Source organism: Photorhabdus akhurstii, assembly GCF_018448925.1.
GTDB classification, from domain to species: Bacteria; Pseudomonadota; Gammaproteobacteria; order Enterobacterales; family Enterobacteriaceae; genus Photorhabdus; species Photorhabdus akhurstii.
Genome location: NZ_RCWE01000027.1, coordinates 1 through 57,671 on the forward strand (window position 1 = coordinate 1; position 57,671 = coordinate 57,671).

Genomic DNA, 57,671 nt, shown 5'->3' on the forward strand with positions numbered 1-57,671 from the left:
TGCATCACTCGCTCAATATCTGGATCACCGGCGCCCTCGGATAAAAAATCTGCCAGATGCGGATTTTTTTTTGCGACTTCCTGCGCCAATTGCCGTATATATTGCAATTCTTGTAGGAATAGAGACTCTTTTTTATTCATAACACACTGTCCTATAAGGTTTTTATCTGGAAAGATGTTTGTGAGGCGATTGCTGTAGCCTCACAAGGGGCATATTTTTCCCAGAGTTGAAATAATCAATTTTTTGTTAGAGAAATAACCTAGTAAAAATCCCATCATCACAGATAAAAGCAGTGCTTATAGCGTGAATAATGGCGAGTTGAATGAGAGGGAGAGAGAGATCAATCCCAGTCAGTTAGTCCCCAAGGATAAGGGGAACAGGGGGTAATTTTTAAATATAGACCATATAATGGCACTTAAGTAATAATTAAATATTCATCAGATAGCAAGAATTTTTTTCAAATTTACAAAAATATAAATTTGTAAGAAAGTGTTACAAATTCGATATGGAGTCAAAGAGATATTAGTCCATCTCGAATTCGCTAATTAAAAAAATATCTTTATTACAATCTCTTACGATGATTAATGGCATTATCTATTTAGTCGTTGTTTTAATAACTTTGTTAATGAGGCCGGAAAGGAGTGGTGAGAAAGGCGAGAATCTTATATGCATACTTCGTCTTTGCATGCGGTTTATATTTCCTATTGGTTGATAGGAATGGCCGTAATAGTAATGCCTGACGTGATAGTTGCTATGTTTAATATCAAATGAGTGATGATAATGATATTAAATACCAGTGCAGCTTGATAGGGCTAATCTGAAAACACCGCAGAAACTGCACTCGATACTGAGTTAAGTATCATCTAATTTCATGGGAAAAATTAATTCAAAGCAAGTACCCATGTTCATCATAGTAACTCATTTGAAACTTTTCCCAATGATGATAGATTTGTCCTATTGTTAAATTCATTCCCAATCCCACAAGAGATGGTAACGATCTCGTGACCAGCGATAATAGAGCGCTAGAAAGGCATTAATATTGTTAATGGGAAATTGTTCGAAGTCGAAATCTTCATCTTCATCCAAATAAAGTAGTTCACTTATCCATAGCCGCGTTTCTGCATATTCCTCATGGCAAGGATCATTCAGTATTGCGATTAAATCTTCATAACCATCAATCCCGCCGGTATCTTCCAAGGGACAAGCGCGAGCGCCATCCAGACAATAAAAAGGAAGCGGGAGGTTATTGGCAGGATAATGACTGTTTTCTAAGGTAATTTCATGTTCCCATTCATCGCCAAGATCATAGAGATAGGTAAAAGATCGCCCTTTTTGTTTAATCAGATCAGACAGACGGTATAAATCTTCTTCCTTGCCATCAGATGAGCTTTCTGGCGTTTCTGTTAGTCGCAGTTTGCCAATACGGAATTCATGTAGATGACTATCCTGCCATCCCATTACGATTTGTATCACGTCATGCAGCCTGTCAAATGAAATAGAGGCTGGAACGACAAATTGCCGCCAAATAGCAGGTTTTGAATCTATAAGTGTTATTTTTAATTGATAGAATTTTTCATTCATCGCTAATCTCCTAATGGTTTTGAGATGATTCTTTCTGTGTGTGCTATCTATTGTCAATATTTTATTGAGTTTTCTTGGCTGGATTTACTGGAATACCAACATGTTTGGCTGTTGTATGAAAAGCTTAGGGCATGTCATCAATTGCAGCAGCTAATGTTCATAATAGCTTTTAATAACCAATAACTTGACCTGACTAGCTTTCTCTTTACTGAGTATCGATTACGAGGATAATGTTTCTTTAAGATGTACAGTGTTTAAGATAGATATTTCCACTATTTTTCAGTTAGTTACCATTGCAGTCGGATATATGCCTTCGTGCATAGGTTACTTATTAAGTATAGTTTAAAATTGCGATCAGGATCGATATAGTCAGAGTTTTTGCTATTAACAAAAAAAACGCATATTATTTACATGTTGTTAATCAAATATTGAAGATTAATAACTGTCCTGGCTCAGGGAATCCTTAACTAAAGTTACAGATAAATGAGTAAGGTGTTTTTTTACGCGGTTAGTTTAATGGTTCAGTGTAGCAATCTGAATGGCGCTGCTTGAAGCTGTATCATGATGGTAGTTGATTAACCGCAGATTTTCTTATTGTAAAGTTACTCCTACCAATAAGAAAAGGTGATGAATTTTTGGTGTTTTATTGTATAGATTTAAAGGAAATGAGTGAGTATGCTATTGAGTAAAAAAATCAAAGAAAATTTCACTTTGATATGTTTATTTGGTTTTATTTCATTGGCCCATTTAAGCCTTGGATATCAGCTAAAGTTTATATATGTATTTAGTGCTTTTTCAATACTGATATTATTGTCAAGTTTGAATAAATATATATATTATATTTTTGTATGCATGATTGGATTAATGAGTGTAATCTATTCTCCCGTAGGGTTGAATTATGGTTGTCCTGATATCAATTCAGTAGGGTCTTTAATTTATACTAATAAAAATGAAGCTGTCGAGTTTATCAGTGGGTTGCCTCTTTTTACCTATTTAGTGGTGTCGGCTACTATTATATTAATGACTTTATCTTTAAAGGTAAGGATAACGCTAAAGAGAAAAAGTATAATATTCCTGTCACTGTTTTTTGTATTATCAGCTTTTTGGTCACCGGTAAAAGGGTATATAAAATCTGATTTCGATCCTAACTTTAATCTATTGGCATCAGGATTACCCGAAATTAGATTTCTTAGTGATGTCGTTGAGAGCTATAAAGAGGTTAATTCAGAAAGGATCAGGTTCGCTGAAATAATAAAACAGAAAGACTCTTGGCAGCCGGTGGTAAAAGAGGATAAATATGAAACCTATATCATGGTCATTGGTGAAAGTGTTCGAAAGGACTTTATGAATGCGTATGGTTTCCCTTATAACAATACGCCGTGGCTGGACAAGGCGAATGGCAAGATATTTACAAATTACATCTCATCAGCGGCATCGACTCAGTTATCTTTGACTAATTCACTGGCTCTGAAAGGCGAGAATGCGATCAATTTGAATGATAGTGTCATAACGTTGGCGAAAAAAGCGGGGTTTTATACCTATTGGATATCTAATCAGGGGATGAAGAGTGCTTTTGATTCTCCGGTGGCGTTGATTGGACAGCAGGCGGATAGTGTCCATTTCCTGAAAAGCGGTAGTTCTGATGACCGGCGTTATTTGCCTGATGATAAATTGATGCCTTATGTTAAAGAGGCATTAATACCAGAAAAGAAGAAAAAACTGATTGTTATTCATCTAATGGGATCTCACCCACAGGCATGCGTCAGAACGAATGGGAAATATGATCTGTTCTTACAATCGGAAGAAATTTCTTGTTATGTTAAAAGTATATCTAATACAGATAAGTTACTTTCTGAAATTGCGGCTGAGGCTAATCATCATCATGTAAGATGGACGATGCTTTATTTTGCAGATCATGGGCTTTCTTTTGTTGAGAAAGGAACCGATCAAGAAAACCTGACACATGATGATGAAAATAAACAGAGTTTTCAGGTGCCGTTTTTTATTACCGGCGGTGATTACGCTTATCGTGAAGAGATAACAGCACAAAGAAGCGGATTGCATTTTCTGACGCTATTTTCTGAATGGCTTGGAATAAGAGAAAAGAATATTCCCGATGATTGTAATATGATATCTAATAGTCAATGCAGTGGGCAAGATAAGATTGTTACCTTTAAAAATGAAGTTAAAGATTATGATCAATTAAATGACGATCTCCCCGATACACAATTCTTGTCGAAGAATATCAATTGATAATTTAATCATTGAGTAAAATTGAATGAAAATAAGGGGTTTCTTCTTTGAAGAAATCCCTTTTACAATCGCTCACACCTTAGTTAAGTGCTGATGACATATATTGTCTTACCTTTTAAAAGAATACTAATCTGTTTATGAATTAATATCGTTATGATATTAATCTGATATGGATTATTTTTTTTAAAATAAATTATCGATAGGATTTGGCGGTGTCTAAAAAGATTTCTGATAAATATACAAGTAATTTTCTTATCTAAACTGTGATTTATACCAGTAGTTATTTCAGGTTTAGTAGTTAATTATTAGAATGATAGAGGGCTCTTAGTGCAATTTAATCCAATGAAGGGGTGCAAAAATGAATCAAACTGTAGATGTTCTTATTTGTGTGGATGTTGATTATATTATTAATGATTACAATAAACTAGGAACAAATCCGGACAACCCTACACTGGTAGATAATAAATATTTTCATTATATTACTAATAATGAAAACGCTGATGTACCTAAAGATAATGCTACGGGTGGATTGATAGTAAAAATGGGTGTCGACGATACTATCAGATGGAGAGTAATATCTTTAACGCAACAATTGATACACTCAGTAAATTTATACAAAAAAACTAAAGAAAATAGCTATAAAGCGATAGCTCCGCTAAAATATACTCAGGAAGCAACAAAGGTCGCTTATCCAGAACAAGATAATAATCAATTACCCGGTACACCGTTTAAATATGGCATAGAATCTATAACACAATCCTATATGGAATCAAAAGGTAAGAAATCAGGTAAAGAAAAATTGACTTTTATAATAAGCATACATTATAACCTCGAGTTAATTGGGTATATTTCTCATAGCTCTTTTGTTCACGTTTTATAAATTACAAAATTAATATAAGATAATGGGGACGACATTATGAACACTGCTGATATTGATAATGCTGAATTTACTAAGAGTATAGATATTTTAATCTGTATTGATGTGCAATCTATTTTAAATAAATTGAATAAAAATAAACTAAGTCTGAGCCAGGATTATAAAAAGCCAACTAAGATTGATGATAATTTCTTCTATTATATTACCACTAAAAATCAAGCATATTCTCCCGAAAAAAATTCTACAAATTCACTTAAAGTTACAGGTAAGGTAGGTGATATAGTTAGGTGGCAATCTTCTAGCATATCTGCTCAATTTAATTATAAAGTGTTTTTATATCATATGGAAAAGAAAGGTGCGAATGATTGCATTTCCCAACCAATGACTATATATACATTAACTAATGTTGTTGTCCCGAAGCTTAAAAAAGCTCTAACGCTTCCGGAAGAAAATAGTATTGAATTGGCACAAGCTCCTTTAGCCGATTTTATCCATGAAAAAAGACATATTTACTATCAAAAATCTACGCTGCGTAAGCCAGGTATAGTTCAATATGCATGGTATATATCTATTTATGATAATTTAAATAAACTTGTTGGTTATTGCAATCATACCCCATTAACTAGTGTCGTTATTTCTGAGGATTAATTGTAATCTAATTATTCAACTAGCTAATGTAACTTAGTATTTTTTAATATACGCGTTACGCCAAGGATAGGCAGAATTACATTTAATATAAAAATTAAGCGTTTCACTGTTATATTACTGACTGAATATATAAAAATTATTATCATTTTATTATTAAACTAGAAATTTATAATTAGATTAATTATTCGATGTTTTATTCTTCCATATGAAAGGTTAAAACCACCGACTTTAGTCGGTCAGCTTTAGCTGAGATACTGTGTTGCATGGGAGGTGCAACATGGATTACAGATACGGTAGTCACACAGTATTTCAGATTGAATACCATTTTGTGTGGGTAACGAAATACAGGCACAAAGTGCTGATAGGTGAAGTAGCAATACGGGTGCGCGAGTTAGTTCGTCAGACATGTGAAGCATTTGAAATCAGGATATTAAAAGGGGTCGTGAGCAAAGATCATGTTCACATACTGGTGAGTAGTCCCCCGACATTATCTCCCTCAGAAATCATGAGGAGACTGAAGGGAAGGACAGCGAGTAAGTTGTTTGAAGAGTTTTCGCATCTAAAGAAACGCTACTGGGGTCAGCATTTTTGGGGCAGAGGCTATTTTTGTGCGACGGCGGGTCAGTTAACGGAAGAGATGATAAAGGCTTATCTGGAGCATCATTTTGAACCAAACCCGGATGATAACTTCAGGATGGACAATTGACGCATCGTTCAGCCGATGCGTATCCGGACTTTCAGTCCGTTAATCACTAACCCACCGACTTTAGTCGGTGGTTGTTGAGTTTTAAAAACTATGATTTATATCAGTGGTTTTTTTGAACTTAATTATTAATATAATAGATGATTGTTAAACAATCTAACACTTTATTGTGAAGGAGAATAGATATGAGCGACGCTATAGCGATTTCGAAATATCAAACTGTAGATATTCTTATTTGTGTGGATGTAGAAGCTATTCTCAGTAATTATGATTTAAGTAAATCAAAAACACTAGGGACAGCGAAATCAGTACATAACAAATATTTTTATTATGTAACAAGCAATGGAAATCTTTATACTCCTAAAAATAATGCTAAAGGAGAATTGGAAGTAATTATTAACGTTGCTGATGACATTAGATGGAGGCCAATGTCTTTGACACAGCAATTTGAATATACGGTACTTTTATGCCATATGAGATTACAAGCTGATGACGGCGGTGATGTTACGCTTATAACATTACCGCAACTTGATTATGGTGATATTTCTATTCCTTATTTGGCTAAAGATGATAATAATAATATCAATAGTGTGGTATATAAAAGAGATGGAGAAAATAGTGGCGGATTAATAACAAGATATTATCACCAATCAACAGCTCAGAGGGCAGGACGCGGTTCGTATGTCTGGTATATGAAAATATATCGTAAAAAACAACTCATTGGATATATTGGTCATGATCCTTTCATTACAGTTCTAGATGATTAAATACTTATAAAACCAATATATAAAAATAGGAATAGTATTATGAATAACATTGAATATACAGAGCTGGATGATGTAAGACCCATTATTGGTGTACAACTGATTGATGTTCTTGCCATTGTTGATGTGAAAGCTATCACAAACGATCTTGGTAATTCCATTAGTCAGGACCCTAGTAAACCAACGGTAATGGATGATAAATACATTTATTACATTACTTCTCAAAATAATATCTATATTCCCAAAAATAATGCTCAAGCTACACTTTTAATTCAAGGTAAGGTAGGTGATATCGTTAGATGGCGAGCTTCGACACTATCGGCTCAATTTGATGATCAGGTATTTCTGTATCATATGGAAGGGGTAGGCGCCAAATCGCTAGTTTCGCCACCAATCCTGACTTCAGCGATATCTCAAGTTGCGGCCCCAAGTAAAGAGGCAACATTAGGAACTAACCAAGACTATCCGGTAGTACTGGAAACTCGTAATATTTTCAATCAAGGATCTAAATTACGTACTCCAGGTATAGCCAAATATTCATGGTATATATCCATTTTCGAAAGATGGAATGTTAAAGACAACACGGGTAATCTTATTGGTTATCTTGCTCATTCTCCAAATATTCAAGTAGTTGATTAAATTCAACATTACCTAAAAATTGAATAAATCAACCATGAAATATTAAAAGTTGGTAAGTTATCACTGGAAAATAGAGTATAATTTCCAGTGATTTTACTTTATTTTCGATGATTAATTGTAATCTAATTATTTAATTAACTGATATAACTTAATATTTTAGTTTGCTGAATTGATATATGCGTTACGCCAAAGATAGGCAGAATGATATTTAATATAGAAATTAAAAGTTTCACTGCCATATTACTGACTAAACATATAAAGTTTCTCCTTATTTTATTATTAAACTAAAGGTTTATAGTTAAATTAATTACTCGATATTTTATTTTTCACTCAGTGTTTTTATTGTTAATTATGGAAAAAATAATTTCATAGTTAAATATCAGGAAAGTATAACTTTAACGCAAGAGAGAATGTTGAATTACTTATGTTTACAATTAGTAATTTAATACTAAAAATAATAATTTTGCGCTCCAATATTAATATGAATCTTATTTATATCTTGAAAAATTATTATAAAAATACAAGTAATTTGATTTTAAAAACTATGATTTATATTAGTGGTTTTTTTGATCTTAATTATTAATATAAAAGATGATTGTTAAACAATCTAACACTTTATTGTGAAGGAGAATAGATAATGAGTGACGCTATAGAGAGTTCTGGATATCAAGTTGTAGATATTCTGATTTGTGTAGATGCGGAAGCCATCGTTAGTCATTATGATTTAAGTAAATCACAAACATTAGAAACTGCGAAAGTGGTATCTAACAATTACTTTTATTATATAACAAGTACTGGGAATCTTTATGCTCCTAAAAATAATGCTCAAGGAGAGTTGGAGATAACCGTCAATGTTGCTGATGACATTAGATGGAGACCAATGTCTTTGACGCAACAATTTGAATATACAGTGCTTTTATGCCACATGACAGGAACAGCAATTGGCGGTAGTGATGTTACGCTTATAACATTACCGCAACTTGATTATGGTGATATTTCTATTCCTTATTTGGCTAAGGCTGATAATAATAATATAAGTAGTGTAGTTTATAAAAGAGATGGGGAAAGTCATGGTGGACTAATAACACGATATTATCATCAATCAACAGCTCAGAGAGAGGGATACGGCCAATATACCTGGTATATGAAAATATATCGTAAAAGACAACTTATTGGATATGTCTGTCATGATCCTTTCATTAAAGTTCTAGATAATTAAATACTTGTAAAACCAATGTATAAGAATAGGAACAGTATTATGAATAATATTGAACATACAGAGCTGGATGATGTAAGGCCAATTATTGGTGTACAACTGATTGATGTTCTTGCTATTATTGATGTAAAAGCTATCACAAACGATCTCGGTAATTCTATTAGTCATGACCCTAGCAAACCAACGGTAATGGATGATAAATATATTTATTACATTACCTCTCAAAATAATATTTATGTGCCCAAAAATAATGCTCAAGGTACACTTTTAATTCAAGGTAAGGTAGGGGATGTAATTAGATGGCGAGCCTCAACGCTATCAGCCCAATTTGATGATCAGGTATTTCTGTATCATATGGAAGGGGTGGGCGCCAAATCGTTAGTTTCGCCACCAACCCTAACTTCGGCTGTATCTCAAGTTGCGGCCCCAAGTAAAGAGGCAACGTTAGGGACTAACCAAGACTATCCAGTCGTACTGGAAACGCGTAATATTTTCAATCAAGGATCTAAATTACGTACTCCAGGTGTAGCAAGATATTCATGGTATATATCCATTTTCGAAAGATGGAATGTTAAAGACAACGTTGGTAATCTTGTTGGCTATCTTGCTCATTCTCCAAATATTCAAATAGTTGATTAAATTTAACATTATCTAAAAATTTAATAAATTAACCATGAAATATTAAAAGTCAACAGGCTATCACTGGAAAACAGAGTATAATTTCCAGTGATTTTATTTTCTTCATTCCGGCGAAAATATCCATTCATGCAATAATGGAAATTATTATTAAAATTATCCTTAAATAGATGTTTTTATTTAATTGTTTTATTGGTTAATTTCCAAAAAAAACTATTTCAAACGTAATTATAAGAAATAATAAGTGGTGTCTTATGATGTGGATAATGGGTTTGTTGTATAAAAAATCCTCATCAAGAGATGGACGAGGACTTTTACCATTGGATAATTAGATGATTTTTTTGTTTCAAAGAGAAATAGTTTCTCATACTACATATCTTACATAAAAAGAGATATTGAAATTAATCGAGTCCTTTTGCAGGAACCTCCCATATCTTGAAGAATCGTTTTACATTGCTTGCGGTGTAAATAACGGTATGGGATATATTTCGATGACCGAGATAATCTTGAATAAGGCGTGTATCTCTTCCTAAATCAGCGAGAGCATAACCACAAGCATGTCTTAACATGTGTGGATGAGGTGAAATATTAACTAATGCTTGCTTGCCATAACGTTTTAATAAACCATAAACTTGCTGGCGTGAAATAGCTCCTGATTTTTGTGATAAAAAGACCCATTCTGTATCTGATTCTCGCCAACTCTTTCTAATATTAAACCATTGATTTAGCGCTTTAATTTCTTCTGGTATTAACGGGTGTGTGGTTGATAATCCCCCTTTTAATCGCCTGACATGAATAATTTCTGAGCTAAGATCAAGATCGGATAATGTTAGATTACAGAGTTCGCTCACTCTAAAACCATGAATAAAGCACATCAATAACATGCAATAATCTCGCTCGGCGTGACGTCCCTGACGTGCTTTTTCTAAAATCGCATTAATTTCATATCTGGTCAAAAACTTACGTTTCTTCATGAAAATAATTCCTGTGCAATTGGGGCGGATAGTTATAGGTAGAAAAATAATATTAATCTACCGGAATATATCAATTAATAGAACTTTTATAAAATTATTAGCTGGTAACTCTAATTATTTTGACCAAAATCTATAATTATCGTTTTTAGATAGTTATAGATAGCCATTTTTTAATAGAAAATATCAGCTTGTAAGCTTTGTAATTATATATATGGAAATTATTTAACAATAAAAAGAAACTAAACAGAATGCACCAAACTGTAAATATGTTCCTATAAAACGACTGATTAAGTCAAATTTTGTGTAATGCCAAATTGCCAATGTTTAACTATTTATAATAGCTGGTTTTTTTTCATTGTTTTTTACTATTTTTTACACGCTGCCATTAATTTATTGTAAAAAATTAGTAGGTTCATCTGAATTCAATCAAATATTAATCGATTAATTAGATTATAAGTTCGAATTAATATCTTTTTTCGAGTGTTAACTCCGAAATATTATGTCCTCTTAGTGTTTTTGACTGAAAAAAACAGTTTGGTGCATTTTGTTTGGTTTAGAAAATATTAATCCGAGATTTTTAAACTGTTTTGCACTGAATATTGGGTGCATGGAGCTGGAATCCTGCACGGTTATTTTTTTTATGGTATTGGGTATTTTATCCTTAAATTCAAGGAATTAATTCACATGATATTGAATAAATTGGTTATGGCCCTGGGGTTAGGAGTAGCTTTGGCTGCGGGTTCTGTAAATGCAGCGAATCCTAGCCAAGGTCACGGAACGGTGACTTTTACCGGGTCTATTACTGATGCACCTTGTTCTATCACCCCGGAAACGGTTGATCAGGTAGTTCCAATGGGTTCTATTTCTAGCGCATCTTTGCAAAACGGTGGCCGTTCTTCTTCCACGCCATTCAAAATTTCTTTAGATAACTGTACGACTGAAACGATAAGTACAGTCACTACGACGTTTGTCGGCGCTAAATCTAGCATTACCGGCGGTGATGGTTTGCTAGGTATCGAAGGCGTTGCTAAAGGTGCGGGTATTGCGATCACTGATGCGGGCGGTAACAAAATCAAACTAGGGACTCCCTCACCGGCTGTAGCTCTGCATGATGGTAATAATGATCTGCATTTTGCTGCCTATCTTCAGGGGGATACTTCACCTGATGCCGTTGTTCCGGGTAATTTCACCGGCATTGCCAACTTCCAGCTGACTTATCAATAAGTCTTTTCATGCATGGAAACGCTGACAGGGAGGCGGGCGTTTCCTAATTAAAAGTTTTGAATAAGTTTAGCTGGAGAGACGTTATGAGTCGATATGCTGCCGTTGTTGTAGTGCCCTGCCTGTTAATGTTTTCCTGTGTTATTGAAGCTGAAACGGCAGCTCCACGAGGAACACAAGGATATGGTCGCGTTAGCATGCAAGGCACCATCATTGATACGGCCTGTGCGATTGACGCAGGTAGCCGTGACCAGACGATTGAGTTAGCCACGATCCCGGTAAGCCGGATGATACATGATGGACAGGGACCAGCACGCCCCTTTTCCATCCGTTTGATTAACTGTGTTCTGACTTCCGCCACTTTGGGTAAACCTGATTGGCGCCACTTTCAGGTAACGTTTGACGGCGTACCGGATGGGAACAATTTCCGCTTATTGGGTGTGGCTCAAGGAGTAGCGTTACAAATTACCGACATGTACGGCAATCAAGCGTACCCGGGAACTCCACTACCGGTGGGAGACTTACAGGCAGGGCGGATGACGCTTAATTACGCGATGCGATTGGTGGGTAATCACCAGTTATTGCAAGCAGGGCAGTATCGAACCTCTGTTCGGTTCAGGCTGGATTATTACTAATCATCGATCTGGGAATGCTATGGCTTTATTTTTGGGTTCGACCACTGAATATGACAAAGTGGTCTCGGTTCGGTGTGTCCTGAAACCTCTTATTATTTCGGTATTGCTTGCTTTAATAGGTACTCACGCTGTGTATGCGGAAGAGGAAATTGAATTTAATACGGACGTGTTGGATGTTCAGGATCGTTCTCGGATTAATTTAAAAGAGTTTTCCCGTGCGGGTTATATCATGCCGGGGGATTATCAGATGGCGATACGTCTGAACAAGAGCGAATTGCCGGAAATGCCGGTCACTTTTATGGCGCCGCCGGATGATCCTCAAGGAAGTGTGGCGTGTTTGCCGCCTGAATTGGTGAAACAGTTAGGGTTGCGGGCGGAATGGGAATCAAAGATTACCTGGTGGAACAATAACCAGTGCCTGGAGACTAAAGCGCTGCCGGGCATGACGGTGCGCGGTGATCTGAGCAGTGACACGTTATACCTGAGTATGCCTCAAGCCTATCTCGAATATAGCTCGCCAGACTGGGACCCGCCGTCACGTTGGGATGAAGGGATTTTCGGGATGATGTTTGATTATAACGTCAATGCTCAGGTCTCTAAGCCGACGAAGGGAAATGAAAATCAGAATGTCAGCGCCAATGGTACGACCGGGATAAATTTGGGCGCGTGGCGTCTGCGGGCAGACTGGCAATCACAGTATAACCACACCACGGGGCGGGGAGGGAGCACTGAGAAAAACTGGGATTGGAGCCGTTATTACTTATACCGGGCCATACCACGTTGGAATGCCAAATTAACCTTGGGCGAGGATTACCTCAATTCAAATATCTTTGACAGCTTCCGTTTTACTGGGGTGAGTCTGGTGACGGATGACAATATGTTGCCTCCGAACCTGCGAGGCTATGCGCCGGAAGTGACAGGAGTGGCGAAAACCAATGCCAGAGTGACTATTCGTCAGCAGGGACGGGTATTGTATGAGACCCAGGTTGCGCCAGGGCCATTCCGTATTCAGGACATTAATGACGCAGTGAGCGGCAAACTGGATGTTCGGGTAGAGGAGCAGGATGGCGGTTTACAAGAATTTCAGATCGATACCGCGAATATTCCTTATTTAACCCGTCCGGGCCGGGTGCAGTACAAACTGGCGGCGGGGAAGCCAACCAACTGGAAGCATCACAGTGAAGGATCGGGCTTTGGTATCGGCGAATTTTCCTGGGGAGTAAACAACGGTTGGTCATTGTACGGCGGGATACTGGGAGCCGGGGATTATAATGCGTTGTCGTTGGGGGTTGGTCGTGATCTGATGACCTTCGGAGCGCTCTCCTTTGATGTCACTGAATCCCGCGCCCATTTACCGGCTGAGGATCAAACGTTGACTGGCGGCTCTTATCGTCTCAGTTATTCCAAGCGTTTTGAGGAGTATGACAGCCAGGTGACTTTTGCCGGTTATCGTTTCTCGGAACGTGACTTTATGAGCATGAGCCAGTATCTGGATCGTCGTTACCACGATGGTGATGCAGAGAGCAATAAAGAACTTTACACCATTATGTTGAACAAGCAGTTCACGCATATTGGTGCCAGTATCTACCTGAATTACAGCCACCAGACTTACTGGAATCGTTCGAATAACGATCGTTATAACGTATCAATATCACGCTATTTTGATATTGGCAGTTATAAGAACATTAACCTGAATCTGTCTGCTTACCGTAATAAATATGAAGGTAAAAATGACGACGGGATGTATATGACGTTATCCCTGCCGTGGGGTAATTCAGGAACTATCAGTTATAACGCAATGGCCAATCGGGAAGGTAACTCCCACACGGTAGGTTATTACGATCGAATTAATGAAAACAGTAACTATCGTTTAGCGGTTGGTACCAGTATTGATGGCAAGGCCGCGGCTAACGGTTATTTAACCCATTACGGCGATCGTGCTCAACTGACGACCAGTGCGAGTTATCAGGATGGACGTTATACCACGGCAGCGCTTTCTATCCAGGGGGGCATGACCGTGACGCCGAAAGGCGCGGCGCTGCATCGCATTAATATGCCGGGGACCACCCGTTTGATGGTGGATACCGATGGTGTCGGCGGCGTACCTGTGAAAGGTTTCGGCGCGATTACCCATACCAATATGTTCGGTAAAGCGGTGATCTCTGATGTGAACAACTATTACCGCAACAGTGCGAGTATTGATTTAAACAAACTGCCGGACAATGTGGAGGCAGTACGGTCGGTACAACAGGCAACACTGACGGAAGGGGCGATTGGTTATCGTAAATTCCAGGTGATATCCGGTGAAAAAGCGATGGCGCTGATCCGCTTGCCGGATGGTAGCGTGCCGCCGTTTGGGGCAACGGTACTGAATAAGGACCAACGGGAGATCGGTATCGTCAGTGATGGTGGGAACACCTACCTGAGCGGGATAAATCCCGGAGAGAAACTGAATGTGCGTTGGGATGGAGAATTGCAGTGTGTGATTGAGCTGCCACATCAATTACCAAAAGTGGAAGAGATGGCTTCGTTATTACTGCCTTGCCAACTGGCCGACGGTAATAAACAGCCATGATTTTAATTGACTGGCAGCGTGAAAACCTTATTGCTGTCACCGAAGTGTATCGCGGTGATCTGTAATGATTATTCTAAGCATGAGTAATTGAGAGCATGAAATTGAACAATACAATCAATGTAATCACGATAGCTATCTTAAGTCTGTCAGTGATCAGTGAGTCAATGGCGGCTATTGCGCTGGATCGTACCCGCGTTGTGTTTAACGGTGAGGACAAATCCACCAGTATGGATATCAGCAACCAGAACAAAGAGTTGCCGTATCTGGCGCAGGGATGGATAGAAGATGAACAGGGTAACAAAATCAATGGTCCGTTAGTGGTGACGCCGCCGGTACAGCGGGTGGAGCCGGGCGCTAAGAGCCAGGTGAAAATACAGTCACTGCCAACCATCGCACAGTTACCACAAGATCGGGAAAGCTTGTTCTATTTTAATTTGCGTGAAATTCCGCCGCGCAGTAAGAAGCCGAATACCTTGCAGATTGCGTTACAAACTCGGATCAAGCTGTTCTATCGTCCGAAAGCCATTTTTGCCAGCCGTACCGATTTGGATAATCCGTGGCAAGAGAAGATGACTTTGACGCGTCAGGGAGACCGATATCAGGTGAACAATCCGACACCGTATTACATCACCGTGGTGGATGCATCAAGCCAGCTTAAGGGCGAGACGGCGGCGGGATTTAAACCGTTTATGATAGCGCCTAAAAGTAGTGCGGTGCTGAGTGGCAGTACCGGGGAGTTAGGGAGTGCGCCGGTACTAACGTATGTCAATGATTATGGCGGCCGACCGCAATTAACTTTTAATTGTGCGGGGAACCATTGTCAGGTGACTAAACATTCGTCGTGATGGGTAAAGTCGGGAGGGGCGACAATGAACATCAAGCGGATAAGTTGCGTACTGGCACTGGCGATCTGGCTGATACCGATGACGGAGAGTCAGGCGAGGGAGACGCGGGCAGCAGATATAGATGGGCTGTACGGTGAACTGCATGTGTTTGGTGGGCTGACTGAGGCGGCCTGTCGACTGGACATGACCTCTGCATGGCAGGAGGTGAATCTGGGGAACACGCCAAACAGTGACTTACGCCAGCCAGGTGATAAAGGAACACCGATACCGTTCACATTGAAGTTTCGTGACTGTCTAAGAACTAAAGGGGCAGTCAATGACAGTCGGACCGGCAATCTGACGTGGGATCAGTTACAGCCGGTGGTAACGGTTAGTTTTGCGGCGCCGGCGGATCGCGATTATCCACATTTGGTGCGGGTGACGGGTATCACCGGGTTGGGGTTACAGATAACAGATACCGCGAATAATGATATCCGGTTGGGAGAGCGGGGACGCCCCCGTTTTACGGCGTCGGGGCAGGACAGCTTGGAATATTACGTGACGCCGGTGCGGACGCCGAGAGCGCTAGGGATTGGGCAATATCGCGCGGTAGTGGATTTCAGGGTGAATTATGACTAATTCTCTGTGTTCTCTTTTTCAGTGTTCTCTGCGAATAGAAAGGCAGTATCGCAGGCAGAAAAAATGGAGCGTATTACTGTTTAGCTGTTTGTTGAGTGTAAATGCTCAGGCTGATTTACTGACAAATTTAGCCGCAAGACCTGTCAGTAATTTTGCGGGTAAAACACCGGTCAATATTTACGGCGTGGTTATCGCTCCTCCACCTTGTGTGATTAATAACGGCAATACTATTGATGTAGATTTTGGCGACGTGATGATTACCCGCATTGATGGGGTTAATTATATGCAACCCGTTAAATACACCGTGAGATGTGAAAAAATGCCGGCTAATGCGATGAAAATGATGATATCGGGTAACGCTGCCAGTTTTGATCGAACGGTGTTACAAACCAATCACGCTGGGCTAGGCATCGCTGTTATTCATAACGGGCGAAAATTGCCCGTCAATGACTGGATGAAATTTAGCTATCCTAATTTTCCTGAGTTACATGCGGTGCCGGTAAAAGATATGGCTGCGGTATTGAAAGGCGGCGACTTTGGCGCGGGTGCAACCATGATGGTTGAATACCAGTGAACGGGAGACATGCAATGAACCCTCTGATCTATCGTGTTTTCTGGGGTGCGTGCCTGGGGTTAATCAGTGTGATGCCGGGACAGGCGGCAGATAATATGTGGTTTCACGGCACACTGCTTGAAGCGCCCTCTTGCGTGATTAATGACGGCAATATGATTGATGTCTATTTTGGTCGCAATGTTGGCATCCATCAGGTGGACGGGGTGAATTATACCAAGCCCGTGAATTACCAGTTGGTATGTGCGCCTAATCTCTCAGGTTGGAGTTTAGGATTAACGGTGATTGGCCCGCCAACCTCATTTGATGCTGCCGCGTTGCAAACCAATATTACTGATTTAGGCATTCGTCTGACGTTGGATGGTAAAGCGTTCACCCTTAATGAGCGTATTCCGGTGGCATCACAGAAACAGCCGGTGATACAAGCGGTGCCGGTGAAAAAACCAGGAAGTACGTTGCCGGAAGGGGCATTTGAAGTGACGGCGACATTGCTGGCGGAATACCAGTGAAAGGAAACTTAATGAAATATTTAAAATTATTCGTGTTGCGTGTTGGTTTTATGGTTATTGCTGCCACGGTTTATGGTCATCAAGTGGTACAGGCTGCGGATAATATGCGTTTTCACGGTGTATTGGTTAAAGAACCTTGCACGATTAAACCGGGTGATGAAGATATCCAGCTCGATTTTGCAACAATTTCTGAAAAATATTTATATCTGCATGGTAGGACCCATAGCGAACCTTTTCTACTCAGGTTATCTGGTTGCGATATGAGTGTGGGTAAATCGATTAAATTGACATTCAGCGGCATAGAAAATACGCAATTGCCGGGCTTATTAGCGTTAAGTGCAGGGAGTCAAGCCTCTGGAATTGCCATCGGTATAGAAACGGCAGAAGGCAAACGGCTGTTGTTGAATAAAGAGGGGGAAGAGTATCCGTTAAAAAAGAGGGAAAACTTGATTGTACTGCAAGCATATGTGCAGGCAGAACCTGCTGCGCTAGCTAACCAGACGATTAAGCGAGGCGCATTTCATGCGATTGCGACATTTAATCTGAATTATGACTAACTTGCACGGTTTTATTAGGTAACTAAATGAAAAAGTTATTCTCTGTTTGCCTGGTACTTTTATCGCTGTTTTCATCAAATGCGGTTGCATCGATATTTTCATATATCACTAAATCCGAGGGGATTCCGACAAATGCCTATTATACTTTTGTCATTGAACGTTGGGACCCAGAAAACGATTTTACGCCAAATCCTTGTTATGGTTATTCTGCGTGTTGGATATCGGTTAACCATCGCCATTTTGTTGATGGTTATTCAGGGCAGCCCTATAGGATATTTAATACTCGCGTGGAAAGATTTAAGACCATGAAACAAGTGCAAGCGGAGATATTGAAATATACCAGTTTTCCGATCACCGGAGTTGCAAAACATTTTGGTCCTGCGATTCGATCGCATCAGGAATGTGTCGGGCTATTTTATGAAACTGATCAAAATGGTTTTCATGGAAGATTATTACCTGGATCTTTATGTGGCGTTGCGCCGCCGCCGATAGGATTTTGTCAGGTCAGTGAAGGCTCCGTTGAACTTAATTACGGTAGTATTGATGAGGCAAAACTGGAAGGCGCAACCAGAGCGGAAAATATTAATGTGACCTGCAATGTAGACATCGAGATTATCGTGACAGCGACGGGGCCAGATCGGGGATTCGTACCGTTAAGAAGCGATGGTAGCTTGAAAGCTAAATTGCTATTAAATGAGAAAAACGGTGAAGACGGTGTTGCTGTATTTGTACCGGCTGGCGGAAATGTACCCGTTACAGTGAAATCAATTTTACAGAAAAATGGCAGAGTAGAGGCAGGACCTTTCTCAGGATCAGGGGCAATAATTTTGGCGATGCCATAAAAAGGTGTTTTTTTAATTTAAGGGCTGGGATGAAAATGAAACAAGATCATCTATTAGTAGGGAAGCGTATTCAAAAAAGAAGGAAAGAGTTGGGTATGACCGCCGCCAAATTGGCGGAAAGAATAGGTATTAGTCAGCAACAACTCTCACGTTATGAGAGAGGGATAAACCGAATTAATTTATCCCATCTGGTGCGGATCGCTTCAATATTGGAGACGCCGATAAACTGGTTTTTCCTTGATTGTAGTTATCCTGTAGCCAATAACAGCATCAATAAATTAACAGACCAATATATCCCTATTGCGGAGGCTACATTGGGTAAATTTGGATGTTAACTGATCTCGATGCCAATCGGGGGATCTATAAACCAGTTGATGACTGAGTTTTGTGACCGACGGAACGGTCACTTTTATGATTTATTCGTTAGCCGTGTTATTACCACAACGTTATTACCACAAATTAAAAAGTCCATTCTTATTTATCTCCCCCTTTTGACGAAGTTATTAAAGTTCAGATAGTAATTTAATTAAGGAACAAATACTCACGACACCATAACGTTCAGGAATTAATGTTGAATATGTCGGGGGCTAATAACTCGTTGTCTCAAAAAGAGAACAAACTGCTACTCAATATTTCCCGCTCAAAAATAGATATGTTATCGACGGTTTAACCAAAATTCAGAAGTTAATCAGCAAACAAAATAACTCAAATGACAAGTAAAACGCAGCGCGTTAGCTATCTGATTGTTTAACTTGTCGTGATGTTGTTTTAGGCAAAATGTATCGAACAAATAAAAGGAATCGATGAAATGAAAAAACAAATTTTGAAGACCTGTGCGATAGCGGCGCTGTGTCTGGGGGGGATGTCGCAGGCGATGGCGGAGGAAGTGAGTGCCGGTACCCTGACGGTGAACTCTTCAGTGACCGCGGAGACTTGTAAGTTTGCAGCAATAGAGCCTGTTAGTCTTGGCGCTTTGGTATCTGATTTTACAGGGAAGGGAGATGGCGCAATTTTAACTAACACGCAAAAATTCGTCACGATTAAAACGGAAAAATGCCCTCTGTGGAGTTCTGCGAAAAGCGTTAAATTGACGGTTGGCGGCACCGCAGCAGGACCAGGAGGCAATTACTTTCAACTTCTTAACTCCACGGGTAATGCTGCAATTACCGACCATGCGGTTGGCCTGACGATAAATGATAAGCTCATCCCGCCAGGTGCGCCAGTTAACCTAAAAGATGCCTCATACAGTCCCGCAGTAGCCGGTGATAATGCCATCACGCTTAAAATAGGGCTGGCTAAGCTTGGTGTGGCGGCGGTAAAAGCAGCAGAGTCCAAAGGGAACCTGACCGTAAAAGTAGCGTATGACTAATTCAACGCCGACAGGCGTTAGAAACACATAGCCGTGGAATTGGACAGGGAGGTCCAATTCTTACTTACGCAATACCAAACCAGACATTTTCAGGTGAGTCAGTGAAAAGATTGATGACAGCAATGATAGTGACCGGTCTGTTAGGCTGGTCGGTTACTTCCGCGCAGGCGGAAGGGGTGGGGATCAGTACTACTCGTATTATCTATCCAGCGGATAGCCGCGCGACAACCGCCTCAGTGAGCAATACCAGTAAAGAAGCGGTCTATTTAATACAGGCGACAGTCAGTTCTACTTCTGCGGGAGATAAAACCGCCCCATTTTTGGTGACGCCACCTCTGTTTCGTATGGAACCCAACAGCCAGAATCAGGTGCGCATCATCAAAACTGGCCCGTCGCTGCCTGCCGACCGGGAATCCCTGTTCTGGTTTACGGCGAAGGCTATTCCGTTAAGCTCTGAATCCGATAATCGCTCCCAGCGGAATGTCTCCGGCGGAATACAGTTTGCTATAGCCAACACGATTAAGCTGATGTATCGCCCGTCGGGATTGTCGGTTTCGCCGGAGCAGGGATTTGGTTCACTGCGCTTCAAACCGACAGCCGCGGGAATCACGATAACCAATCCGTCACCTTATTACATCACCTTAACCTCCCTAAAGGTGGGTGGACAGGAGGTGATGACGCAGCAGAAAGCGAACATGGTCTCCCCATTCTCTGACCTCTCTCTACTACTTAAAGGAGGGCATTATCCAGCCAAAGTAAGCTGGACGGTGATTAATGACCTCGGCGGAGAATCCACCTATCAAGGGGAGATACGGTGATGCGAAAACCGTGGCCCCTTATCAGACGGGCAGCACTGGCTTGCTTGTTTTGTATCGCCTCTCAGCCCGGGGGAGCGAGCCCAAACACGGCAGAACTGACATTGGCGCTGACGCTGGAGCAGCCAACCTGTGAGCTTTACATGCAGACATCTCATGTCGAGTTTTCATCCGTACCACTCACCCAGGTGCAGAGCAGTACGGAACGTATCGCAGCAGCAGGCAGCAAACCCATTACGTTGGCGTTGTCAGGCTGTGCGGGATCAGCCAGAGCAGGCCGTACTCCGGCCATTAAAATAGCTGGCCCCACGTCAGAAGGCCACCCGACGTTATTTCGGGATAAAACTTCCACGGTAGCGGGAAATGTGGGATTTGTCCTGCGCTATCAATTGCCGGGAGGCGGGTTGGGGAGCTACCTAAAAAATGGCGATTATGTGAATTTGGCGCCACCGGGTAACGCCGCTAAAGAGAGTCAAATTACCTTCCAGATGGATATGCGACATGAATCCGGCACGGTTGTGCCGACTCCCGGTGAACTGACCGCGCACATTCAATTTCAATTTGATTATCACTGAGCGCAGCTCGGGCAACAGGTTTCAGGAGACGTTGTGGAAACAGGTCGAGTACGCCCAGCGCGGTACCGGTTGGTGCCATTGATGTTCTGGCTAGGGCTAGGGATGACCGGCACAGAGTTCTGTCAAGCAGCCGGTATCAGCCTGAATAAAACCCGGGTGATTTTTACCCAAGGCGAGCGGGCACAAACGCTGACGGTGGTCAATACCACATCTCAGGCGTGGCTGGTGCAGGTAAGGATAACGGAAGAGCAGGAGAAAACCACTCCGGCGTTTGTGGTGACGCCGCCGCTGTTCAGGTTGGAAGCCAACAGTCAAAACAGCCTGCGTATTTTGCCAACCTTTAATCAGCCCCCCTTTCCGGCGGATCGGGAATCGCTCGGATATGTGCAGATAAATGCCCTCCCCGCAACTCAGCGGGTGACGGATGAGCCTGTTCGGGAGCGGGCGTCGATGAGTGTGGGGATGCGGATTAAGTTTTTCTGGCGACCGCGTAGCCTGCCTCTGTTGCCGGAAGAGGCGTATGGACAGCTTCGCTTTCAGTCGCAACCCGATGGCATCAAGGCGTGCAATCCCTCCCCGTATTTCTTGTCGCTGGATAGTCTCACGCTGGACGGACGGGTGCTCGATCTGAACCGCTATCCTTCAATGATAGCGCCACAGGATTGTGTGACTTATGCCGGGTTGGTGGGTAAAAAATCGGTGAGCTGGTCGATGATTAATGATTACGGCGGGGCTTCAAACCTATTTACGGCCAGAGTGGCGCGTTAAATCCGCCATTGTTTTCTATTTTTCTACTTTTTTTCTACTTTTCTACGGAGTTGGAGAATGAAGAGAGTCAGTGACCGGCATGGGCGAACGTACTGGGAGTTAATGTTTTACTCCCTCGGTTTCGTCCTGTTGCTAGGGAATATATGCAAGGCGCAAGCGATTGATAATCAAGGACTATCGTTCTCTCCGATGCAGCTTTCTTATGTGGCTAAAGATAGTCCGAGAGGTGTGACGCTCAGCATGACTAATCATACGGGGCAGAACTATCTGGTACAGGGATTTGTCAGCCCGATGGACCCTGATACCGGCCGCTTTGATACCAAAGCCGGGCAAGTTCCCCCTTTTATCGTTCTGCCGCCGTTAAAACGGGTCGAGGCTGGCGAGAAATTTTCGTTCCGTATTCGCCAGCTTGGGGGGCAATTACCGCCGGATCGGGAATCGGCTTTTGTAGTCTCTTTGCGAGCTATCCCGGGAGTTGCCGTACCGGATACCGAGGAGGCGCCGGCATTAAGTCACCAGACAAATAAAGCGTCGCAAGTGCAGGTCGCCTTACAGATGAATATTCGACTATTTTATCGTCCTCAAGGCGTACCCGCCCGGGATAACGCCACGGTGGCTAAACAGGTGAAATTTTCCCTTCTGGGAACGCGGTTGCGGGTGGAAAATCCCACGCCCTATTTTCTGACCTTTTCTGTTCTGAAAGTAGGTACTCAACAGGCAGATGATCACATACGTCAGGCGATGGTGCCCCCGAAAGGCATACAAAGCTATTTGTTTCAAAGCTATTCGTTTCAAACCCGTTCGTTTCAAACCCATTCGTTTACCGCCGGAGTACAAGGGCCATTAGTCTGGCGTTTTCCCGGCGACAGTCAGGATCGCCATGTTCCGTTATAACGCGTCCTCATCTACAGGCAATGACCGGCTCCGTCCTATATATGTATGCCTGCTATGCTCATTGACGGCGACAACCTTGCCCACCTCCGCGCGGGAATACTTTAATCCCGCTTTCCTGATGGGAACGGCGGGGGAGCTGGAGCATATTGATCTTTCGGTGTATGAAAACGCGGGTTATGTCGCACCGGGGCACTATCTGGTGGATGTCTACATGAACCAGAATAAGGTGGGTAATCGCGAAATTGAATTTAGATTGGTCAACGACCATTTGCAACCGGTGTTAACGGTTGCACAGCTCGAAGAGTATGGGGTCAATATTCGCGGATTACCGGCTTTTCAGGGAAAAGCGGGCGGCAGCCCTATCACGGATCTGACGAAACAGATCCCACACGCCAGCGCGATATTGGATTTCGCCCGTTTGCGTCTGGACATCAGTGTTCCTCAGGCGGCTATGCAGCCCCGCCATTCTGGGATGGTCGATCCGTCACTGTGGGATAACGGGATACCGGCCTTTTTGATCAACTACACCGTTAACGGTTCGGAGGGGCGTTATGACGGTGAGGAAACCGGCGGCGGATCACGTTCCCGCAACCTGTTTGCCTCTTTTCGTAATGGGTTGAATCTGGGAGCGTGGCGTCTGCGCAGCACGCAAACTTACAGTTACAATCGCCAGCGCAACGAAGGGGCTTCCGGTTTTTCCCCCTCTACACAGATTCGATGGCAGGTGAGTAATACCTATTTGCAACGTCATGTGCAGTCACTGCGCAGTGAGTTTACCGCCGGTGAAACCTATACCGGTGGGGATATTTTTGACAGTATCCCGTTGCGTGGCATGAAATTGGCTTCTGAGGAGGCTATGTTGCCTGAAAGTCAGCGTGGTTTTGCCCCGGAGATAACCGGTGTGGCTAGCTCCAATGCGCAGGTGACTGTATCCCAGAATGGTTATACCGTGTATCAAACCACGGTGGCGCCGGGGCCGTTTCGTTTCACCGACCTGTACACCACCGGGGATTCTGGCGACCTCACGGTTACAATCAAAGAGGAAAATGGCAGTACTCGTGTCTCCACTCTCGCTTCTTCATCGGTCCCGATGATGCAGCGTCCCGGCGGCATTAAATATGAGTTAACGGCCGGCCAATATCACGGCGGCAACCTCACCGATGGCAGCCGTTCCCCGGTATTCGCTTTAGGCACCTTGGTTTATGGTTTGCCACACAATATCACCTTGTACGGCGGGGGATTGGTGGCAGGCAACTACCAGTCGGGTGTATTAGGCTCGGGCGTGTCGCTGGGGGCATTAGGCGCACTGTCTGCGGATGTGACGTTTGCTCGTGCCCAGTTGCAAGGGGCTAAGGGTCAGGAAAATAACCGGCAACAGGGCCAGGCTTATCGAGTGAAATATACCAAGAACGTGATCAGTACCGGCACCAGTATTGATCTGGCAGCCTATCGCTATTCCACTCAGCATTATTACAGTTTCAGTGATGTTAATAGCATGGGGTACAACCTGAATGAATATCAGGTCCCGTGGGCGCTTGACCGACGCCAAAGCACCTGGCAGGTGAACCTGCATCAAACGCTAGGACGTTGGGGCAGTCTTTACGCCGCCGGGACGCGCAACGATTATTGGAATGGCCGTACCGACAACAATCTGAATTTGGGTTATAACGCGATGCTGATGGGGATCAGTTATAACCTGAGTTATAACATTTATCGTATGGAAGGGGCTGGCAACTGGTCGGAGAATCGTCAGGTGTCATTCAATATGCAGGTCCCGCTCAGTCTCTTTGGTTCATCGTCTGCGCTACGGGGCGTTTACACCCGTTATACAGCCTCGCGCGACTCGCAGGGCAACCTCACTCAGCAGGCCGGGATCAGTGGCATGTTATGGGATAACAGCTTGAATTATAACCTCCAGCAAGGTTGGGGGAACAGCGGCCAGCAAAACAGCCGGGCCTTGTCTCTGAGTTATCAGGGCAGTCAGGGAAACGTTAATCTGGGCTACAATGACAGCGCAAATAGCTATCACTTCACCTATGGTGCTTCCGGCGCTCTCCTAATCCATCCTTACGGCATGACGTTATCACGTTCACTGGGTGATGAAGCGGTGTTGGTCCGTGCGCCCGGAGCGAAAGGGGTGACAGTCGGTGACGGCAACGTGCAGACTGACTGGCGTGGCTACGCCGTACTGCCGGGCGGATCGGTCTACCAAAAAAATACTATCAATCTGGACCCCTCCACCCTGCCGGAAGGGATCGATATTGACCAGACCAGCAAGAACGTTTATCCGACCAGAGGAGCAGTGACGTTGGCAAATTATCAGGTTCGTTCAGGCAGCCAGTTACTGTTGACGTTGATACATCATGGCAAACCCGTGCCTTTTGGCGCTATTGCGACGCTGGAAGAGAACGCCGCTCAGGTCGGCAGCGGCATTGTGGGCGATAACGGCCGGGTTTATCTCAGTGGTATGCCCCCTGCCGGTCATGTGAAAGTTAAATGGGGAAACGGGGCAAATCAACAATGTACCACCCGTTATCAGGCGCCGTCCGATACACCCGGGCAACTGGTGCAGGCCGATGCCGTATGTCTGTAAGCGTTACCTTCATGTGGGCAGCCTGACTGATGTGCCCGATAAGCAATTTGGAGAAAGAAGAATGTTAAAAACTGAACGTTTGTGGGGCGGTAGTGTAGAAAATTCCGTCTCAACCTTCATCGGCTTGGGGATTTCATTGCTCTTTTTATCGACCACTTTGCCACTCCAGGCGGCAGAGAGTTATCAGGACTGTGAGATTGAACTGGTGCAAATGGTTCGTAATGTCACCGGTTATGCAATGGCGCCAAATAACAAAGATAAGCGTGATTACTCACGGGATGAGATAGTCGGTTATACCACCAGCGGCCCTCTTAATTGGTCGACAACCTGTCGTGTCCCCACCGGGACCCAGTTTATGGCCTACACAGTGGGATCGGGAACGCGTCCATTGATCTCTTCGTCGTCACCGAGTAGCGTCCGGGTAGGAAAAATCGGCGACTTTATGGTTGATATCGGACAATCTTCATTCTCCTGCCAAACGCATGGTTTACCCGGTACCTATCAATCGGACAGTTTGGTTAAGGGGAATACCAGCGTTAACATTCCATGCGTTCCAGATGCCAACGGTCTGGTTGATGTCACTATCCGTACCGTGACAGGGGCGATTTACCCGGACAGTGACGGTAATTTCAATGTGAAGGCCGGAGGTACTCCCCTGTCATTTGGCGCGATCGGCTGGACTCCTGCGCCCATATCGGGTTCTAACGGCATGCTGAAATCCCTATGGACCACGGTTATTCTCTCACCAGTTAAAAAGCCATCCACCTGTGCGGTTGTCCTGACCCCTTCATCGGTGGATTGGGGCACGGTGAAAAGAGCCGGTAAACAGGCGGGAGACCCACTAGCGTCGGCCAGACAGATAGGGATAAACAGCACCTGTTCCGGCGATGACGCTGTATTCCAAAATTCACGCCTACTTTACCGAATCGATGGACCATTCGTGCCGGGTAAACCGAATGCGTTAGCTTCCTCAATAGCGGAAGTCGCCTTTGTGTTTTCCGATGCCGCCAACAAATCCTTATCTCTCGGTACCGGGCACAGAGGCGAAGGAGAGAACGCAAGATACGTTAAACGGGGAGACGATAGCTATACCGCATCAACACAACTGTCTGTGGTACCGATTTTGTTGAGGACTGATGGCGCCGGAGGGCGAGCCAGCGCCGTAGCGGTTATTTCCGTGTGGTCGGATGTTAATTTCGTCGAACCCTCTGCTTAGGCCGGGGAATTTGTTGAAATGGTTTGGTGACGATGTTGTTTTTTATTTCACAGAAGCACCGATTTCAAGCACTGGTGCTTCTGTGTTTATTAGAACGTTAATTAGGTACAGTATTTGCTATACCGTATTAACCCCGCATTTCGGTGATCTCTATTTCTTTATCGAAACGTAAATGCTCATCGGCCGCCATTGGAATCAACCAACGTAAGTTATAGATCACATTATCGGGTAATGAATTTGTTTCATAGATATTGACGATCTCTTTTTCGATAGAATTGACAGAATAGACACGATCATCATACATATAGAGAAAATTTACCTGATAAACGTCAGGGCGAGTTAATATCGTAAATAATCGCCACTCTTCAGGCCGTGTTTCAATGCCGGCTTCTTCAGCAAATTCCCTTGCCATTGCCTGTTGAGGGCTTTCACCAGCCTCTATTTTTCCACCAACCCCGTTGAGCTTCCCTTTTTGCCAACTGGGTTGTAATTTTGAAATCAGGGAGACATGTTTTTTATCTTTAGAAAACATAAACCCTGTTACATAGTTAATCATTATTTTCTCCACACTTTTATTTCATGACTAATGTCTGATTTCTGTCTGGCCCATAGGAAATATATTTGATTGGGATACCAGCATACTCTTGAATAAAAGCTAAGAAGTCAATCAGTTCAATAGGCAGTTCTGTTAAATGTGTATATGATGAGTTAAGTTCGCTCCAGGATTTAAATGTTTTATAGATAGGTTTAGCTCTATCGAGCTGCAATAATGCGTCATCGCAGCAGACGAGTTTATCATCAATTTCATAGGCAACAGCGACTTTTATTTCATGTAAACCAGCAAGAACATCAACATTCGTTATGGCGAGTTCTGTTACGCCATTGAGTTTCACCGCATGTTTAATCAGGGATAAGTCCAACCAGCCACAGCGCCTTGGTCTTTTTGAAACGGTGCCATACTCGTTTCCACGTTCTCGAATATAATCAGCCTGTTCTGTCAATAATTCGGTGGGGAATGGCCCGTTGCCGACACGGATCATATAAGATTTCATCACTCCGACAATATGCATTTTCTGTGCCGGTATGCCTATCATGGCAAAGCAGGTTTGCACTAGTGTCTGATATGCTACGGTATAAGGGTAAGTACCAAAACTATTATCTAAGAAAGTGGCTTGTGATGTTTCAAGTAAAACATCTTCTCCCGAATTAAGTAAATCACCGATAATTTCATTAGTGAACGTGAAATAAGGTTCTATCCTCTTGCCATATTGATGAGTTGTTTCTAACATCTCTTCAAAATCTAATGTAGCTTGTGCATTAAAAACATGGTTGATCTGTTTTTCTCTGATATTCCAAAGAAATTCTAATTTACTTCTTAATTTTTCTTTATCAAGCGTATCAATAAGCCGAATGCCATGACGATTGGTTTTGTCTTCAACACAGGCCCCGACACCGACACCAACTGAACCTATTTTCTGCTTACCTTTATATTTTTCTGACGCTCGATTTAATTCAGAGTGTAATGGTAAGACGATATGGCAGCGCGGATCGATAAATATATTAGAATCAATGTTTTCTTTTTGTATAAAATCGATCTCTTTAATCAGAACCGGAAGACTGATTAGAGCACCTTGGCAGATATATAAATTCTTTTTGTTGAGTGAAGCTGGTAATTGAGAAAATGAGCCTCTTAGATTACCATGTTGCACACAATGACCTGCATTAGCGCCGCCATTGAATCGAGCAATGTTATTGATGTTGCTAGATAAATAGTCAACAAATTTTCCTTTGCCCTCATCTCCAAATTGGAGTCCAACTACAGCAATTAACATAAATCTATTCCTTAATTATTTATTGGTTTACTCTAAATAATAGTTAAATCATCCATTTTTGTTTATCTTTTTTAAGATAAATAATCTGTTCTTTTGAAACCAATATTCCAAATATTTATTCGTATTCCTTTATAAATTATCACTTTTTTTATCCGATTATTTTGAATAATCTCTTTATTACTGTTTATGGATCAAGGAGTCAGCTATTAATAAAGCTTCACTTAATGTATCAACAATAGGAACACCGGCAGCTTCAAGGCTGACACGGCTGTGGGTTCCTCCGGTATAAAGAATGGCATGAGTTCCTGCGGCTAATGCGGCAATGGCGTCATCGGTAGCGTCCCCAATAACCACACTTTGCTCAGGAGAAACATTGAGTTTTTTGAGATGATTAGCTAATTGCTCTGATTTGCCGGTGGTCAATAATGGCGTATTTCTGCCATCTATTTGGGTAAAGAATTTACCAATACCATGATTGTCAAGCATAGGGACCAATTCATGATGCTCCATCAGTGAACATAATGACTGAGTTGCGCCTGTTTCATAACGGGAAGCGAGGAGCTGACTCACACCGTCTGTTAAACTGGCTTTCTGAATACCCGGGCGATAGTGAAAATTAAATATTTTTCCGATCACTGACCATTCAGAGGATGAAGGTTCACGGCCAATCACTTGTTTATAGAAAGTTTGTACTGGAACACAATAATGTTCCCGATATTGTTCCAGCGTCAGTGGTTCAATACCAATTTCTGCCAGTGCAAAATTGGTTGCACTCAATGAAACATTGACATCATTAAGTAATGTGCCATTCCAATCCCAAATAATATGTGCTGTTGTCATAATCAGTTAACTCCCCCTTTTCCAAACTCATTTTTGTGCGTTGAACATTCAGGGCATTGATATGCCAGGGTTTTAAATGCATCGATTGGCTGTTCATAATTCAGCGGTGTTTGTGCTTTTAGATTTAATAAAAAACGCAATAATTTGGCGGCCCATGTTGAGTCTGTCAGGGTGTCATGAAGGATAGACAATAAACTGTATGAATAGGCAACCCAATCCGCCGTGGTTGTCTGAGCATATTTATCATCAGCGAAGGGCTGATTGACTAAACGATTCAGAGCTTGATGATGCCTGAAACACCAAGGCGTCAATACATCTAAAGTTTCAGGGCTGAATACACGATCGGTATGCCCATAAACGCGGGTACGTAATAATTTTTCCCAATGCAGTTCGACGGCGCGGGCCTTCGGACGTTGCCCAGTTTGGGCCATGACCAGATCTACTGCCTGACGTAAGGTGTCGCCTGTTCCGCAATTATCATCGATGATTGTTACCGTTTGCTCTGATGGAATATGGCGTCCCCAGAGATGGTTGCTCTTGCAAGCTGTATCATCGTAACGTGAGACTTTTACTAAATTGAGGTCACTATCCCATGCTGCGGCTGTGACTGCCGCCGCCGCTGATCCTCCTAACATGATGCCAACAACAGAGGAGTTGGGGCATTTGTCAATTTGGGCTGCGGCCAAAGTTAACAGATGATTATCCCCTTCAATAAACGATCTTGGCACTTTGTGTTCCGTAGATGAAGGCAATGTCAGGTCATGGATCGGTGAGGGTGAAAAAGTAAATGCTGTACCCATCAGCGTTGAGCTGACGACTTTTGCGCACTCTTTGATCCCATCGATGAATGGCACAATATTTTCGTTAACCGTCTGCGGAGAGCTTAATAAGCTATCAACAATTCTGAGCAATTTTGCCAGGCTATGATCGGCCAATATATATTTTGATGGGGCGGTACACAGCTTATCGCTACACTCAAGTTGAGAGATGTATTCTGTGTAATATTTCGCCGTCATCAGTAGCTCGTGACAAGGTTTTTGTTCGTAATAGGCAGCACCGCGGGAACCGACGAATGCGGGCTTCTCTGTGAGTAAGCCGGGTAGCGCCATCACTTCTTTCGTTAAATAGCGTGTTTCAGGCACGCTACGCAATTCGCCCAGTAAACCAATAGAACGAAGATCCAAAGCAGGAGATAAATATTCAGGCATATTTAGCGTCTCGATGATTGCGTTGCAGCAAGGGCATCTTCGAGAGGAACCTTACCAATATGTAGAGCTTGACCAAGAATTGCGCCTTCGACACCGATAGTGGACAAATCTGCTAAAGCGCGAAGATCGTCCAGGCTTGATACTCCACCGCCGGCAATAACGGGTGATGACGTTTTCGCACAAACTTCCTGTAATAGTGTGAAGTTTGGCGAACTCATCATGCCTCCCCGCTCAACATCGGTGACGACGTAGCGTTGACAACCCTGTTTATCAAGGCGCTCAAGGAGATCCCAGAGATTGCCTTTGCTGACATTCCATCCATGTGTTGCCAGTTGATAACCTTCTGATGTGCTTTTTACATCCAGAGCAATAGCGATCTTATCGCCATATTCGGCAATGGCTCGGGCACACCAATCTGGATTTTCTAATGCTGCGGTCCCCAAATTAACTCGTTGGCATCCAGTTGCTAATACTTTGCGCAAGATGGTTTCGTCTCTGATTCCGCCACAGACCTGTACGTTAATGTCGACCGCGGCCAGAACATCAGCAATAAGATGGCTGTTTGAGCCGCGTCCTGATGCAGCATCAAGATCAACAACATGTATCCATTTTGCTCCGGCATTTTGCCAGGCGAGCGCTACTTCGGCCGGAGTGCCTAAAGGTCGCCGTAATGTTGGGTTTTCACCACGGGTTAATCGAATGGCGGAATTTGATGTCATTGCTATTCCGTCAACAATATCTACAGAGGGAAATATCTCGAATGTTTCCTTACTTATCATTGAATGCATCCTAATTAATTATTTAAAAATTAATAACCATTGTGACTAATGCAATTGCAGCTTGTAACGTAACGAACAAATATGCCTTTTATTTCTTTAAGAATAAACAAATTAGATAATAAACCTATTGATTTAATGAACGTAATAACCGTTCACTGATTTATAATAGTGGAAAGAAAAAATTTCTCAATACGGTTATTAGCTAAATATAGCAATTTGGATAACTTTGTTCAGTTAGTAAATCTTATATTTACTTAAGAAGAGTTAATTTGGTAATAGATAAACAGCGATTCAGCTTAAGTATATAGAGAGTGAATTCTGCTAATGTCGTCAGGAAGAGTTTAATTTTATTTATCTAATATTTTAATGGCCTAAAATAATATAGATCTATTTTTTTGATTAATGTCTTAAATATATTCTGATTTATCTTAAATAACCGAATTTAAAAATTTTTTATTTTAGTGGTTAATTATGATTATGATGAAAATATAATTTCAGCTAATTGATAATAGTAACGATAATCAATATATAATTACATGAAATTTATTCTTAATAATTATTTGTTTATATTATATAAACATATTTCATTGAAGATTTCCACAAATGTTTTCTTATTGTCAATAATGATAATTATTATAATGATATAGTTTCGTCTGGGGTTATATGGCTACATATTATCAATTCTATTGATTGTAATATCCAGAATAGAGAATTTCGCTGATTAGCAATATAATACTCTTTGGATAAGGGTATTTGTTAGTGATTTTTATATGTGGTTCTACGTGATGGGATTATATTTCCATATTAATTGGAGAGATAATTAAGAGTAAATAATTAAGACATCGTACTGCCGAATAAACGCAACCTGTTGTCAGGCTGCGTTCCGATTGAACACTAAGGATTCGTCTTATCTTGTTTCGCTTTCTGACGGATTTCTCTATACCAGCGAGGATGATGTTTCTTCGCCCAGCCACGAGTTACCCAACCTTCGACCATTGCCCGAATAGAGCCTTTTACCCAAAATGCGGCATAGACATGTATCATAATCAGCAGGATCAGGCCAATTCCAGCCAGAGAGTGCGCCAGAAGCGCAAGTCGGATCAGGGGGATAGAGAAGAAATCGGCAAAATAGGGGCGCCAGATAATCACACCACTGATAGCCAATAAAATCAGGCAACCACTGATAGACCAGTAAATTCCTTTTTGACCCAAATTGTATTGGCCGATATCGCCGGCCTCCTCATTTCTGATGATTTTATGGATGTTTTTCAGCCAAACAAGATCTTCTTTATCGATAAAGTTATGTTTGAAGTATCTTAAAAACATAAAGATAAATAAGAAAAACATGGCTGAACCAAGAAATGGATGCAGTATCCGTGCTAACTGTGGTGTACCGAATATATTCATCAGCCAGTTAAAAGAGGGAAAAAAGAATCCTAATCCGCTGATACCGGTAAACAGAAAACAGAGGACGACTGACCAGTGATTTATTCGTTCAATCGGTGAGTAGCGGAGAATCGTATCTTTCTTCTTCATGACAGTTTCTCCTCGTTTGTGGATTGCTCAGCTATTTCATCATCTTGTCTGGCATGCTCTTCGTCTTGTTCGTTGGTTCGATTTGGACCAATGCCGACATAATGGAAAATACTGGCGGCGAATGTTGCAGCGAAACCCACGGCGGCTAGCGGCTTCCAGATGCCTTTCCAGAAGGTCACGGCCGAGCTGATGGTTGGATTATCAGGTAGACCGTGATAAAGCTGAGGTTTGTCTGCATGATGCAAAACATACATCACATGAGTCCCCCCAACCCCTTGCGGATCGTATAAACCCGCGTTCTGATACCCACGACCTTTGAGTTCCGTTACCCGTTCGGAGGCCAGATTTTTCATATCCTCTTTGGTGCCGAAATGAATGGCGCCGGTCGGGCAAGTTTTTACACAGGCGGGTTCCTGGCCGACGCCAACGCGGTCAACACATAGAGTACATTTATATGCCCGATTGTCTTCTTTATTGATCCTTGGCACATTGAACGGACAACCTGCGATACAGTAACCACAGCCGATACAGTGCTCTGACTGGAAATCCACAATGCCATTGGCATACTGAATAATCGCACCTGTTGAGGGACACGCTTTCAGACAGCCCGGGTCAGCACAGTGCATACAACCATCTTTACGGATAAGCCACTCCAGTTTGCCGTGCTCTTCTACTTCGGAGAAGCGCATCACGGTCCATGATTTAGCCGTCAGATCGGTGGGGTTGTCATAAACACCAACATTAAAGCCCACTTCGTCGCGAATATCGTTCCATTCTGAACAGGCCACCTGACAGGCTTTACAGCCAATACAGGTGGTAACGTCGATCAGTTTTGCCACTTCTTCTCGATGATCACGGGCACGTGGCGCCGGGGTAAAGGAATGCGTGGCGGATTGACGAATAATATCTTGAGATTGCATTGCCATAATTCGCTCCTATTACACCTTTTCGATGTTGACCAAAAATGCCTTGTATTCCGGTGTATGCGCGTTGGCGTCACCGACGGAAGGTGTGAGAGTATTTGCCAGAAAGCCTTTCCGGGTTACTCCGGCAAAGCCCCAGTGACAAGGAATACCAACAGTTTCAACTTGCTTACCGTTAATGGTCAGTTGCTGAATTCGCTTGGTGACAACCGCTTTGGCTTTGATAAAACCACGTTTGGAAGACACTTTGACTTCATCACCCTGAACAATGCCTTTTTCTGCCGCCAACTTTTCACTGATTTCAATAAATTGTTCGGGCTGAACAACGGCGTTAAGTTGAGCATGTTTTGTCCAGTGACGGAACAGCTCGGTGATGGAATAGGTCGTTGCGACATAAGGGAATTCGTTGGCTTCTCCCATATAAGCAATGTCGGAACTAAAGATCCGCGCAACTGGGTTGGAGATAACATTCGGATGAAGTGGATTGGTGCCGATCGGTGATTCAATCGGTTCATAATGTTCAGGGAATGGTCCATCAGCCATTTTATCGATGGAAAACAGGCGGGCTACCCCTTCTGGTTGCATGATAAACGGCCCGACGCGGCTTCCTGGTTCAGCATTGTTGTAATCAACAACATCAAAGCCATGCCATCTATTGCCATCCCATTTAATCAGTTCACGATTTGGGTCCCACGGTTTGCCTTGTGGATCAACCGAAGCACGGTTATAGAGTACCCGGCGGTTTTGCGGCCATGCCCAAGCCCAACCCGGCGTACAGCCCAGACCGGATGGATCGGCGTTATCGCGGTGCGCCATCTGATTGCCTTGTTCGGTCCAACAACCGCTGTAGATCCAGCATAAGCTGAATGTGGAACCATCATCTTTTAGTTGAGAAAAGCTGGAAAGTTGCTGTCCTTTTTTCAGAATGATATTGCCGTCTTCATCTTTAATATCAGTTAATGTTTTACCATTGGCTTCACGGGCAACTTCTTCCGGTGTCGGATCTTCCGGGTTTTGATAATCCCATGACAGATTCATAATAGGTTCCGCGTAAGCACCACCTTCTTCACGATAAAGTTTGCGCAGACGTTGCAGCAATTTGCCAAGAATTTTACCGTCATGCAGCGCTTCTCCCGGCGGCTGTGCGCCAGCCCAGTGCCATTGCAGCCAACGGCCTGAATTAACGATCGATCCATTTTCTTCGGCAAAGCAGGAGGAGGGCAGGCGAAAAACTTCAGTTTGAATATCAGCCGGATTGACATCATTCATCTCGCCGTGGTTTTGCCAGAAGTTGGAAGATTCCGTGATCAACGGGTCGATCACCACCAGATATTTTAATTTAGCCAGTGCTCTGCTGGATTTATTTTTATCCGGGAATGCCGCTAATGGGTTAAAACCCTGAACGATGTAGCCGTTCATTTTGCCTTGAGTCATTAACTCAGCTTGCGCCATGATATCGTAGCTTTTATCCCATTTGGGCAGCCAATCGTAACCCCAGTCATTTTCTGCGGTAGCGTGTTCGCCCCAGAAACCTTTTAATAAGCTGATAAAGAAATTTGGCGTGTTTTTCCAGTAGTTCACCTGATTGGGAACCAAGGTTTTTGGTGTTGTTTGCGCCAGATAAGTTGCCAGATTCTCTTGTTTCTCATTTGGCAGAGGCAGATAGCCGGGCAGATTCAGTGACAGCAAACCAAGATCACTGTAACCCTGAATATTCGAGTGACCGCGCAATGCGTTAACTCCACCGCCCGGCATGCCTACGTTTCCTAACAGTAACTGAACCATTGCCGCGGCGCGGATAATTTGAGCGCCGCCGGTGTGGTGAGTCCAACCCAGTGCGTAGAGAATAGTTGCGGTACGATGGGTTACGGCGGTAGTTGCCAGTTGGGAACAGATATGGAGGAAATCGGCTTTTGACGTGCCACACAAATTGGAAACTTGTTCAGGGGTATAGCGTTCAACGTGATTTTTCAGTAGGTTCCAGACACAGCGTGGGTGAGATAGCGTGTCATCCCGTTTGGCATACCCCTGTTCATCGGTTTCGTAATGCCATGAGGATTTATCATAGCTCTTGGTATCTGGATCAAAGCCACTGAATAGGCCATCTACAAACTGATAATCTTCTCGAACAATCAAACAGGCATTGGTGTAAGCCTTAACATATTCGAATTGGATTTTGTTGTTGAACATCAGATATCGGATCACGCCCAGTAAGAACGCGGTATCTGAACCGGCACGAATCGGCGCATAGAAATCGGCTACAGCAGCACTGCGATTGAAGCGTGGATCAACCACAATCACTTGAGCGTTGTTCTTAATTTTTGCTTCAATAACCCACTTGAAACCGACTGGGTGTGCTTCAGCGGCGTTTCCCCCCATGATTAGAACAACGTTAGCGTTTTTGATATCTACCCAGTTATTGGTCATGGCGCCTCGGCCAAACGTTGGCGCCAAAGCGGAGACCGTTGGGCCGTGGCAAAGGCGCGCCTGACAATCGATAGCGATCATGCCTAGTGCGCGGGTGAATTTCTGGTCGAGAATACCGGTTTCATTACTGGCTGCGGAGGAGCAGAGCATACCCGTTGTTAGCCAGCGGTTAACGGTGACGTTGTTTTCATTCTTCTCAACAAAGTTGGCGTCACGGTCATCTTTCATCAAACGGGCAATGCGTTCAATCGCTTCATTCCAACTGATGCGTTGCCATTTATCCGAACCAGGAGCTCGGTATTCGGGGTAATGAAGGCGGTTTTTACTGCGAATATAATCAAGTACTCCGGCTCCTTTCGGACATAACGAGCCTCGACTGACTGGGTGATCGGGATCACCTTCGATATGAAAAATATTCTCTTTGGCATTTTTTGCACCATCACCCAGGCTGTACATTAAAATGCCGCAGCCAACGGAACAATAGGTGCAGTTATTACGAATTTCACGCGAGCGCAGTAGTTTGTACTGACGAGTTTCAGCCAGCGCAACGGATGGAGCAAATCCTAGCGCGGCGGCTGTTGTTCCCGCCATACCTCCCGCGCAGATCTTGAAGAAAGCTCTTCTGCTGACCTGCATCGGTCTTCTCCTTATTTTTTGAATGACGACATTGCTTTACTTTTGATGCAATAACACGTTGAGGAATCAAGCGAAATTGCCTTCATAGCCCGGCTCGTTTGTCAATCAAAACACTCCTGGGTATCAAGGAGAACCCACTGCATTGATGAGTTGTAAACTACCTGAGGTTATCAGCCAATAATAGCACCAGTCAGTTTCTGAGAAACCTCTTATATAAATTGACAAGAGGCGCCCATTGGGAATGGGGCCTCTTATTGTGGGAGTTTAGCAGGAAAAAAAATGATTTCAGGGCAGCTGGTGGAATGGTTATTTTAGCTATCCGCAATTGTGATAATTAAATATCGAGTCGTTTAGTTTGCCATTTTTTTGATTTCCAACGCCAGATGTTAGTCAGCCCACGCAGCCATTCATCACAGAAGAAACCGATCCAAATACCTAAAATGCCCATTTCCATTTTGATCCCCAAAAAGTATCCCACTGGAATAGCAATACACCACATAAAGAATATTGCCGCATATAGTGGGAAACGGGCATCGCCGGAAGCGCGTAATGCGTTCACCATAACGATATTTGCGGTACGGATTGGCTCCAGAAAAACGGACAGCAAGAATAGCGGTAACAACAGCTTGATAATGGCTTCATCTTGCGTCAGGAAATGCAGAATCGGCATTCTGAACAGCCAGAAAGCGGCGACCACGCCAATAGTGACGATACAGCCAATTTTCAGACTATTAAGGCCACGAATATAAGCATCTTCAAACCGCTTAGCGCCGACCAGATGGCCGACCATAATTTCGTTGCCAATGCTGACAGAAATGCCAAACAACATCACAAACAGCGATAGCTGGAAATAGAGAGTTTGTGCTGCCAATGGAATTTCACCCATCAGTCCAATGAATGCTATGGCTGCCATATATTGCAGTATCCATACCAAGTTTTCCCCTGCCGCGGGTAAACCGATATATAAGATCTTGCCCAACATACTTTTTGACCAGCGCAGGAAACCGGCCAGCGTAAATTTGATCCGCAGGCCATAACTGAGCAGGCAGAATAGTAGGATCACGGCAACAATCCGGCCAAAGACCGTAGACCAGGCAACCCCTTCCAGACCATATTGAGGTAATCCGAAGAAACCATATAGGACGATCATATTACCTAGCACTGTCAGCAAGTTAGCAATCAAAGTAACATACATTGCCGCTTTTGATTTCCCATAAACCCGCAAACAAGCAGCTAGAATAATCGAAATTGCTTCGGGGATCAGACAGATGCCGAGAATGTGCAGATAGTTAAAGCCATCTTCCATCAGATGTTCCGGCATGTTCATGATCTGCAAGAGCTTATAGCCGAAGAAGATAGTAATCAGTGCACAGCTAAACCCAAGCAAGAAGTTGAATGCAATAGAAATATGGATCGCCTGGCTGGCTTTATCCCGTTTTCCTGCGCCAATATATTGAGCAATGACAACACTGCATCCAACACTGATAAAGTTGAAGATAGTGATAAACAGATCAAATACCTGATTACCTACAGCCATAGCAGCCAGATAAGAAGTAGAAACATGGCTCACCATATAAGTGTTAATTAATAAAGTGGCCAGATGAAGGAGAATATCAATAAAAATCGGCCAGCTTAATGAAAAGAGCGAACGTTCAGTAACATCAGTTTGATGCATTTGAAAAACCTGCTTATTGAAAAAGGTAAATGAATTATTTCTTGAGATGCCGCGTACTCAGGAAATATCTAAACATTGTACATGGTTTATTTATCCGTTAACAGAGATGAAATAAAGAAAGATAAAAAATGAATTCTGTAATTGGATTTGTTCTGCCTGAACAACTCTTTGTGGTGCGAATTAAATAACGAAAAACGAGCATCATAAGGGGAATGATTGGCAGTAAATATCAGTGTTGCTATTTGTCGGATATGTTAGCGAAATTGATAAATTTTTGCCGAATATGTTGTACAGGGTGGATGTGGAATCTGAGAACCAAATGGTTTTGTCATTGTCGAATAAGGTTGCTAAATTTAGCGCCTATTTTTTCTGCTGTGGATGCGTATACTGTGGCTACAGCACTATTAATACATTTAGTGAGTATAGTGTATTTGTTGTGAGGAAATGTAGATTAAAAAGTAAATGAATTTGATTGTAAATAATTAAGATATTTAAATGATTGCTTGAATTGGTAAAAAATTTAAACGCCAATTTTTAAAAATATTTTATATAATTTCTTTAATTTATTATTAGTATTTGTGAGATATCAACTGTGTAGTTATGGATATCTTAACATGCTTATTAAATCATTAGATAACTTTATTCAAATATTGTTTATAGTTTAATGTTGATGAATAATTTTATTGGGTGATGAGATTTTTATAATCTGGTTGTTCAATTTTTTTCGATAACTTAAATGATTTATCAACGAAGTGATAAAAAATTTTTTTCGGTTAAATTTTGCTCTATAATTAATTCAAAGGAGTCGAATATAAGGAAATGAAAATATACCATTCAGCGAGGTGATATGATGATAAATAGATTGCAACACCAGTTACTTTGGGCCCTTTTAACGTTAACTTTCTTTTCTGCTTTTTCTACATCTATCCATGCTTGTGTATTGTATCCGCATTTTCCTATATGTGCGGCAAAATGCGTTATTTTTTCATCTCATACTGCAACATGTATTATTGGTTCTCAAGCTCCTAATCATTTAACTTCTGATTATTCCATGCCTATTATATCGGAAAAAAATAGCTAATCGAGAGTGGAATTCTATTGATATTCAGTTAGCATAATTATTGTGTTATGCGGAATTATACCTCTGTTTTTTCTATTTTCCGCCCTTTTAATAAAGGGCGGGATTTTATTTATGGATTAAAAATAGAATAAATTTGAGGGTATATTTCAGCTATTAAAGTCATTGGCCAAGGCTATTTAAATTAATACGCCATTATATTTTCTATGAATTGGCTGAAACGTAGTAAATAGCCATCAGGATCTTGCACAAGAAATTCTCGTTGACATGCAATGACTTCATCAATACGGTAATGATTATCTTTAACCTCTCGATAAAGTTTGATGTTATTAGCTTTTAAGTTGTGCAGTAAAGGCGCTAAATCATCAACTTCAATCTGAAAATTCACCCCCCTCCCAAGAGGATAATTTAATGAGGCTGTGTTCCAGCCATCATCATGTAACGCTTCAAGCATGAGTTGTGCTTCACCAAGTGCTAAGTATGCAAAATCTGGATTATCTCGGCGAATAAGCAACTGGAAGCCGAGAATTCGTTGATAAAAATCCAGAGATAGAGAGAAGTCAGTAACAGTGAGTTCTGGAACCATTCGATTCCAATAGGGTTTATCTTGTTCCATATGTTATCCTATATTCAACAATATCTATTTTATTATATGAGAATAGATTAATTTTATCCAGAATGAGAATATTGTAGTTTAATGAATTAAATAGTAATAGATCTAATAAAGCTATTTTTTATTCCTGAAAAAACTTAGTAAATAATGCTATTAATTCTTACGTTATTTAACTTGGTTTTTTAAGCTCTTATGGGATGGTTTACTGTGTTAGTAATTGACTTAATTGATGGTGCTTAATTGCATTGTTATATTTATTAAACTAAATTTATTATCTGTTTTTCTTGTTGATTTATATGATTCATTAAGTTGAATTCATATGTAAAATTATATTTATGATATTTTTATTTTTGTGGAATTGGTCACGGATAATTTAAATATTATCTATATCTTAATAGTTGATTTTAATCAGGGAATAAATGCATTTTATGATTTCTATATTTTTACGTTATTATTTTATTTGTTCTTGTAATATGCAAGCATGGTTTAATGTCGATCACCGTATTTCTCATTTTTTCCCTGATTAGCTGTTCTGGTTATATTTAAAAATTAAATATTGTAATCACTACATTATTCTGGCGTATTTCTGGTTGTTCTTGGAAATTTGTCTGAATTATGCGGTATAGCCAACTATTGGATAAAAAAATATATATGAAACGTATTCCAGAACCTTTCCGTATTAAAATGGTAGAAAATATTCGCATGACTACTCGTGCCGAACGTGAAAAAGCGTTAGAAGAAGCCGGGTATAATCCATTCTTATTACCCAGTGACGCAGTTTATATTGATTTGCTGACAGATTCCGGCACTGGGGCAATGAGTGATCGCCAGTGGGCGGGGATGATGATGGGGGATGAAGCTTATGCAGGTTCCCGTAACTATTATCATCTATGTGATAAAGTTAATGAATTAATTGGTTATCAATATACTATTCCAACGCATCAAGGGCGTGGAGCAGAACAGATTTTATTTCCGACATTAATTGCCCGTAAAAAAGCGCAAGGTGGTGCAAAGCATCCGGTCTTTATTTCTAATTTCCATTTTGATACGACAGCGGCTCATGTTGAATTAAATGGCGCGAAAGCGATTAATGTCGTCACATCAAAAGCCTTTGATACAACCACTTATTATGATTGGAAAGGCGATTTTGATATTGATGAATTGAAAAAAACGATAGCAGAACATGGCGATGATAATGTTGTCGCGATTATTACAACTGTTACCTGTAATAGTTCCGGTGGTCAGCCTATCTCTATCGCTAATATGAAAGCCGTGTATGAGATTGCAAAGCAATATGATATTCCTGTGGTGATTGATTCAGCTCGTTTTTGTGAAAATGCTTGGTTTATTAAGCAAAGAGAGAAGGGGTATGAAAATAAATCCGTTAAACAGATCGTCAAAGAGATGTATCAATATGGCGATATGTTAACAATGTCGGCTAAAAAAGATCCTTTGGTCAATATTGGCGGTCTTTGCTGTTTCCGTGATGATGAAGATCTCTTTAATGAAGTGCGTACCCGTTGTGTGCCAATGGAAGGCTTTGTCACTTATGGCGGTCTTGCCGGGCGCGATATGGCGGCACTGGCAATTGGTCTTGAAGAGGGGATGAATGAAGATTATCTGGCATATCGTATTAATCAGGTGGCTTATTTAGGTGACAGATTAAGAGAGGCTGGTATTCCTATTCAATATCCAACCGGTGGTCATGCAGTATTTGTTGATGCTAAATTATTATTATCACATATTCCGGGGGAGCAGTTCCCGGCTCATGCTCTGAATAATGCATTATATTTGGAGGCAGGAATAAGAAGTGTGGAAATTGGCTCTTTGTTATTAGGTCGTGACCCAGAAACAGGAAAACAGAAACCATCACCAATGGAACTTTTGCGATTAACTATTCCTCGTCGTGTTTATACTAATGATCATATGGATTATGTTGTAGAAGCCTTTATTTCCTTGAAGGAGCAATTTTCTCAGATTAAAGGATTAACTTTTACTTATGAACCATCCGTATTACGTCATTTCGTTGCAAGATTAAAACCAATTAAATAATAATAAATATCGGGATGCTTCTTGTTGAAAAGCATCCCCAATTTTACTGCTTACTATATAAAGTAAAGCCACGCTAGGATAACGCATATGGCTACTTCGTCGATAGAAAAATCGTCTCCATCTTTATTTGGCGGCGCCATGATCATTGGTGGAACAATTATTGGTGCTGGCATGTTTTCTTTACCGGTTGTCATGTCAGGAGCATGGTTTTTCTGGTCAATTGCCGCTTTGATTTTTACCTGGTTTTGCATGTTGCATTCAGGGTTAATGATATTGGAAGCCAATCTTAATTATCGAATTGGTTCAAGTTTCAGTACCATCACGAAAGATCTGTTGGGCAATGGTTGGAATATCATTAATGGTATTACCCTTGCTTTTGTTTTATATATACTGACCTATGCTTATATTTCCGCTAGCGGCTCGATTATTCAACATGCTATGCGGGAGGTATCGATAGATTTTTCGCCTGGGTTTGGTGGTTTTTTATTTGCTTTTGTTGTGGCGTTTATTGTCTGGTTAAGTACTAAAACTGTCAGCCGGATAGCATCAATTATTCTTGGCGCTAAGGTATTAACTTTCTTTATGACGTTTGGCGGTCTGCTTTATAACATTAAACCCACGGTATTGTTTAATACAACTGAAGTCAATCCAACTTACTGGCCTTATGTATTAATGACTTTACCTTTCTGTCTGGTTTCCTTTGGATATCATGGTAATGTTCCTAGCCTGATGAAATATTATGGAAAAGATCCAGAGAAAATAAAGAGATGCCTGTTTATTGGCACATCAATGGCTTTGGTGCTTTATTTGATCTGGTTGATTGGAACAATGGGCAATATTTCCCGGCCTGATTTTGTCGAAATCATAGCAAAAGGGGGCAATATTGATGTTTTGGTGCAATCATTAAGTGGAGGATTGAACAGTTCAGCTTTGGGCTTATTATTAACTCTCTTCTCCAACTTTGCGGTTGCCAGCTCATTTCTTGGCGTCACGCTTGGGTTGTTTGATTATCTGGCTGATCTGCTTAAATTTGATGATACCAAGTTGGGGCGCTTGAAAACGGCAGTGGTGACTTTTCTTCCGCCAATAGTTGGTGGAATGATTTACCCGAATGGCTTTATTCATGCGATAGGTTTTGCTGGCCTTGCTGCAACAGTTTGGGCAGCTATCGTTCCTGCACTACTTGCCAGAGCATCTCGTAAGCGATTTGGCAGCCCTATGTATAGGGTTTGGGGAGGTAATGTGATGCTCGGCTTGATTTTTCTATTTGGTGTACTGAATGCTGTCGCGCATATCTTATCAAATTTTAATCTATTGCCGGTTTATTCATAAAAAAACTCCTGCGGTGGGGGCCGCAGGAGCCTGGTGTTGACGGAAATAAGCTCCGAAAGGGAGAAAACAAAGCAGGTGTATTTATGTTTTAATTTAGTTTGTTAACTCCTAACATCTACAGCAAGGTTATTAACAGGAAGTTCTTATGGCTTCCCTTTAGAACACGAATAGTCAACCGCTTTAATTTCTTTTAGTACAACGTTCCAACAGACACGTCGTAAATTCGTCACTGATAGAACAATAGCATTAGAATGCCCTCTTCTGGCAACTTTTTGCCTAGTCATTAATTAGTTGTATATAATCTTTCAGTGTCAGTGTTGTTTTTGCAACGATATTACCGTTGATGTTAAGCCATCATCTGCCGGTATTCATCAATCACCTGTTGGCAAAAATCAGGTGAATTCACATGATGAGGGCTTTTAATTAGTTGTCTATTTTCCGTTTCTATAAATGTAGCTTCGAAAGCCTGGATAAATGCTTGATTAGCATCAGGATTCCAGAACGGCCCATCTTTAATATCCAGAGCGGAGAAACCACCTTCTGGAATAATAAATTTTACTTTTCCTTCGCACTGATTGAGTTTTTCTGCGATCCAAATTCCCATCTGGCGGTTCTCTTCGGGTATGGTGCGCATTAATGTTACTTGCGAATTGTGACGGTAAAATTGCCTGTATTTGTAGCGTTCTGGGATAGTGCTCAGATGACCAAAGTTCACCATATCCAACGCTCCGCAAGAACCGATATAAGGTATTTGCGTGCGGGCTATTGCCCCCAGACGGTCAGTATTACAGGCAAGAACGCCACCAAACAGATAGTCGCAAACTTCAGTGGTAGTGATATCCAATAGACTGTGAAGCAAACGGCTTTCGGCTAGCTTTTCCATTGTCTTGCCACCGCTGCCGGTTGCGTGGAAAACCAGACAATCATACTGCTGTTCCAACTCTCTGGTTAATAACTGTATGCAAGGTGTCGTCACACCAAACATCGTCAGACCAATAGCCGGTTTATCTTCAATATTGCTCTCTTCATGAAAATAGACTGCCCCTGCAATTTGGTTGGCCGCGTTTTTTAACACCTGGCGAGAGATACGGTTAAGACCGGATACATCTGTGACCGAATAGAGCATAGATATATCGCTAACACCCACATAGCCAGAAACATCACCGGAGGCCATAGTAGAAACCATAAGTTTTGGTATACCTACGGGTAAAGATTGCATTGCCGGCGTGATCAGTGCTGTACCGCAGGAACCTCCCAAGCCTAGAATTGCTAAAACATCAGTTTGTTTTGATAAAAAGAGATTAAAAGCAACTGACATCGCGGAAATGGCTTTCCCCTTATCACCACAGAAAACGGCTTCTTTACCTTGCGGGTGATGCTCTGCTACTGTTTGGGCCGTAATATCGGCGCCTCTTTCCAGTGAGCCAGATTGAGTAGTCAAATCCACAGTTCGAACAGCAAGGCCGGCTTTTTTGATCAGATCCCTGACGTAGAAAATTTCTGCGCGCTTGGTATCAAAAATAGTAGCGATATAAACATAGCCTTGGTTTTTTTTCATTATAATTATGAATACTTCCCTGGTGCTGACTACTCATTCATGGACAGATTATAGTCAAGATGAGACTCAAGTATCACTGTTATATTATCAAATTGAGACTGTCATCTCATTTTATCCATAAATAGGCTGAATCAATTTGATCGTTTTGTAGATAGTTGAGTAGAGTGATGATAGCGAAAAAATATTTTAACCATAAGTGTTAATGTAGCGATTTTTACTGTGAAAGAGTTGTGGGGGATGATGGACTCGAAGACGAAAACTCATTTTACCGGTACTCGGAAAAAAACTTATACATTGTTAATAAATGTGGCGTTGGAACTTTTTGAACAGAGGGCGATACCTTCGGTTTCTGAATTGGCAATGCATGCTGGTGTTTCCAGGGCAACGGCATATCGCTATTTTCCGACTCAAAGTGATTTAATTGATGCAATTGTTGGCGCTAGCCTTGGGCCGATTCTTACCTGGAAACCGGCCAGTGAAAAAACTGAGGAGCGGATTATTGAGTTGTTGAATTTTGCCTATCCTCGAATGTTTCAACATGAAGGCGCGTTACGAGCAGCTCTGTTAGTTTCCTTGCAGCAATGGGCTCAGGGACGTTTATCTGAGGATAAACAGGAAAAGAAATTGGTTCGTGGGCATCGTAAAGATATCCTGGCAATGGTTGTTGAGCCATTAAAAGGGCATTTTCCGCCGGATACTTTGGAAAATGTCATTCGTGCTTTTTCCCTGATTTATGGTTCTGAAGTCTTTCTGGTGATGAAAGATATCTGGCAGATGGATAATGAAGAAATTATTGAGATCACTAAATGGATGGCAAAAGCAATTATTAATCAGGCGCACAGAGATTCTGAATTATAGTTATTCTTGATAGATTTTTCTGGCGTAGATATTTTGTCTGCTATTTCGTATAACTTGCGGTTATTCCTATGAAGAATATCCCTGTTTATGATGATGTTATTGCCGCTGCCCGGCGTATAGAAGGTTATGCTTACCGTACGCCGGTTCTGACTTCCCGTACTGCTGATGAAATGACTGGCGCTAAGTTATTTTTTAAATGTGAAAATTATCAGCGAATGGGAGCATTTAAATTTCGTGGTGCTTTTAATGCGTTATCACAATTTAGTGACGAACAGCGCCGCAATGGGGTTGTGACTTATTCATCGGGTAATCATGCTCAGGCGATTTCATTGGCGGCTCGTATACTGAATATACCGGCGACAATCATTATGCCGTTCGATGCGCCTGCGGCTAAGGTAGCGGCAACTGAAGGTTATGGCGGTAAAATTGTTTTTTATGATCGTTATACGGACGATCGTGAACAAATTGGCCGGGAATTATCAGAAAGGCACGGGTTGACCTTAATTCCTCCTTATGATCATCCGCACGTTATTGCCGGGCAGGGAACCGCGGCAAAAGAGCTGTTTGAAGAGGTTGGGGGATTGGATGCGTTGTTTGTCTGTCTCGGTGGCGGAGGATTGCTTTCAGGGAGCGCGCTTGCTGCCCGCCATTTTTCTCCTGAATGTAAAATTTATGGTGTAGAGCCGGAAGCCGGTAATGACGCTCAACAATCATTTCGTCAGGGAAAAATTGTTCATATCGATACGCCTAGAACCATTGCTGATGGGGCGCAAACTCGACATCTTGGGCAATATACTTTCGATATTATTCGAAAGAATGTTGATGATATTTTCACCGTTTCTGATGAGGAACTGGTGGAGACAATGCGTTTTTATGCGGAAAGAATGAAGATGATTGTCGAACCGACCGGCTGCCTGAGTTTTGCCGCTGCCCGCAAAATGTGTGAGCCATTACAAGGCCAAAGGGTAGGGATCATTGTCAGTGGCGGTAACGTGGATATCGAACGTTATTGTGCTTTGCTGTCAAAACAACCTAAGACGTAATGAGCCATATAGAAGAGGGCTTTGATATTCACAAAACTTATAATGTGTGTTTTGTAGTGTAATTATTATCCTTTAGTTATTGATTTGTTATATTTAAATATTAATTGTAGGGCTAATATTATATATTGGCCGCTACATATTTTATGTGAATATTTTCCTATGTTATATTCACATTGATACATGTTATATTAATCATATGCATCCTAATTAATTCTCAATCTATTTGGATGTATTGGATAATATATATTTTTTCTTCAACTTATGCCTAAGTTGGTAATAGAGAGCAAATATAAATTATCCTGGTGATTAATTTCATATTATTGAACTAATATGATGGCGGTAGCTATTATCTAATACGCCTACCTTAATAACATGTTTTTCATAACTTCAAACATAGGTGATTATATGACTACAGAAAATAGTATTGTTAATGATTTTAGTGGGAAAACGAAGACTCTTGGATGGGATATTATTGCTGCCTATGATAGAACTAAAATAAATATGCTGTTTGAACAGCAATATGTAAGAAAGGTGAGTGAAGGTACACATTTTTCTCCTATTTGCTGGGAAAGTGGAAATAAAAAGATAAAATTTGATAATTTGACGTTGGGAGTGCCGTTAATTTCCTTTGAAAATTCATCAATTGAAGATTCTCAGGCAACGGTAAAATTAAATTTTATTTCTGGTACGATAGTAGAACTTTATGATGATGGTAGAGTAAAGAATTATCAAAGAATTACACCGAATAATGATTACCATATGACGATAACCGTAAATTTGATTGCGGGAACAGGCTCTGTTGGTAATGATGGAAAAGTTGTTGTTGAGTTTAAAAAAGGAGATTTGAGTGTAGTCAATGTTATTGACGATGCGCCAGCAGAAGTAAAAGAGTTTTTCCGTAATTGGCTTAAAAATAATGATGTAACTTATGAGTTAGGTATTTTGAAGCTGGATAATACGGCTGGACTGGTTCCAAAAATGTTTAAAATTAGAACCCAACCTGCACCCGATGCTAATTTACGTAGTTCTGATAATTATGGTCATGGTGCGGTGTTGTTATTTATTGCAACACACTATAACCCTAACGGCGGAGTATTACCAACTAACTCAAGTAATTTTCCTTATTTGATACCGGATAATCGTTCTGCGATGCTAATTATCAGTAATAAGACACTTTTTGAGAATATTCTTAAACCGCAATATGAGAGTTTATTACCGAGTTCTACCGGAGTAGAATTAGAGCTGGTCAGTCTCGATAGTCAACAAAATGATTCAGCCAAATATTTGAATATAAAAAACGGATATTCTGAAAGTGATAAACCTGTACAATATGAAAAAGGATCTTATACAGTATGGACGGGATTGGTTAAATATAATGGCGCCACTAATATTTGGCCAGAGAAGGTGAAAATCCCTTATTCTGGAATGTATATTAAACCTGAGAGGGAAAAAATTATCTTTTCTGGAGTAAGTAATAATGGTCAATCTTATCATTTTGCTCAGCAAGTGGGTATTATGAAAGATGGCATACTTGGTTATTATGATAAATCGAAAATTGATTTCTATGTTGATGGATCGATAGATATTACACCTACAGTTATATCTAATGATGAAATCAAGTTGGAGTCACATTATGGAATGGGTGTTAAATATGATGAACAAGGCCCATCTGGTTGGGGAAGTCTTATAGGCCCTGATTTTCAATCACAGTTTATTGATAAAACAGCGGAAATTGTTAAAGGCGCCGTTGAAACGGATTTAGCCAACGTATCTAAAATTAAGTTAAATAGTATAAGTCTATTTGCAGTTAATCACCTTCTGTTCCCTGAAAGCAATTATCTTGAGTTTGATAAGGTGTATGTGCCTGGGGATATGGTGCTATTTGGTGATATTTCTCCAACATCAACTGCTTTTAAAATCAATGATCTTCAATTAACTATGCCAGTGAAAACTAAGCATAAATTTACAACCAACACCAATGCAACGGTAAATTGGTCCATCACTCCAGCGGAATTGGGAAGTATTGATGCTAATACGGGAGATTATACGGCACCGGCTAAGATAAAAGGAAATAGTCAAATTGTGACAATTACTGCGACAGACTCAAGAACGAACGCTAAAGCTTCAGCGGTTGTCACTCTGTTGCCCTCTTCTGTATCGGTTAGTCCTTCTTTTGTTGTTATCAATGAGAATGATGTTAATAAGGAAGCCAATTTTACTGTTTATGGCAATAAGAAAGTGAATTGGAGTGTGGAAACGGGTACTGGCTATGGTGTTGTTGATGCGAATGGAAAATATACGCCTCCAGCTGCTTTCCCTGCCGGATATAATATGGTTACGGTGACGGCTGTTGCTGATAATGGCGATTTAGATAAAGTTAATATTTTGCTTATCAGTAAAAACACGAAAGGTGAGTTCAGGATTGATCCTAGCTATAATCAAGAGTTATTAACACCTGATGCCGTAATGAAGTTCTCTTCTGTCGGTAATGATTTGACTTCTCCAAGTGAATGGAGCCTCATGCCAGAAAGAGGAAATATTAAGGTAGGTGAACCAGAAGTTACAAAAGATGAGTTTGGTAATGACATCGAAAAGTATACTGCAACTTATACTGCGCCAAATGATATTACTCGTTCGGAAATTGTTTTACTCAGAGTGACACATAAAAATAAACCCAATCGTGCGGGCTATGCTCTGATTACACTGGAGCCGAAAATCAGTTGATAACTAACTGTTTTTAATAACCATCAGATGATGCAATAAACTTCTTATTCTTTATTGCATCTCTGTTCTCAAGTCTATTATCTTTTTTAGATAAAACACCCATCCATATATTTCCAATAAATAAAGGCAATCCTATGAATCATGATATCAGCCCGTTGCTAAAGAAAATAGGTAATAAATATAACTTTACTGATAAGATAATTGAATTAGGTTATAAATCTATTTTTGATCTTATAAGAATGCCCCGTAATCTATTTGTAGAGAAGTATAATTCAGATCATCAGGCAGCAGATATTTATGATACAGCAAACAGCTATGCTATACAAATAGCCCGTAAATTTCGCCAGCAGCATTATACTCATAATACATATGCCAGAAGTTATTCTTCGCTTTCATTAAAAGGAGGTCCTCAATATCAATCCTTATTTCAGGATAATTGGCAGCAATATTGTCCAAATGGCGCACCGGAAGCAAATAATTCACCGGTTGCTTATTTAGCAGAGATTTATAAATTAGCGATGGATATTGAATCCAATGCGGGTGCTGAGGCCATTAAAATGGATGAGCGCCGTTCTGATTTAGCGCATTTAATGCTGGATGACGTCAGTATTAATCAGGAAATTTCAACACTGTCATTGGTTAATACTATGCTAAATCAACGCTTGGAAGCTATATTAAAACAACAAGGAAAAACCAATTTATCCAGTTATGATCTTTTGGCTAATGTACGTTATCCATTCCAACTCCCTTATGATCATGCGCAAAACCAAATTAATCTAACATTTGATAATAAAAAACTTTTTTGTTTGGAAATGACGCAACAAACAGATAAGAGTTATCCTTATTTTCTTAAATCTAATCTAAATATTGCTAATGGAGAATTTGTCGCGCCTTTAGCAAATCAGCTAGGTATTTGCCAACAAAAAATAATTAATGAGCCGTTAAACCCATCTAATAGTCAATTATATCAAGATAATTATGGCGTTAATAGTGCAGAGTTACTTGAATTGTTATCGACTTTTATTTCACAAACAACTCTTTCTGTCGCAGAAGTTGAGCAATTATTATGTATAAAAGGAATATCTACCAATAAAGGGACGGCATTAGAACAGAATAACGTGAGATTATCTCAAAATGTGCTTAATTTAGGTATGCCTGCGGCTCCTTATAGTTATGGCGCCGTCTTTATTAATGGGCCAAATGCAAAAGCGAGTGATTTCTTACATTTGTATCGTGAATTTGTCTCAAGTGATTATTTGCCACAAGAGATAAATAAACTATCTGGTGTGAATCATGAACGCTTTGATAGATTAAATCGTATGATACGATTGTGGAAATGGGTTAATTTGCCGATAGATAAAATTGATTTATTGGTGACTGCAACTATGCGGGCAGAAGGGGATGCAAATAAACAATTACAGATGAATGATAATACCTTACGTATGTTAGGAATTTTTCATCATTGGAGTAAAAAATATCATATTTCGCCTGATGATTTTTCCGCGTTGATATATCAAATTACCCCTTTTTCGACGGGTACAGCCATTCCTTTCTTCGATCAGATTTTCAATTCATCTTCGTTGTTTGATGCGCCATTGGTGATTGATGATCGTGAGTTTTATTCGGAAACAAAGCAGGATGACACTATTATTAGCAAGTTATGTGCTGGTTTGAAAATTGAAGCGAAGGATTTTGCTCTATTAGCGCCATTAGTTGCTGAATCGATTGGTAAAAAGAGTTTAACATGTTCACTTGCTGTTGTTTCTGCGTTTTATCGCATTGTGCGATTGTCGAGAATTTTTGGGTTAACACCACAAGAAGGTGTGGTTCTTTTAACGCTAATAGGTGGAAATAAAGTATTAAAACAGGTCGCGGGTATGCCTTATTTATCGCAATCAGGAAATAATAGACAAACAGATATACTGGATATTATGATTGCAATCGAGCAGACTACAGAATGGTTGAGAATAAATAAATTATCTGTTGGTACTCTTCAACTATTCTTATTACCAGCTAATGAAGTTGTTATGACCGGAAATGCGGCTCAGGTGGCCTTTATTAATCAAGTTGGATTGCATCGTAATTCAGAAAGTTTAATGTTGGAAAGTTTGTCAGAAAATATCTTACCTGCATTGGATAATAATGGTGATTTGATTGATTGGTTAACTCCACGTCAAACTGTTTTAAACGCAGTATCTCATCAAAAATATGGTTTGGTTAAACCTGATGTTAATATTAGTGATGAAATTAATAAAGCGATAAAAAGCATATTACTTGATGAGAAAGTCAAAGTATCTATTACTGAGCAATGGGCTGCAATTATTACTCAAACTCAATCCGCACAAAATGCAATATCAGCCAGTATGTTGGCAAATGCATTTCAGCTATCACAACCATTTCCTTTATTTATTTTAAATTGGATTGGCTCAAATAGTTACGATTTTTTATTGAAGTCATTTGAACTGTTTGATAAGAAGAATTTACAACCAGAGGTGATCAGTCAGGATTATTTGATACTGATGTATGATTTATCGCGATATATTTCAGTGATTAAGACTTTTCAATTGAGTACTGTGATGTTGAATCATTTTTCTGAACATCCTGAACGGTTTGGCTGCCAGAATACGCAACTTTCTTTATCGGTTATTTATTATTTCAGTCGCTACCGAGATTGGATGCAATTAGTTGCCTCTTTAGATAACGCGGAAGATAAAATATTGCGTTATTTGGAACTAGTCAATAAGAATAATCAAAGTAACGATAAAACTAATATGGTGAAAATATTAACTGAACTATTGTCATGGCAGAGTGATGAGGTGTTATTAGCTAATTCATATATTATTGGCAAGGAAGAGAATACAGTAAAAACATTAGCTGAAATAGATATCATGATGAGACTTAAAGTTTGGTCTGAGGAAATGGCTCTTTCCATGCGCTCATTATTAGCGACGATAAATATCAATGCTCATTCCTCTTATGAGGATTATAAACAGGTTGGCACAATGATGGTAGCAACTCTGTAAATATAGTTTTCATCGTGTAATAAAAATTTCTAATAGAGGTTCAGGATATGAAAAATATTGTTTCTAAAAAATTAGCTGAGAATGTTCGTGATGGATTGGTTAGTTATTACTTAGGGCATATTTCAAAAATAGCTAATTCACCCGATTTAAAAACGCCGGATGATTTATATCAATATTTACTGATTGATAATCAGGTATCTAGTCAGGTTAATACCAGTGTCGTTGCACAAGCGATTTCCAGTATTCAGCAATATATTAATGGCATTATGCTTAACATGGAACCTGGGTATGATTATCAATATGAAGATAGAGTAGAGAAATGGAGTGATGTTTTAAGTCAATATAATATTTGGGCTGGTTTTCAACAGTTATGGAATTATCCAGAGAATTATATTAGTCCTATATTACGCCAGGGTAAAACAAGTGATTTTAAAGAGTTGGAGGATAATTTAAATAAAGGGAAGTTGAGTGATGAAGTTGTTCAAGAAGTTATATTGAATTATTTAAATAAATTTGAAGAAATAAGTAACTTAGAGTTAATGAGTGGCTATGTCAATACGACTAAAGAATTATCTCCCGCTCAATCTGAATATTATTTTATTGGTAAGATGAATATTACGCCAGGTCAATATTATTGGCGATCGCTGAATATGGCTAATCGAAATATGCAAGATGTCATTAATCCTACCGCTTGGAAAGAATGGGAGAAAATTAGTATTCCTGCTACTGGGGAAGTGATTAAGATCCGGCCAGTTGTTATTGATGGTCGTCTTCATATCGTTTGGTTGGCACATGAAGTTGATAATAATAAAGAAGAAAAAAATTATTATAGTATTAATTTGATATATCGAAAATTTAATGGTGAATGGAGTCTGCCAAATAAATTACGTACTTTTACCAGCGATAAGAGTAAAGTTAATGATGGTTTTGAACTCATTGCATTAATGGATTTGCGAGCTGAACCGGTATTAGTTATTTCTGCTATTTATAAGTCAGTAAAAACAGAAAATAATACATCAGGAGAAGAGAGCTATCCTTACTCCTGTAATTTACTATTTAACGAAGTTCCTGTGCCTCTGGTTGGTGGCAAGTTATTAGATCTCTACATTTATCAACAGATTAAATCTAATTCTACGGAAGATCTTACACAATCAAATATGTTGTCAGCCTATTTTGGGGATGCATACAAATTAGTTGATAAACCGGTTTATCAGGAGTCAGGAAGTTATCCTGGGCTTGCGACAGAAAAAATGAACCTATTTGCTGAAATGGGTAGTAGAAAACTGCGTCTCAGTGGTAATAATAGTTTGTCAATTGGGAAAGAGATTATTAAATCTGTAGTATGTGATATTGATCTTAAAAGTAAATCTAGTGAAGCAGGAAAGGTTAATATTTCACTTGCTGATGGCGCAAAAGAAAATAATGGAAAAATAACCGTTTCTGTCGCGGTGACTATTAATGATAATAGTTATGGGTCAGGTGACTATTTTTATATTATGTTTAATTCCAGTCAGAGTGGTTATCCTGAGTTGAACGTTAATTTCTCTGAATGGGGACAAAAGCAAGGTAATACTTATCATTTTGCCAAAGAAATGGAAGTACCGCTGTCTGGACTAAAAGAAGCTAAAGTATTTAGTTCAGAACTCAATAAATCTGGTGGTAAACTTGTTGCTTCTGGAGAGGGAACGCCAAAAGTAGATATTGATCATTCCGGTTATCGGGAGGCTGATTTCTGTTTATGGCATACTAAAGGAGGGAGCGATAGTCTGTTATATTCAGAACGCCAATTACTCAATGGAAAGAGTATTATTCCTACTGTAGAACTTGATCTCGATGAAATAAATGGTAATGATCCGAGTGTATTTTTAAAATTAGGTTATAAGAAAGAGGGTGAAGATGCGGATTTAGGTTATAACTATTATGAAATTAAACTAAGTAAAACGCCTTATCCTAATTTGCTGTTGGCCTATGATAAAAAAACGCAAGCACAGTATTTGGACATTACTGAATTACAATTTAAATATCGATCTATCAGATTAAATACCTTATTTGGCAAGGAACTTATTGCGCGGGCTAACCACTCTATTTCTGATGTACTGAGTTGGAAGGCGCAACATATTAAAGAGCCGCCTATTCCGGGGAGTGATGAAAATAATGATTCAGCGCTTAACGGAGCAAATAGTATTTATTTCTGGGAGCTTTTCTTCCATGTGCCTTATTTAGTTGCGTATCAACTCAATACTTCACAACAATATCAGGATGCTCAAAACTGGTTACACTATATTTTCAATCCAGGAGTAAAAAATAAGGCTAATGGTAGCCCAGGCTATTGGAATTGCAGCCTGTTAGAGGTTTCTCAAGATAGTTCAGTACAACTAAAAGGATTACAAGATCCAGATGCGATAGCTTATGCCGATCCGGTACATTATAAGAAAGCCATATTCCAAATGTATGTGCAGAACTTAATTGATTTCGGTGATAGTTTTTATCGCTTTCTGACCAATGACGGACTTAATAATGCTAAATTACGCTATCTTCAAGCACAGCAATTGCTTGGTCCCAGACCTGATTTTGATTTAGTCAGTCATTGGCTACCGATTGAATTGGCAGATGTCACCTCTTCAAAGAATAATAAATTACGAGAATTTGAGAGTAATTTTGATCCTGATATATTAATTGATCTTCCAGCCACTAAAGTCAGTGCTCATACGGCGGTGGATAATGCGATATTTAGAGTGCCGTTGAATAATGATTTACTGTGGTATTGGGATATTTTATCCAGCAGATTTTATAATTTGCGCCATAATTTAACTTTAGATGGTAAACCTTTATCGCTACCATTATATGCAACACCTGTCGATCCGAAAAATTTGCTCGCTTTACTGGCGAACGGTGGATCATTATTAGCAGCAGGTAGTACGGCTATTTTGAATATACCGCCTTATCGTTTCCGGGCATTATTACCCAGTGTTTATCATGCGGTAGATACATTAAGTCATTTTGGTGATTTACTCTTGAATGCGCAAGAACGTAAAGATCGCGCGGAACAGGAAGAGTTGAATCAATTACATTTGAAAGAGTTAGCTGTTTTTACCATTTCATTGCAGAAAGATGCTGTCGCAATCGCTGAAAAAGGGAAACAGGCATTATTAAAAAGTCAGCAGACAATACAACAACGGATTGATCATTATAAGGCGCTTTATGATGAAAACATTTCTACAGATGAAACCAATGCTCTGAATTTACAAGGTACGGCAAAAATTATTTCTTCTGTTGAGGAAGGAATGTTAACCGCCGCCGGTGCCGCTTCGCTGATACCGAGTATTGCGGGAACGTCATTTGGTGGACAACGATGGCATATGCCGCTTGTTTGTTCCGCGGGTATTACACGTACGGCATCATTAATGATGCAAATGGCAAGTGATGCATTGAGCGTTAAAGCCAGTTATAACCGGCGACGTGAAGAGTGGGAGATTCAATATAAACAGGCGGAAAGTGAGCTGGAAATGTTGAAAAAACAGATTGAACAGCAAGAGGCGCAAATTTCCGCTGCGAATACAACATTACAACAGTCTCAGGCTCAACTGCAAAAAGAGCAGGATATGTATCAGTTTCTTACTGTGACTAGGGTAACGAAATCTTCGCTTTATCAATGGCTGAATGATCAGATGATGTCATTATATCGTCAGGCTTACGATGCAGTGCTTTCGCTATGTTTAAATGCACAAGCATGTTGGCAATATGAAATGGGGGATTTTTCCACACAATTTATTGTACAAAATGGTTGGGACGATAATCATAATGGTTTGTTGGTCGGAGAAAAGATTAAACTGAATCTATTGAAAATGGAATCGGCTTATTTGAATCGTAATGAACGTCGTTTAGAGTTAACTAAAACGATCTCGTTAAAAAATCTATTGTCTGATACGAAAAAATGGCAAGATATTCAATCTGAACTTAAAACCGGTGAAGGAATTACATTTATATTGAATGAGAAATTATTTGATCAGGATTATGCCGGGCATTATTTACGCCAGATCACTTCTGTATCGGTCACGCTGCCGACATTAATTGGTCCTTATCAGGATATTAAAGCGACTTTAACTCAAACCAAAAGTTATACATTGAAAACGCCGGATATTAATGGTGTGAAATATTTACTTTCAAATAAAGAGGGCGATAATAAACAAATTGTTACGAATTTGAGAGCGAGTCAACAAATCGCACTTTCATCAGGGATTAATGATAGCGGTACATTTAATCTTAATTTCGGTGATGATCGCTATTTACCTTTTGAAGGAACGGGGGCGGTTTCTGACTGGAAACTCACCTTCCCATCAGCGGCAACAGACAGTATACAGCGAGATATTCTGGATAATTTGACAGATATTATTTTGCATGTATGTTATACCGCGAAGGATGGCGGAGAGGCATTTTCTGGTCAGGTAAGAGAACTACTTAAATAATACGTTTATTTGTTGCTGTTTCTGTATCTAATATTTAATTAGGAATCTGGTAAATTTATTTTTATTATTTGCCAGGTTCTTGTTATTTTGGTTAGGAATTAGGTCATGATAAACAATACGTTAAAAATTGACGGCCATATGGCTGTGATCACTTTTGACCCGGAAATCGAGATG

48 protein-coding genes (1 of these 48 running past the window's edge) are annotated in these 57,671 nt (G+C 40.8%); 34 read left to right on the forward strand and 14 right to left on the reverse strand.

Annotation, left to right across the window (positions count from 1 at the left end; genetic code table 11):
* Together EAE93_RS19955 and EAE93_RS19960 are read right to left on the reverse strand one after the other, a co-directional pair.
* The coding region (locus tag EAE93_RS19955) for a type VI secretion system baseplate subunit TssF (protein ID WP_214040430.1) at positions 1-140 on the reverse strand (140 nt) is incomplete at its 3' end.
* 826 nt (positions 141-966) lie between these two features.
* Positions 967-1,581: a plasmid pRiA4b ORF-3 family protein gene (locus tag EAE93_RS19960; protein ID WP_036808390.1), complete on the reverse strand. Its 615-nt coding sequence runs from the start codon at positions 1,579-1,581 to the stop codon at positions 967-969.
* Positions 1,582-2,262: 681 nt separating this feature from the next.
* Between EAE93_RS19960 and EAE93_RS19965 the strand changes: the two genes are divergently transcribed.
* From EAE93_RS19965 to EAE93_RS20000, 8 genes are all read left to right on the forward strand, one after another.
* Positions 2,263-3,834: a phosphoethanolamine transferase gene (locus EAE93_RS19965; RefSeq protein WP_214040407.1), complete on the forward strand. Its 1,572-nt coding sequence runs from the start codon at positions 2,263-2,265 to the stop codon at positions 3,832-3,834.
* 358 nt (positions 3,835-4,192) lie between these two features.
* On the forward strand, positions 4,193-4,714 hold the full coding sequence (locus EAE93_RS19970; RefSeq protein WP_036808387.1) for an AidA/PixA family protein: 522 nt from the start codon (positions 4,193-4,195) through the stop codon (positions 4,712-4,714).
* A gap of 36 nt (positions 4,715-4,750) precedes the next feature.
* Positions 4,751-5,359 carry an AidA/PixA family protein gene (locus tag EAE93_RS19975; protein WP_036808384.1) on the forward strand — a complete coding sequence of 203 codons (609 nt, stop codon included), beginning with the start codon at positions 4,751-4,753 and terminating at the stop codon, positions 5,357-5,359.
* Between the two features lie 277 nt (positions 5,360-5,636).
* Positions 5,637-6,065, forward strand: a complete 429-nt coding sequence (gene tnpA / locus EAE93_RS19980; RefSeq protein ID WP_214040357.1) for an IS200/IS605 family transposase — start codon at positions 5,637-5,639, stop codon at positions 6,063-6,065.
* Between the two features lie 182 nt (positions 6,066-6,247).
* Positions 6,248-6,829 carry an AidA/PixA family protein gene (locus tag EAE93_RS19985; RefSeq protein ID WP_036808382.1) on the forward strand — a complete coding sequence of 194 codons (582 nt, stop codon included), beginning with the start codon at positions 6,248-6,250 and terminating at the stop codon, positions 6,827-6,829.
* Between the two features lie 39 nt (positions 6,830-6,868).
* Entirely contained in the window at positions 6,869-7,465 is a 597-nt protein-coding gene (locus EAE93_RS19990; RefSeq protein WP_036808380.1) for an AidA/PixA family protein, read from the forward strand.
* Positions 7,466-8,102: 637 nt separating this feature from the next.
* On the forward strand, positions 8,103-8,684 hold the full coding sequence (locus tag EAE93_RS19995) for an AidA/PixA family protein (protein ID WP_036808379.1): 582 nt from the start codon (positions 8,103-8,105) through the stop codon (positions 8,682-8,684).
* 39 nt (positions 8,685-8,723) lie between these two features.
* Positions 8,724-9,320, forward strand: coding sequence for an AidA/PixA family protein (locus tag EAE93_RS20000; protein WP_052105764.1), 597 nt, complete (start codon positions 8,724-8,726; stop codon positions 9,318-9,320).
* Between the two features lie 398 nt (positions 9,321-9,718).
* Here EAE93_RS20000 and EAE93_RS20005 read toward each other — a convergent pair whose 3' ends face one another.
* Positions 9,719-10,291, reverse strand: a complete 573-nt coding sequence (locus tag EAE93_RS20005) for a tyrosine-type DNA invertase (RefSeq protein WP_036808378.1) — start codon at positions 10,289-10,291, stop codon at positions 9,719-9,721.
* Between the two features lie 684 nt (positions 10,292-10,975).
* Here EAE93_RS20005 and EAE93_RS20010 point away from each other — a divergent pair.
* The 17 genes from EAE93_RS20010 (at position 10,976) to EAE93_RS20090 (ending at position 26,894) form a co-directional block, all read left to right on the forward strand.
* Positions 10,976-11,515, forward strand: a complete 540-nt coding sequence (locus EAE93_RS20010; RefSeq protein ID WP_036782747.1) for a fimbrial protein — start codon at positions 10,976-10,978, stop codon at positions 11,513-11,515.
* Positions 11,516-11,598: 83 nt separating this feature from the next.
* Complete coding sequence (locus EAE93_RS20015; RefSeq protein WP_214040408.1) at positions 11,599-12,147, forward strand: fimbrial protein; 549 nt, start codon at positions 11,599-11,601, stop codon at positions 12,145-12,147.
* Between the two features lie 19 nt (positions 12,148-12,166).
* Positions 12,167-14,722, forward strand: a complete 2,556-nt coding sequence (locus EAE93_RS20020) for an outer membrane usher protein (protein ID WP_214040409.1) — start codon at positions 12,167-12,169, stop codon at positions 14,720-14,722.
* A gap of 95 nt (positions 14,723-14,817) precedes the next feature.
* A complete protein-coding gene (locus EAE93_RS20025; protein WP_040148821.1) occupies positions 14,818-15,567 on the forward strand; it encodes a fimbria/pilus periplasmic chaperone in 750 nt (249 codons plus the stop codon).
* Between the two features lie 24 nt (positions 15,568-15,591).
* Entirely contained in the window at positions 15,592-16,185 is a 594-nt protein-coding gene (locus EAE93_RS20030; protein WP_214040410.1) for a fimbrial protein, read from the forward strand.
* Positions 16,178-16,759 (forward strand): fimbrial protein, encoded by a 582-nt coding sequence (locus EAE93_RS20035; protein WP_214040411.1) that lies wholly within the window; start codon positions 16,178-16,180, stop codon positions 16,757-16,759. Before EAE93_RS20030 ends, EAE93_RS20035 begins: the two co-directional genes overlap by 8 nt.
* Before the next feature lie 14 nt (positions 16,760-16,773).
* The gene (locus EAE93_RS20040; RefSeq protein WP_040148817.1) at positions 16,774-17,265 is read left to right on the forward strand and encodes a fimbrial protein; all 492 of its coding nucleotides are present in this window, start codon (positions 16,774-16,776) and stop codon (positions 17,263-17,265) included.
* A gap of 11 nt (positions 17,266-17,276) precedes the next feature.
* Entirely contained in the window at positions 17,277-17,822 is a 546-nt protein-coding gene (locus EAE93_RS20045; RefSeq protein WP_040148816.1) for a fimbrial protein, read from the forward strand.
* 26 nt (positions 17,823-17,848) lie between these two features.
* A complete protein-coding gene (locus EAE93_RS20050; RefSeq protein WP_040148815.1) occupies positions 17,849-18,664 on the forward strand; it encodes an MrpH family fimbial adhesin in 816 nt (271 codons plus the stop codon).
* 29 nt (positions 18,665-18,693) lie between these two features.
* On the forward strand, positions 18,694-18,999 hold the full coding sequence (locus EAE93_RS20055; protein WP_040148814.1) for a helix-turn-helix domain-containing protein: 306 nt from the start codon (positions 18,694-18,696) through the stop codon (positions 18,997-18,999).
* Positions 19,000-19,472: 473 nt separating this feature from the next.
* Positions 19,473-20,033, forward strand: coding sequence for a fimbrial protein (locus tag EAE93_RS20060; RefSeq protein WP_052105762.1), 561 nt, complete (start codon positions 19,473-19,475; stop codon positions 20,031-20,033).
* Positions 20,034-20,134: 101 nt separating this feature from the next.
* Entirely contained in the window at positions 20,135-20,851 is a 717-nt protein-coding gene (locus EAE93_RS20065) for a fimbrial biogenesis chaperone (RefSeq protein WP_052105761.1), read from the forward strand.
* Positions 20,851-21,423: a fimbrial protein gene (locus EAE93_RS20070; RefSeq protein ID WP_214040412.1), complete on the forward strand. Its 573-nt coding sequence runs from the start codon at positions 20,851-20,853 to the stop codon at positions 21,421-21,423. Before EAE93_RS20065 ends, EAE93_RS20070 begins: the two co-directional genes overlap by 1 nt.
* 102 nt (positions 21,424-21,525) lie before the next feature.
* Positions 21,526-22,191, forward strand: a complete 666-nt coding sequence (locus tag EAE93_RS20075) for a fimbrial biogenesis chaperone (protein ID WP_250151119.1) — start codon at positions 21,526-21,528, stop codon at positions 22,189-22,191.
* Positions 22,192-22,248: 57 nt separating this feature from the next.
* The gene (locus tag EAE93_RS20080; protein ID WP_214040414.1) at positions 22,249-23,085 is read left to right on the forward strand and encodes a fimbrial biogenesis chaperone; all 837 of its coding nucleotides are present in this window, start codon (positions 22,249-22,251) and stop codon (positions 23,083-23,085) included.
* Positions 23,072-25,678, forward strand: coding sequence for a fimbria/pilus outer membrane usher protein (locus EAE93_RS20085; protein ID WP_214040415.1), 2,607 nt, complete (start codon positions 23,072-23,074; stop codon positions 25,676-25,678). Before EAE93_RS20080 ends, EAE93_RS20085 begins: the two co-directional genes overlap by 14 nt.
* Before the next feature lie 61 nt (positions 25,679-25,739).
* Positions 25,740-26,894, forward strand: coding sequence for a hypothetical protein (locus EAE93_RS20090; protein ID WP_214040416.1), 1,155 nt, complete (start codon positions 25,740-25,742; stop codon positions 26,892-26,894).
* A gap of 127 nt (positions 26,895-27,021) precedes the next feature.
* Here the strand turns inward: EAE93_RS20090 and EAE93_RS20095 are convergent, their stop codons facing one another.
* The 10 genes from EAE93_RS20095 to EAE93_RS20140 all read right to left on the reverse strand — a co-directional run bounded on the left by EAE93_RS20095 (position 27,022) and on the right by EAE93_RS20140 (position 40,444).
* Positions 27,022-27,450, reverse strand: coding sequence for an NUDIX domain-containing protein (locus EAE93_RS20095; RefSeq protein ID WP_214040417.1), 429 nt, complete (start codon positions 27,448-27,450; stop codon positions 27,022-27,024).
* 16 nt (positions 27,451-27,466) lie between these two features.
* Positions 27,467-28,726 carry an adenylosuccinate synthase gene (locus EAE93_RS20100; RefSeq protein ID WP_214040418.1) on the reverse strand — a complete coding sequence of 420 codons (1,260 nt, stop codon included), beginning with the start codon at positions 28,724-28,726 and terminating at the stop codon, positions 27,467-27,469.
* A 177-nt stretch (positions 28,727-28,903) separates the two neighbouring features.
* Positions 28,904-29,566, reverse strand: a complete 663-nt coding sequence (locus EAE93_RS20105) for an HAD family hydrolase (RefSeq protein WP_036808341.1) — start codon at positions 29,564-29,566, stop codon at positions 28,904-28,906.
* 2 nt (positions 29,567-29,568) lie between these two features.
* Complete coding sequence (locus EAE93_RS20110) at positions 29,569-30,774, reverse strand: hypothetical protein (RefSeq protein WP_214040419.1); 1,206 nt, start codon at positions 30,772-30,774, stop codon at positions 29,569-29,571.
* A 2-nt stretch (positions 30,775-30,776) separates the two neighbouring features.
* On the reverse strand, positions 30,777-31,553 hold the full coding sequence (locus EAE93_RS20115; protein ID WP_036808339.1) for a HisA/HisF-related TIM barrel protein: 777 nt from the start codon (positions 31,551-31,553) through the stop codon (positions 30,777-30,779).
* A gap of 894 nt (positions 31,554-32,447) precedes the next feature.
* Positions 32,448-33,089 carry a formate dehydrogenase cytochrome b556 subunit gene (gene fdoI, locus EAE93_RS20120; RefSeq protein WP_214040420.1) on the reverse strand — a complete coding sequence of 214 codons (642 nt, stop codon included), beginning with the start codon at positions 33,087-33,089 and terminating at the stop codon, positions 32,448-32,450.
* Positions 33,086-34,015 (reverse strand): formate dehydrogenase subunit beta, encoded by a 930-nt coding sequence (gene fdxH, locus EAE93_RS20125; protein ID WP_036808337.1) that lies wholly within the window; start codon positions 34,013-34,015, stop codon positions 33,086-33,088. Before fdxH ends, fdoI begins: the two co-directional genes overlap by 4 nt.
* A 12-nt stretch (positions 34,016-34,027) precedes the next feature.
* Positions 34,028-37,075 carry a formate dehydrogenase-N subunit alpha gene (fdnG, locus tag EAE93_RS20130; RefSeq protein WP_071647070.1) on the reverse strand — a complete coding sequence of 1,016 codons (3,048 nt, stop codon included), beginning with the start codon at positions 37,073-37,075 and terminating at the stop codon, positions 34,028-34,030.
* A 334-nt stretch (positions 37,076-37,409) separates the two neighbouring features.
* Positions 37,410-38,750, reverse strand: coding sequence for an MATE family efflux transporter (locus EAE93_RS20135; RefSeq protein WP_036781683.1), 1,341 nt, complete (start codon positions 38,748-38,750; stop codon positions 37,410-37,412).
* Between the two features lie 1,262 nt (positions 38,751-40,012).
* Entirely contained in the window at positions 40,013-40,444 is a 432-nt protein-coding gene (locus EAE93_RS20140; protein WP_214040421.1) for a bleomycin resistance protein, read from the reverse strand.
* A gap of 425 nt (positions 40,445-40,869) precedes the next feature.
* Here EAE93_RS20140 and tnaC point away from each other — a divergent pair, with 425 nt between their 5' ends.
* The 3 genes from tnaC (at position 40,870) to mtr (ending at position 43,825) form a co-directional block, all read left to right on the forward strand.
* A complete protein-coding gene (tnaC, locus tag EAE93_RS25660) occupies positions 40,870-40,968 on the forward strand; it encodes a tryptophanase leader peptide (protein ID WP_181147885.1) in 99 nt (32 codons plus the stop codon).
* Between the two features lie 124 nt (positions 40,969-41,092).
* Positions 41,093-42,493 carry a tryptophanase gene (gene tnaA, locus EAE93_RS20150; RefSeq protein ID WP_214040422.1) on the forward strand — a complete coding sequence of 467 codons (1,401 nt, stop codon included), beginning with the start codon at positions 41,093-41,095 and terminating at the stop codon, positions 42,491-42,493.
* A gap of 87 nt (positions 42,494-42,580) precedes the next feature.
* A complete protein-coding gene (gene mtr / locus EAE93_RS20155; RefSeq protein WP_110086085.1) occupies positions 42,581-43,825 on the forward strand; it encodes a tryptophan permease in 1,245 nt (414 codons plus the stop codon).
* Between the two features lie 346 nt (positions 43,826-44,171).
* On the opposite strand, the gene EAE93_RS20160 is transcribed toward mtr, so the two are convergent.
* Positions 44,172-45,383, reverse strand: coding sequence for a Tm-1-like ATP-binding domain-containing protein (locus tag EAE93_RS20160; RefSeq protein WP_214040423.1), 1,212 nt, complete (start codon positions 45,381-45,383; stop codon positions 44,172-44,174).
* Between the two features lie 237 nt (positions 45,384-45,620).
* Here EAE93_RS20160 and EAE93_RS20165 point away from each other — a divergent pair, with 237 nt between their 5' ends.
* From EAE93_RS20165 to EAE93_RS20190, 6 genes are all read left to right on the forward strand, one after another.
* Entirely contained in the window at positions 45,621-46,241 is a 621-nt protein-coding gene (locus EAE93_RS20165) for a TetR/AcrR family transcriptional regulator (protein ID WP_036808325.1), read from the forward strand.
* Positions 46,242-46,309: 68 nt separating this feature from the next.
* On the forward strand, positions 46,310-47,284 hold the full coding sequence (locus tag EAE93_RS20170; RefSeq protein WP_036808322.1) for a threo-3-hydroxy-L-aspartate ammonia-lyase: 975 nt from the start codon (positions 46,310-46,312) through the stop codon (positions 47,282-47,284).
* A 405-nt stretch (positions 47,285-47,689) separates the two neighbouring features.
* A complete protein-coding gene (locus EAE93_RS20175; RefSeq protein ID WP_110086084.1) occupies positions 47,690-50,008 on the forward strand; it encodes a hypothetical protein in 2,319 nt (772 codons plus the stop codon).
* A 134-nt stretch (positions 50,009-50,142) separates the two neighbouring features.
* Positions 50,143-53,031 (forward strand): Tc toxin subunit A, encoded by a 2,889-nt coding sequence (locus EAE93_RS20180; RefSeq protein ID WP_214040424.1) that lies wholly within the window; start codon positions 50,143-50,145, stop codon positions 53,029-53,031.
* A gap of 47 nt (positions 53,032-53,078) precedes the next feature.
* Complete coding sequence (locus EAE93_RS20185; protein WP_214040425.1) at positions 53,079-57,497, forward strand: Tc toxin subunit A-related protein; 4,419 nt, start codon at positions 53,079-53,081, stop codon at positions 57,495-57,497.
* Between the two features lie 105 nt (positions 57,498-57,602).
* Positions 57,603-57,671: the beginning of a type II toxin-antitoxin system HicB family antitoxin gene (locus EAE93_RS20190; RefSeq protein ID WP_052105757.1), read on the forward strand. 126 nt of this gene lie beyond the right edge of the window; 69 of the gene's 195 nt are visible here — the first part of the coding sequence; the start codon lies at positions 57,603-57,605; the stop codon falls past the right edge of the window.

Excerpts from the sequence above, each read along its gene's own strand:
- EAE93_RS20075 (WP_250151119.1), top strand. The coding sequence starts at position 21,526 with ATGACCGGCACAGAGTTCTGTCAAGCAGCCGGTATCAGCCTGAATAAA.
- fdoI (WP_214040420.1), bottom strand. The coding sequence starts at position 33,089 with ATGAAGAAGAAAGATACGATTCTCCGCTACTCACCGATTGAACGAATA.
- EAE93_RS20040 (WP_040148817.1), top strand. The coding sequence starts at position 16,774 with ATGAACCCTCTGATCTATCGTGTTTTCTGGGGTGCGTGCCTGGGGTTA.
- EAE93_RS20045 (WP_040148816.1), top strand. The coding sequence starts at position 17,277 with ATGAAATATTTAAAATTATTCGTGTTGCGTGTTGGTTTTATGGTTATT.
- EAE93_RS20135 (WP_036781683.1), bottom strand. The coding sequence starts at position 38,750 with ATGCATCAAACTGATGTTACTGAACGTTCGCTCTTTTCATTAAGCTGG.
- EAE93_RS20140 (WP_214040421.1), bottom strand. The coding sequence starts at position 40,444 with ATGGAACAAGATAAACCCTATTGGAATCGAATGGTTCCAGAACTCACT.
- EAE93_RS20170 (WP_036808322.1), top strand. The coding sequence starts at position 46,310 with ATGAAGAATATCCCTGTTTATGATGATGTTATTGCCGCTGCCCGGCGT.
- EAE93_RS20025 (WP_040148821.1), top strand. The coding sequence starts at position 14,818 with ATGAAATTGAACAATACAATCAATGTAATCACGATAGCTATCTTAAGT.
- tnpA (WP_214040357.1), top strand. The coding sequence starts at position 5,637 with ATGGATTACAGATACGGTAGTCACACAGTATTTCAGATTGAATACCAT.
- EAE93_RS20105 (WP_036808341.1), bottom strand. The coding sequence starts at position 29,566 with ATGACAACAGCACATATTATTTGGGATTGGAATGGCACATTACTTAAT.
- EAE93_RS20095 (WP_214040417.1), bottom strand. The coding sequence starts at position 27,450 with ATGATTAACTATGTAACAGGGTTTATGTTTTCTAAAGATAAAAAACAT.
- EAE93_RS20030 (WP_214040410.1), top strand. The coding sequence starts at position 15,592 with ATGAACATCAAGCGGATAAGTTGCGTACTGGCACTGGCGATCTGGCTG.
- EAE93_RS20185 (WP_214040425.1), top strand. The coding sequence starts at position 53,079 with ATGAAAAATATTGTTTCTAAAAAATTAGCTGAGAATGTTCGTGATGGA.
- EAE93_RS20000 (WP_052105764.1), top strand. The coding sequence starts at position 8,724 with ATGAATAATATTGAACATACAGAGCTGGATGATGTAAGGCCAATTATT.
- EAE93_RS19990 (WP_036808380.1), top strand. The coding sequence starts at position 6,869 with ATGAATAACATTGAATATACAGAGCTGGATGATGTAAGACCCATTATT.
- fdnG (WP_071647070.1), bottom strand. The coding sequence starts at position 37,075 with ATGCAGGTCAGCAGAAGAGCTTTCTTCAAGATCTGCGCGGGAGGTATG.
- EAE93_RS19960 (WP_036808390.1), bottom strand. The coding sequence starts at position 1,581 with ATGAATGAAAAATTCTATCAATTAAAAATAACACTTATAGATTCAAAA.
- EAE93_RS20050 (WP_040148815.1), top strand. The coding sequence starts at position 17,849 with ATGAAAAAGTTATTCTCTGTTTGCCTGGTACTTTTATCGCTGTTTTCA.
- EAE93_RS19985 (WP_036808382.1), top strand. The coding sequence starts at position 6,248 with ATGAGCGACGCTATAGCGATTTCGAAATATCAAACTGTAGATATTCTT.
- EAE93_RS20020 (WP_214040409.1), top strand. The coding sequence starts at position 12,167 with ATGGCTTTATTTTTGGGTTCGACCACTGAATATGACAAAGTGGTCTCG.
- mtr (WP_110086085.1), top strand. The coding sequence starts at position 42,581 with ATGGCTACTTCGTCGATAGAAAAATCGTCTCCATCTTTATTTGGCGGC.
- EAE93_RS20100 (WP_214040418.1), bottom strand. The coding sequence starts at position 28,726 with ATGTTAATTGCTGTAGTTGGACTCCAATTTGGAGATGAGGGCAAAGGA.
- EAE93_RS20055 (WP_040148814.1), top strand. The coding sequence starts at position 18,694 with ATGAAAATGAAACAAGATCATCTATTAGTAGGGAAGCGTATTCAAAAA.
- EAE93_RS20005 (WP_036808378.1), bottom strand. The coding sequence starts at position 10,291 with ATGAAGAAACGTAAGTTTTTGACCAGATATGAAATTAATGCGATTTTA.
- EAE93_RS20175 (WP_110086084.1), top strand. The coding sequence starts at position 47,690 with ATGACTACAGAAAATAGTATTGTTAATGATTTTAGTGGGAAAACGAAG.
- EAE93_RS20085 (WP_214040415.1), top strand. The coding sequence starts at position 23,072 with ATGTTCCGTTATAACGCGTCCTCATCTACAGGCAATGACCGGCTCCGT.
- EAE93_RS20060 (WP_052105762.1), top strand. The coding sequence starts at position 19,473 with ATGAAAAAACAAATTTTGAAGACCTGTGCGATAGCGGCGCTGTGTCTG.
- EAE93_RS19975 (WP_036808384.1), top strand. The coding sequence starts at position 4,751 with ATGAACACTGCTGATATTGATAATGCTGAATTTACTAAGAGTATAGAT.
- EAE93_RS20010 (WP_036782747.1), top strand. The coding sequence starts at position 10,976 with ATGATATTGAATAAATTGGTTATGGCCCTGGGGTTAGGAGTAGCTTTG.
- EAE93_RS20090 (WP_214040416.1), top strand. The coding sequence starts at position 25,740 with ATGTTAAAAACTGAACGTTTGTGGGGCGGTAGTGTAGAAAATTCCGTC.
- fdxH (WP_036808337.1), bottom strand. The coding sequence starts at position 34,015 with ATGGCAATGCAATCTCAAGATATTATTCGTCAATCCGCCACGCATTCC.
- EAE93_RS20115 (WP_036808339.1), bottom strand. The coding sequence starts at position 31,553 with ATGATAAGTAAGGAAACATTCGAGATATTTCCCTCTGTAGATATTGTT.
- tnaA (WP_214040422.1), top strand. The coding sequence starts at position 41,093 with ATGAAACGTATTCCAGAACCTTTCCGTATTAAAATGGTAGAAAATATT.
- EAE93_RS20035 (WP_214040411.1), top strand. The coding sequence starts at position 16,178 with ATGACTAATTCTCTGTGTTCTCTTTTTCAGTGTTCTCTGCGAATAGAA.
- EAE93_RS19970 (WP_036808387.1), top strand. The coding sequence starts at position 4,193 with ATGAATCAAACTGTAGATGTTCTTATTTGTGTGGATGTTGATTATATT.
- EAE93_RS20180 (WP_214040424.1), top strand. The coding sequence starts at position 50,143 with ATGAATCATGATATCAGCCCGTTGCTAAAGAAAATAGGTAATAAATAT.
- EAE93_RS20080 (WP_214040414.1), top strand. The coding sequence starts at position 22,249 with ATGAAGAGAGTCAGTGACCGGCATGGGCGAACGTACTGGGAGTTAATG.
- EAE93_RS20070 (WP_214040412.1), top strand. The coding sequence starts at position 20,851 with ATGCGAAAACCGTGGCCCCTTATCAGACGGGCAGCACTGGCTTGCTTG.
- EAE93_RS20165 (WP_036808325.1), top strand. The coding sequence starts at position 45,621 with ATGATGGACTCGAAGACGAAAACTCATTTTACCGGTACTCGGAAAAAA.
- EAE93_RS20015 (WP_214040408.1), top strand. The coding sequence starts at position 11,599 with ATGAGTCGATATGCTGCCGTTGTTGTAGTGCCCTGCCTGTTAATGTTT.
- EAE93_RS20160 (WP_214040423.1), bottom strand. The coding sequence starts at position 45,383 with ATGAAAAAAAACCAAGGCTATGTTTATATCGCTACTATTTTTGATACC.
- EAE93_RS19995 (WP_036808379.1), top strand. The coding sequence starts at position 8,103 with ATGAGTGACGCTATAGAGAGTTCTGGATATCAAGTTGTAGATATTCTG.
- tnaC (WP_181147885.1), top strand. The coding sequence starts at position 40,870 with ATGATTTCTATATTTTTACGTTATTATTTTATTTGTTCTTGTAATATG.
- EAE93_RS20110 (WP_214040419.1), bottom strand. The coding sequence starts at position 30,774 with ATGCCTGAATATTTATCTCCTGCTTTGGATCTTCGTTCTATTGGTTTA.